The following is a 43,995-nucleotide window of genomic DNA, read 5'->3' as shown; positions in this document are numbered from 1 at the left end:
CTTGCGCTGGAGCATCGAGGTGGAGCCGAACTGGGTGGAGACCACCAGCTCAGCGGCGTCGATCACCTTGTTCGGGGGGTTGTGGCCGGACTGTGCCGGGCGCTCGTCGATCTCGGTCATGCTGGTGCTGCCTCCCTGGTGAGGTGAGCGAGCCCCGGTCCCCGCCTGGACAGTGAGTGCCGGGGCTCGCGCAGAAGTCGGTGAGCTGTGCCGCGCGCCGTCGCGCAGCGTGTGGTGAGGGGAGCGGGCCCCGGCCCCCGCCTGGACAGTGAGTGCCGGGGCCCGCGCGTGGGGGGTGGCGGCCGCGCCGGGAGATCAGCGGATCAGGGCGGCGGCCAGGACGATGCCGAGTCCTCCGAGGCCGAAGAGGAGCATGTTGAGGATCAGCCAGGTGCTCTCGCGCATGGCGAGTCCTTCCGTGTGAGCGGGTGGGGACGGGGTGCGCGCGCTGGGTCAGCCGACCAGCGTCAGGGCCGGGTCGCCGCCGTGCTCGCGCTCGGCTTCCTTGATGCGCTGGCGGCACCAGGTCTCCCCGCGCACCATCCGCATCTGCTGCTCGGGGATCTCCTTCTCGAAGTAGCGCTGGACGTCGCGCCAGCCGACCTCGCGGCCCGCGCGCAGCTGCTCCAGCACCCACTCGCGGGCCGCGCGCTTCTCCGCTTCGGCCTGCTCCGGCGTGGCCGCGCGAGCGGTCTCCGCAGCGAGCGTGCGGGCCGCGCGCGCCTGCTTCCCACCGGCCCCGTCAGCGGCCTTCTCGCGGCCTCGCACGAGCGGGGGGTTGTTGGGCGTGACCTGCGGCTTCGCAGCGCGCGTGCGGGCCTCCTGCGCGCCCCGCGTAGCCTTCTGGTCGGCGTTTCCGCTAGCGGAATTGATCTCCCTCCCGGACGCCTTCGCGCGGTCCGCGCGGCTAGCGTTCGCGGGGTCCGCGAGGATCCGCGCGATGGCCTGCGGGTCGATCGCCCACGCCTCGCCGGGGCCGACCTCGCGGACCGGCTCGACGGGTGCGGCGAACAGGTCCAGCGACGCCGTCAGGCGCGGCTCGCACGCCTTCTCCGCCGCCTCGGCGATCTTCTCCGCGAGCCGGTTGTGGCGCTTGAGGGTCCGCTTCGTCAGGCCCGGCTCGGTGCCCCGGATCTGCCGCCACGCGATCGCCCACGCCTCGCTCTCGCTGAGCGCGGGGATGGTCGCGGTGCGCAGCCACGAGGCCCGGCGCGAGACCCGCGGGTGCCGGATCCGGCGCTGCAGCGCGAGCTTGATGTCGGCGGCGTCGCGGCCGCCGGCGGCGTGGCTCTGGGAGTGCATGTAGATCTCCCAGACCGCGACGCCGAACAGGCTGGACGCGGCGAAGACCACGGCGAGCTGCGGCTTGTCCAGGTGGTGCCAGGCGTTGAGCGCTGCCGCGACGGACGCGAACAGCCAGGTCATCACCGTGTAGAGCTTGGCGGGCTTGTTGTTGGCGACCGCCCACTTGCGCAGCCAGGCCATGGCCCAGGTCGCGCCCTCGATGAAGACGGGCACCAGCAGCGCCAGGACCCAGATCACGCCGAGGCCGACGACCGCCGAGAACTGCCCGGGGAAGGCGAACGCGATCGAGGTGATCACCACGGTCATCACCCACGGCAGCGGCTGCCCGATCGCGGCGGACAGGCGCTCGTTGCGGGCCTTGCGGGCGGCGGCCGCCTTTTCGCGTCGGCGGGCCCGCTCCTCCAGCTTCTTGGTCTTCGCCGCCTGCTTGCGCAGCTCCTTGCGCTCGGCGGCCTTCTCGCGCGCCTCCTCGATCTCGATCGAGGTCAGCGCGTTGGTACGGCGGGACTCGGCGGCGGCCTGTGCCTGCGCCGCCTTGGCCTTGACCGCGTCCATCTGCTCGCGGCCGCGGTAGGTGGTTGCCTCGCTCATCGCAGGCCCTCCAGGTTCAGCGCGGCGTACGCGGCCTGGGCCGCCCGCTCGCGGGGGGTCGTGATGGTCGTCAGGGACGGCCGGGGCGTCTCATCGGGCGTGCGCCCGTGGTCCTCCGGGCCGTCGGGGGAGAGGTCGGGGGTCTCGAACCACCAGCCGCCGCCGTGGTCGTCGCAGCAGGGGCAGATCGTGTCCTGCCAGATCCGGCCGCGCTGCCACAGCGAGTGGGCGAGGTTGCCGACCGCGTCGGTGCCGAAGCTGGCGATGCCGTAGATCACGGCGATCGTCCAGAGCCAGTACGGGGTGTACCGGCCGAAGTAGGTGCCGGCGGCGATCAGGGCCAGCGGGGCGAGCCCGATCCACGCGTGGTGGGCGCGGGCCAGGAGCCACTGCTTGGGCTGGGAGACCATCAGGCGGACGCCGTCGATGTTGACGGCGGCGTTCAGGAGCCAGCGGGCCAGCCGCTGCCCCCGGCTCACCGCGCGCTCCTGGCGACCGGCGCGGCGGTCATCGACCGCTCGAAGAGGAGCACGGTCACAACTGCGGCCGCGAGGGTGACGCGGCCGGCGGCCGGGAGGTTCAGGCCCGCGATCCAGGCGCCGCCCGCTATGGCCAGCGGGCCCCGGATCCACATGGACAGGGAGTCGAGCGCCTGAGCGGTGCGTTCGCGCAGCTCGGAGACGATCGCGGTGTGCGCGGCGTCGGCGACGGCCAGGCCGATCACGGCGATGACGGCGAGGGTGCGCTGCCACCAGGTGGTCTGCAGTCCCAGCGCCCAGGCGCCGCCGCAGGCCACGAGCAGCAGGTAGATCCAGGTTCCGAAGGGGGTCTTCATGCCGCCCGCCCCTTCCGGCTCGGGGCGAGGCCGGCGCCGCTGCGGGGCAGCGGGACGACGTCGGCGGAGGCGGCCTGGACCGCACGGCGGCGGCGGGCGACCGGCTTGCGCCGGCGGAAGTAGAAGTCGTTCGCGGCGTCGATCTCGTTGCGCTGGTCGGCCGGGCCGTAGCCCTCGGCGACGAACTCGGCGAACGCCTGGAGGTCGTCCTTGGTGGGGGTGAACTCCCCGAAGCCCATCGCGGCCTCGGCGAACTCGCTCTCGCTCACGATGCGCTGTCCTGCGACGATGATGTCCACGGGTCGGTTTCCTCTCTTGGACGGCCCGTGCGGCTCCCCGGTCTTGCTTGCAGGCCGGCCGGGGAGCCGCGTCGTGCTCGGGCGTGGGCAGTGGTGCGTGGACGGGGAGGGGATCGCACCCTCGCCCCCGCAGGGGCTCCGACTACGGAGCCGTCCTTGGGTCTGCCATCCGCCGTGCCCCAATTCACCTCCTCACCAGGGGCTTTGACGGAGACCTATTCGGTTTTCAAGGAGCATTCGGTTCCGCTCGGGTGTCCTGCCGCGACAGTCGCGCGGTGGTTACCAGCCCGCATTTGCGGCCGTTTTAGACATGGCTGTGCCGTGACGCTCCGTGAGTTGCCTCACTCGGCGTTGCCTTGCGGGAATGACATTCCCAGTATTGCGGACCGCTGTCAATCCGCCTCGCGCGTTGCAATACTGTGATTGCGAGTCGCCGTGATCCAATCACAGGACTGTGGTTCACTGGTGGCGCCCGAGACGGAGGAGATCAGCGGACATGCCGCCGAAGTGGAAAGACCTCGCCGACGCGCTCGCCGCGCAGATCAAGAGCGGCAAGTACGCGCCGGGCGACCGCCTGCCCAAGATCGAGGACCTGGCCAGGGAGAAGGAGTGGGCGAAGACCACCGTCCACCAGGCGTACAAGGCGCTGGAGGCTCAGGGCCTGGTCACGTCGTCCCGTGGTCACGGGACTGTCGTGCGCGAGCGTCTGTCTCTGGCAACCGGCGCCGAGCGTGAGGAGCGCAGTCGGCTGACCGGGTCGTCGTGGCGGGCCGGCGAGCGGTCCGACTCCCACATGGCCGGGATCGTCGCCGCGCCCGAAGACGTCGCCGAGGCCCTGGGGATCACGGCGGGCGAGCCGGTGCTCCGGCGCTCTCGTACGTACCGCGACGAGCACACCAACGCCGTCATCTCGCACTCGACCTCGTGGATTCCGGCTGCCTTCGCCGACGAGCTGCCCGAGCTGCTGATGGGCAAGCGGCTGCCCAACGGAACGTCGATCGACGTGATCACGCGGCACACCGGTCGCCCGGTCGCCCGCCGGATCAGCGCCATGTGGGCCCGGATCACCTCGCCCGCCGACGCGGGACCGCTGGAGATCCCGGAAGACACGCGGGAGGCCGTCATCGTGCTGACCGTGCGAGTCATCGACAGCGGCGGCGTCGTCATCGAGTACGGCGTGGACATCGGGGGTCCCGGCCGCCGCTGGACCAAGGAGGAGAGCACCGCATGATGCCCTCGCTGCTGGACGACACCCTCATGCACGTTGCCGAGGAGCGCCTGGGGGCCCTCCTCCAAGCACAGGACCGGGGAGAACTGACCCCGGCTGGACAGACGGAGATCACGCGCATCATGCGGACCCTGGCAGGGCGAACCGGCCCGACCCGGCTGATCCTGATGGCCGGACTGCCCGGCTCGGGGAAGACCACGGTCGCCCGGGAGCTGGAGGCCCGGGGCTTCCTGCGGCTCTGCCCCGACGAACGGGTCTTCGAGCAGCACGGGCACTACGGACGGGACTTCCCCCGCGGTTCGTACAAGATCCGGGAGCGCCCCATCCTCGGCGAGATCGCGACCGAGCTGCGCACCGCGCTGGCCGCCGGCCGGGACGCCGTCCTGGACCACGGACTCTGGACGGCCGCCGAGCGCCAGGAGTGGCGCCAGCTCGGCGAGGACGCCGGAGCCGTGGTGACGCTGTTGTACCTGCCCGCCACCCACGACGAGCTGTGGGATCGCATCAAGGAGCGCAACGCCTCCACCTTCGACGACCCGAACGCCATGTACTTCAGCGAAGAGGACCTGCTGCGGCACGGCGCCCGGTTCGAGCCGCCCGGGGCCGACGAACCGCACGTCATCTACACCGGAAGCCTCGTCCCCGTGATCGAGGGCTCCGCATGATCGCGAACTGTCCAGCACAACGCGCCTCCCAGGACTGCCGGTTGAGTGCTCACGGTGCTCCGGAGCGCGAAGTGCCGAAAGTGACGAACGCTGGTGATATTGAAATGTCCCCGCCGTTTGTCACCACCGCTGGCCGGTGCTCGCGTGCCAGACTCGCGGGCAGGACCCGCCGCTGGACGCTGGGCACCTCCAGGTCGGACCGCATCCGTTGCGGGTTCCGTACGGGAGGAGAGGGGACCTCGATGGCTGACGACCGTCCGGACTGGGCCCGTCGCATGGTGGAGGAGCGGCTAGTCCGCGGCTGGAGCCAGGCCGACGCCGTTCGCGCGCTGATGCCACGCCTGGACGCCGACGCGCCCGCCGAGCACGACATGCTGCGGCAGTGGAAGCGCTGGGAAGCCGGCGAGAACTACCCACGGAAGTACGCGTCGGCGATCGCGGCCACCTTCGGCACGACGACGTACGCGTTCTTCCCGATGGCGAGCAGGCGGGACGGGCGGGCGGAGGTCCAGGCCGTCAGCGGCATGGACACCGTCGACATCGTCTCCCGGCTCCGGGCGAGCGACGTCGACACCGCGACGCTGGACGCGCTGCGGATCACCACAGACCGGCTGTGCACCGAGTACGCGTACCTGCCCGCCGAGCAGCTGCTCACCGAGGGCAAGGCGTGGCTCGGCCGGGTGGCGAACCTGCAGCACCAGCGGCTGACGCTCGCGCAGCACCGCGAGGTGATCGCGCTCGCCGGGCAGCTCGCGCTCCTGGTCGGCTGTGTCGAGTACGACTCCGGGCTCAGCCGGGCCGCCGAGGCGACGCGGCGGGCGGCGCTGGACCTCGGCGGCGAGGCCGGTGACCCGGGCATCGTCGGCTGGGCTCATGAGATGAAGGCGTGGTTCGCGCTGACCGCCGGGGACTACCGGGGCGTCATCGCGGCCGCCGACGCCGGACTCGCGGCTGCGCCGAAGCACAGCGTCGCCGTCCAGCTGTACGCGCAGAAGGCCAAGGCGTGGGCGCGGATCGGCGACCGGCAGCAGACGGAGGTCGCCCTCGATGCGGGCCGCCAGCTGCTGGAGTCGCTCCCGTACCCGGAGAACGTGGAGAACCACTTCCAGGTCGACCCGGCGAAGTTCGACTTCTACCGCATGGACGCCTACCGGCGCGTCGCAGAGGACGGGCTCGCCGCGCAGATCGCGGGCGAGGTGATCCGGGCCAGCACCGACTTCGACGGCACGGAGAAGGCGCCGATGCGGATCTCCGAGGCCCGGGTGACGCTCGCCGTGGCGGCAGCCCGCGACGGCGACCTCGACACGGCGCTGTCGTACGGAGAGCGGGCGCTGGGCAGCAACCGGCGTTCGGTGCCCTCGCTGGCGATGGTCGCCAGCGACCTCGGCGGTGTCCTGCACGAGCGGTACGCGCAGGTCGGGGAGGCGCAGGCGTTCCTCGCCCACCTGCGAGAACTGCGAGGCCGTCCCATGTGACGGGAAGCAGATCCGGATTCCTGCCCGCCGGGCGGGAGATCGGGGCCTCAGCAACGAAAACACGTGTTCAGGCGTTGGGCCCCGATGTAGGAAGAGGAGGATGAACCAAGCGCGTGTCGCAGCCAGCCCCCACCAGGGCCTCTCTCACGGGTTGCGCCACATGCAAGAAGCCCCGCCATACGGCGGGGCCCCTGACAGTGACGGGCCGGGCTCTCACCTCCGGCCAGTCGAAAGCTCTCCAGTCACGGTGGAGGAAGCTCACTAATGAGCGTACGCAAGACCCTGGGCATCAACCAGCCCATCACGTCATCCGTCAAGGTCATTACGGCGGGTTTTGACCGTTTCAGCCGACGTTTCTCCGGCGAATCTCACGCGCGCGGGGGTGTCCGCTTTGGCGAGTACACCCTGCTCATGACCAACATGCCCCCGCTCACGCGCCCCACTCTCACCCCCGCCGCTCCGGTCTCGGGGGTGGCCCGATGAGCGACTTCGACGAGGACCTGTTCGACGGGTTCGACGAGGACCAGGGCGACGAGCTGGTCGCCGAGGACTGGCCGACGGTGGCCACGCCGGTTCCGGTGTGGGTGCTGCTGTCGGGGTGCTCCCCGCGGGCCTTCAAGATGTACGCGTTCCTGGCGGAACACATCAACGTCAACCTGCGTGACCCGAGGAAGCGGATCGCCTGCCCGAAGCAGAAGGCGATCGCGGCGATCCTCGGACTGAAGGACGACCGAAAGGTGGCGCGCTACCGCAAGGAACTGGAGGCGCTCGGCGCGATCCGAGTGGAGAAGTACCGGTACGCGGGCGGGATGCGCCAGGGCTACAAGTACTTCGTGCGCTACAACCCGCCGGTCGGCTACGACGGCGACATGGTGCTCAAGCAGTTCTACGCCGGGCACCCGGAGTTCCGTTCGGCCGCCAAGTGGGAGGGGCGCACGGAGGCCGCCAAGAAGACGGCGGCGATTCCGGCGCAGGGATCGGGCCCGGCCGGGGAGGGCGCAGCACCGAAGCCCCCGGCGCCGAAGCCGTCCAGGCGCGGGGCCGGCGGTGAGGTTGCGCTGCCTCCGGACGTACTGAAGGTGCTCGGCGCGTTCCGTCCGGAGCTTCGCGCGGCGATGCGGGAGACGGCGCACACCGATGCGCCGAAGACGCTGGTGACGGCGGTGACGAAGGCCCTCAAGGGCCGAACCGCCGAGCAGCTGGTCGACCGGGTACTGCGGCGCTGGACGACGCACGGGTACGAGGCGAAGTTCGAGGCGGGCCAGTTGGAGCGTCCAGTGGGCGCGGCGGTGGCCATGCTGCGGCACGGTGAGTGCCCGGACGCCGGCTGCGAGGACGGCACGGTGCTGGAGAGCGGCGAGGCGTGCGTGCTGTGCATCGAGCGCGGCAAGAACTACAAGGCCGACCACGCCGCTGCGCGGAAGTCGGCGAAGGAGGCGGCGGCCGCCGATGCCCGCCGCGCCGCCCGCGCCATGGTGTGCCCGTCGTGCGAGCAGGACCGGGGCACCAACGGCACGGTGTGCCCGGAGTGCGTGACGGGGATGGAGCGCGACGTCGCCGAGGCCGCCGAGAAGGCGGCGCGCGATATCGCCAGGATGGCGACGGTGCCCGAGGAGTGGAGTGACGCCCGGGCCCGGGTGCTCGCCGAGGCGGCGGCCGCGCGGGAGGACGCCCGGCAAGCCGGGGCGGATCAGCTCGGCGAGCTCCTGGCGGCGCAGCTCGCGGCGCGGGCTGCGGCCCGGGAGGCGCACCGGGTCCGCTTGGCGGCGCTCGGCGGTGACCAGGAGCTGCCTCCGCCGCCTGCCCCGGCTCCTGCTCCGGCTCCGCCCGCGCCCGCCCGGCCGGAGCCGGTGAAGTGCTCCGGTTCCCGCTGGGACGGCTCGCCGTGCGGTCGGCTCACGGAGGCCCCGGACGGCCTGTGCGGCGTCTGCCGGGGCGCGCAGAACGTGCAGCAAGCGGACGACCTGGCCGCCATCCACTGACGGGACGGGGAGGGCCTGCGGGGTCCTCCCCTCCGCCCCTGTAGTCCCGAGACCCGGTTCCCCTGGATCGCCAGGATCGGACCGGGATTTTGGCGTTGCCGCAGGGGTTGCCGTGACCCCACCGCCTGTCAGCGGACTACTGACACGCCCTGCTTCGCATTCGACGCCCCGCCAGCACCTGCCGCCGGCGGGGCGTCGTCGTGTACCCGCACCGCCGTCCGCAGGGCGGCGCCGACCGAGACGAGGACGCTGTGATCGCCATCCACGGAGCCATGCTCGCCACCGCTGACGACTTCCACGGGCCCGCCGCCTACCTCGCGCTGTGCGCGGTGGCCGGGCTGCAACCGACTGCCGAGGGGTACGGCCTGCTCCTGGTCCTCGACGCCGACGGGCGGCCATACACGGCGGTCACATGCGACGTTGACTACGTGCGGCTGCTGCTGGACGCCTGGGGGACCGCCCTGCAGGCCGGGGAGGAGCTGCGCATCGAGGTGCCGACGGAGAAGGTGCTCGGGCACATCCCGGAGTGGCCGTGGATGTGGGTGGGCCTGACCGCCTGGCCCGCCGGGGCCTGCCCGCCGGCGGGGGAGCGACCGGGCGGGACCAGGGGGTCGGGAGCCTGAAAACCGGCACCGCCCGGTCCCCGGTTTTGAGGCCCGGTTTTCGCCCCCCGACCTGAAAAACCGCAGGTCACTCCGGAGGTTGCGTTAGAGCTACCTCCGGAGGTTGCGGAAACGACACCTCCCGGGGGCGCGGAAACGACACCTCCCGGGGGGGCCAAAACGACACCGCAAAACGAAACCAAGGTCATCGGTACCAAGGTCATCGAAACCAAGATCGGGGTTGCGCCTTGCGGCGCGTATGCGCCGCTGAACGCCGTAGGCCAACTACCGGTAGGTGCGCGCGAGGCGCGAGGGCGGCTCCGCCGCGTTCGTCGGCGCCGCGGCGCCGAAGGATTCCGCCCCCTCATTCCCCTAACAGGCCCTTGCGCGACCGTCCCCAGGGGGTCTGATGCTCCCGGTACTGGACACATCGCCACGTTCCGAGGCGACCCTCTCACGCTGAAAGCGCAGGTCGGAGCCGCAACCACAATGGAGCCGCACCAGAGCGATCAGCGGAGCGTGGCACCAGCCCGCTTCGCGGGCGCGAGGGCCTGTTAGGGGTCAGTGGATAGGGGCGCGGGCCCCGTCACCCGTTCGGGTGACGGCCGGTGCGGGGCTGACCGCATCGTCGTGGCTGAGGTGATGACGGGGCCCGCGCCGTGGGTGGCTGAGGTGAGTGCGTACGTCCAGGTCAGAACTGGAAAGCGGACGCGCTTCGCGCGGCGACTGGAAGAAGCAGGGCGGCGCGTCCGTAGATCGCCGTCTGACGGCCGTTCTCGGCTCGGGGCGGGAACGGGGCCGCCGCCGCATGATCGGCCGCCTGTGGGCCGTACAGGCCCGTTCTCGGGGCTCTCCTGCGCCGAGCGTGGCTGCACGGTGCGTGTGTGGCGGGTGGTGCATCCGGCGGTCGACGTCACGGTGGAGGCCGCAGGAGGGTGCCTGTGCGGCTGCGTGCCGGACGATCACGCTCCCCGCGCCCCTCGGTGTCACTGCGCGCGAGATCGGCGCTCCTGCGGCCGCTGGCGCCGTGACGGGTCGGGCGGGGATGTCGTTGAGCCCCGCATGATGCGCACGAGCCGACTGACCGCCCTCCACCGGGCCGCCCAGGCCAAGCCCGACGCGATCCGGGACAGGCTCGCCGCACGCGGCCTGCTGCTCAGGACCTTCGACCTCTTCCCCGCCATGCACACCCGGCTGCAGCACGCGGCCGCGGTCACCGGCCGGCCCGTCGACGACCTCGTCGGCGAGGCGATCCAGGAGTGGACGGCGGAGGTGCTGGAGAGCGACGCGCCCGCGCGCGCTCACTGAGTACCTTCCGGTTCCCTTCGGTTCTCTCTGGTTCTGGGTGCCGGAAACCGGAACCTCGCGCCGCCCCGGACGGACACGGTGCCGGCACCGTGTCCACGCAGCCTGTCAGCGGAACGCTGACGCCACTCTGCAGTAGCCCACCAGCATGGCTACTCGAACGCCTACAGGTACGCGTACAAAGTCGCCTTCCAGCCAACTCAGCCGATAGCTATGCCATATCTATCCCAGTTGCTTTGTCGCTAGCGGAAATGCACGACGTGGGAGCCGCTGACCAGGTTGGCAACGGGCAACTTGCGTCTTCCCCTTGCCACCTCCAGGACGCTCGGGTGGCATGGGGTCCATGCCGACCTACCGCAGTGAGCTGGAGAAGAAGCTGGCGCTCCTGGACCGCCAGGCCAAGGTGTTCAACCACCACAGGGAGACGGTCACCGCGACCGCCGTGGACCTGGTCCTGCACCATCGGGAGCCCCTCGGCCCCACCGCGACCCGGGCGGGCCTGACCGCGCACGCCCTGCGTCAGGCGCTGCACGAGCACCCGGAGGTCGCCCCGATCGTCTACCCGGAGCGCTATGTGGACGGGATGGCCGGGGAGGCCGGGTTCGCCGTGTCCACGGCGGGGGAGAGTGGCAGGGGCCGCCGGAGGGTCCGGCGGGAAGCGGGAGGGGAAGAGCTGGCATGAGCAGCAACTACGCCGACTACGCGGAGAGCCGGGCCGACCGGGCGGACGACGTGACAGTGCGTGGGGGAGAGGACGCCCTGGCCAGGGCCATCGGGACGGGCCTGTCCGCCGTGGCCTACGCGCTGTTGGAGGTCGCCGACGCGATCCGGGAGAACACCGCCTCCCGCCGGTAGTCCGTACGCGTCGGCGGCGCCCCGGAGCATCGGCTCCGGGGCGCCGCCGTTTGGTGGGCGGGCGGTGGTCACACGGCGGCGGCCGCCTTGGAGGGGCGGCCCCAGCCCTGTCCTCGCTCGATCGCGGCGAGCAGGACCGGCTCGAACCCGGCGGCCGCGAGCGCGGCGTCGTCGGTGAGACCGGCGTCGGCGAGGACGGACAGCTGCACGGTGTGCTCGATGCCCTCCGCCCATGCGTCGCGCACGGCCTGGCGGACGGTGACGCGGGCCTGCAGCTCGGCGGTGGAGTCCTGTTCGCCGGCGCGGCGCAGCTCGGCGAGGTCGCGGCCGCGGGCGGCGACGGCGTCCAGGAGGTCGGCGGCCTTCTCGGCGTCGGGCTGCCTCGGCGCGGCGACGGCCTTGGGCTGCACGCCACGGCGCAGCTGCTCCATCCGCGTGGGCAGCGGCTCCCAGGACGGCTGCCCGGCCATCTCGATGTTGGTCTCGGTGACCGCCCGGGTCCACGCGCGGGCCAGGCCCCGGGGCTGCAGCGGGGTGCCGGCGGGCACGGCTTGGCCGTCGTGGTGGTTGCCGTGCAGGGACACCCACAGCGCGGTCGCGGTGCCGCGGACCCGCTCCAGCAGTCGCTGGCGCTGGGGCAGCCACCGTTTGAGTGCGGCGCGGGACAGGCCGGACAGGGCGAGCAGCTCGGTGTACGCCTCCGACTCGCTCCAGCCCTGGGGGCGGCGGACAACGCGCAGTTCCTCCAGGAGCGGGGAGAGGTCCTCGATCCGCAGGGCGCACATCTCGCCGGCGCGGATGCCGGTGTCGGAGACGACGGCGCCGACGGCGAGCATCCGCAGCTGGCTGGTGGTGGCGTCGGGGGAGTCGGCGAGTTCGGTGAGCTGGGCGCGCAGCAGGGCGCGGGCCCGTTTGGCGACGGGCTGTTTGCGCGGCGGGTCGGGCTGCGGCGGCAGGTCGGCGGTGTCCTGGGCGCCGCAGGCGGTGACGAGCAGGCGCAGGACTTCCAGGCGGATCTGGTCGGAGTGGTCGGAGCCCTTGTCCGGGTCGGCGGCCTTGCGTACCCGGAGCTGGCCGGTGCGGGCCAGCTGCAGGTAGGCATCGACCGGTTCGCGAGTGAAGAGGTCGCGGGCGGCGGCCTGCTCGGTCAGCGGGTGCTCGGGGTGGGCGAGGGCGCGGGTGTACTCGTTCGCCACCCACGTCACCTGGCGGCCGCGGGAGGCGGAGACGAACGGCCAGGACTTCACCTCGGCGGCCGCCGCGGCGAGCAGCTCGCCGCCGGTCAGCGTCCGGTCGACGACCTCGACCTCGTGGGTCTCGCTCACGGCTTGCCTCCGTCGCGGGCGCTGGTGACGGCGTAGCGGGCGGTGGAGACCTCGACGTGCAGCGCGACCAGGTCATCGCGGGCCTTGGCGGCGGCCGCCGCGTGCTTGCCGGTCGGCTGGGGCTCCGGGCGTCCGTACGGCACAAGCGAGATCCGCAGGCTCTCCATGGTGTCGAGCAGGTCCTTGGCGTCGCCGTCGGAGGCGAGGCGGGCCCCCAGCATCTGGAAGTAGCTGCGGGTGAGGACGTCGCCGGCCGCCGCGTCTCCCCAGGCTTCGGAGGTGTCGATGAGCCGCTCGGCGACGTCGCGGATCCGGTCCGCCTGGCTCTCGCACCAGGCGTCAGCGGCCCGCTGACGTGCCTTTTCGAGCCGCTGGGAGCCCACGTCACGGCCGTTGGACCGGTAGCTCTTGACCGCGCCCTGCAGACGCAGGGCGCGTCCCTCGGCGGACTGCCGCTTCTCCAGCCCGAGCGAGTCGGCGACCTTCTGCCAGGAGGCGCCGCGCTCACGAGCGGACTCGATGAGCCGCAGCTCCATGCGGTCCAGGCGCTCCCGGGCCTCCGCCACCTGTGTCAGCGCGGCCAGGATCTCCTCGGCCGGCACCTCGCGCGGCTGTTCACCGAAGGGAGCGAAGCCGTTGACCGCCCGGAGGACCGCCTCCATGGCCTGCTGCCCGGTCACGCCGGGGCCGTCGGGTTTGCCGTAGCGCTCCTGGAGGAGCTTCTCGGCCGCCTGCTTGATCTCGTGGTGCCGCACGGGGTCGATCGCCATGGGCGTCAGCATTCCACTGACACATCACGGGTGTCAGCATTCCGCTGACACGGCTAACGGTTGAGCGATCTGAACCAGTCAGCGCATAAGCGACTGTTTTAGCGACCTTTTCCGCTAGCGAGAATGAAGACGGGTTAGCTGATCGGCTCGGATCTCGGGTTGACGAGCCTGTCAGCACCTGGTGCAGCGAGCCGTCATGATGACCGGTAACGCTCGCTGAAGCGCGAGCGTCCGGTGTTGCGCGCGGGCCCGGACCGGGCCCGCGCCATGCCGGGTCGAAGCCTACGAGCTGGCCTGCGACGAGCCGGGCGAGCGGATTGGAGGAACGATGGCCCGACGGGTCGCAATGGTCAACAACAAGGGCGGAGTCGGGAAATCCGGCACCACCGTCCGCCTCGCCGAGGGACTGGCGAAGGCGGGCAAGCGGGTGTTCGTGGTCGACATGGACCCGCAGGGCAACAGCTCGCAGATGTTCGGGTGGCACTACGACCCGGCGAAGAAGCAGCCCACGATCAGCCAGGCCATCAAGGCCAACACGGATAGCGACGCGCTGGGCTCCGCCCGCGAGGTCTTCCAGCCGATCGCCTGGACGTGCGACTACGCCGAGCGCATCTCCATCGCCCCCGCCCGGCTTCCCCCTGGAGAACCGGATGTCGGAGGCCGGGATCGCGGGCGCCTGGCGGCGGCTGGAGAAGGCGCTGGAGGGCGTCGACGACGCGGTCGACTACACGCTCATCGACTGCCCGCCGAGCCTGTTCCACCTCACCCAGCTCGGGCTCGCCGCGGCGCACGATGCGGTGATCGTGACCGAGGCCGACTTCTACTCGATCGAGGGCGCCAAACGCGTCCGCGACTTCATCGAGCACAAGGCACCCAAGGACCTCGCCAACCCGGGCCTGTCGCTGCGCGGCGTCATCATCAACCGCTACAAGGACACCGTCCGCCAGAACGAGCAGCGCGACTCGATCCGCCGGATCTTCGGCCCGCTCGTCTGGGACCCGACGGTGAAGTTCATCGAGCAGCTGGCCACGAGCAACAACAACGGCATCTCCCTCGACGAGTCCAAGGGCGACCGGCTCCCGGAGATCCGCGCCACCTACGAACTGCTCACCCAGACCTTCCTGAAGGAGATTCCCCTCCCGTGACAGCGCAGCGCACCCGTACCGCAGACGACGACCCGCAGCTGCCGGACGACGACGAGGACATCAAGGTCGGCGACGACGTCCGCCCGCCCGCGAAGAAGCGCACCTCCGTGACGCCGAACAGCCGGACGCAGCTGGGGCTCCCGCCCCGCCGGCGCGGCCGCAAGCCCGGCCCGACCCGCGTGATGATGAACGTGCGCGTCCTGCTGGAGACCGACCAGCTCGTCACCGAGATCGGCGAGGAGACGGGCATGGGCCCGCAGGACGTCGCCGACGCGGCGATCGCCCACTACGCCGCGTACCTGCGGCGGACCGGGAAGCTGCCCAAGGTGCCGAAGGCGGACCAGGAGCAGCGGTCCGAGGCGTCCTGACTTCATCCGTCACGAGCGGTCCCGTGGAACTGTCCACGGGGCCGCTCGCCGCTTCCTGGTGCCCTGTCAGTGGCGGGCGCTACCGTTCTCGTACGGCTAGACGCGTACTGCCGTCCACCGCCGCCCGGCGCCCACGCCGCCAGGGCACAGTCGGTCAAGGTCTCTCGGGGCCCGCGGAGTTCATCACCATCGTGTTGTCCTGCTCGGCCCCGACGTACTTGGCCGGCGGGAGCGTGGGAGACCGCCGCGTCTGGAGTGCGCATGTCGCCGAAGAAGCAGTCGACCGCCTCGAAGAAGGCCCGCGCCGCCGCGCGCCAGGGCGAGAAGTTCACCACCGCTCTGCGGGCCGCCGAGGAATCCGCCCCGCCGAAGACGTTCCCCGGCGACGGGGGCCCGTGGATCTCCGCCTGGAGCGGCGACCCGTCCAACGACGTCAACCCGGCCTGCGGTCACCACTACAAGGCGCTGTGCGGCGGCTGCGGCGTCTGCACCACCTGCGATGCCTGCTACTGCGCCGAGGCCGCCGAGGAGGCCCGCATCGACGCCGAGGTGACCCGGGACTACGCCGAGCACTCCGAGCACGACCCGGACTGCTACCTGTGCGAGGACGACCGCAAGAGGACCGCCGACTACACCCGCTGCTGGAAGTGCGGCCTCGAGTACCGCGACGGCATCGGTGACCACCACTGGCACAACCCGCCGTACTGCTCGCCCCGGCTCCCGACGTACCCGCTCGGCGTCGACTGGAGTTACCTGCGGGGCCAGGAGGTCACCCTGGTCGGCCGGGACTACAGCGTCCACGGCCTGGTCCTCGCCGACCAACCCGCGCCCGACCCGCAGGCGTACTACCCGATGATGAAGATGCGGCGGACCGACCCCGGCTATGAGGACGGCCCCGACGAGACGTCACCGTTCACCCCCCGCGAGTGGCTTGAGGTTCACCCCGCGCCGCCGGCCTCCGCCGTGCCCACCACCTGACCGTCCGCCTCTCCAGCCGGTGCTCCGGGTTTCTCCCGGGCACCGGCTTTCCCCTTTCCCCGCCTCTCCGGGCTTTCCCATCGCCCGCAAACTCCCGCTGAACCTTCCTGTTTTCCTGACCTCAACTCACTGCTCTCCGCACCCCCGCCCTGACCTCCTGACTGACTGAGACGACACCACCCACGCTTGAGGGACGAGGAGCGCGGGTGGTGTCGTCTCCGGCAGGCAGGTCCCCGCAGGTCAGGGCGGGGGTGCGGAGAGCAGTGAGTCACACGCTGGTTTATAGGTGGTTTTACACCCGCGAGTTTCCGGCGGAGTTTCCAATCCCAGGGGCAGCAAGTCATGGGCGAAGACACTCTTCGCCGAACCTGTCGGACCGAGGGCGCTCCGGGGGTGAATACGTCCCCGGTGTTCTGCAGCGCGGACGGCGGTCCGCCACGGCGATACCGGTCCGCGCTGCAGGGCGCCGGGGCAGCGGGGGTCTGGGGGCCGGCGAAGGCCCCCAGCGGCCACCGGGGTTACGCCTGGATGTCCAACTCCCCGGCGATCTGGTCGCGCGGCATGCGTTCGTCGCTGGTGAGCGACGGCACGAGTTTCCCGGCGTTGCCGTGCTGGCCCGGTTCCAGTTCGCGGATCCGGTAGGCGACGGGTTCACCCTCACCGACCCACTCCGCCGCGTACACCACGGCGGGACGGCCGTCGGCGAGGCGGACCCGGGCGCCGGGGCCGTACCCGCCGTGCCGGTCGACCAGGAGGGTGTCCAGCCAGCCCTTCGGGGCGAGCCACAGCACGCCGGGCGCCTCGTAAAAGCCGTGCATGTTCAGGTGCGTCTCCCGCCACGCCTGACGCCACCGGTCGACCAGGCGGCCAACCCAGTGCCGGTCGTCGATCTCCTGCCAGGTCTGCAGCGGCCGGTCGTCGTTCTCGACGAACGCGGCGTAGGCGTCCAGGCGCGGCTTCACCTCGCCCCACCACTGCTCCGGGACCTTCGTCAGCAGCCGGGCCGCCGCCCGGTCCAGCGGCTCCATGACCGCGTCGACCGCGTCCTGGTCGTCCGTCTCGACGGCGGCCCGCAGCTCTGCCCGGCCGGGGCGCAGTTCGGGGTGCTGGTCGGTGAGCATCGCGTAGACCAGGGCGAGCAGCCACCTGGCCTCCCGGGCATGGAAGGACCCGTTTCCCGGCTTCGGCTCGTACCGCCAGCAGACCTCTGCTGCCCGCCCGTTGGGAAGCTGCGCCGCGCGCCGCACCTCGTGCCGGACTCCCTTCGAGTCCTCCGGCCGCCACAGCCAGCACACGGCGTTCGGGTGCGCGGTGCCGTCGCAGTCGACCGGGCACGGGACGCCGGCGGTGCGGTAGATGCGCGGGGGAGTCGGCTCCTGGTGGCTCTCAATGGCAGTCGACGCTTCCGTCAGCGGATCACTGACGGAGGGTTCGGGAGCCGCAGCGAGGCGGCGGCGAGCCGCGGTGTACGAGATTCCTTCACGCTCGGCGAGTTCTCGGGCCGCGCGCTTGAACTGCTTGTCGGTGGTCACGGTCGTCTCCAAAGGCCAGCGGAGATCCCACGCATCCCCGCCGTGAGGACCACAGACAGGCGGACGATGCGGCACGTGAAGCGGGGCCCCTTGTCCTCGTTGCCGCCCCCGGCGTGGGCGGGCCGCGGCTCGGAGTCAGGCCGACGTGTGGCGGCCGCCTCCAAGGTAGCGGCTGGCCATAGGACGCGGCAGCGGATCCGCCTCCGCCAGCAAGGGCGGGACACCAATCGCCTAACGGCTCGCATTTCCGCTAGCGCTATTACTGGGCTACTGCGCTAGGTGAACCGTTCGCATAACCGCACGCTGATGAGATAGAAGCACAGCGAGTGTCAAGGAAAGCCAGTTCGTTCGGCGGTGAGTACCTGATGGGCTACCGCAGCGGGTGTCAGCGTTCCGCTGACGGCTCCCGGACGCCTTGCCAACCGGGCCCAAGGCCGCGCCGACGGGGCTTCGGTGCCCGGGGAGACGGAACGGCGGCCACGGTCTGCTCGGCGACGCCGTCGCCCTGGTCCTGTCCGAGGTGACGCAGCAGGGCCTTGGTGGCAGCCGGGACGACCGCCAGGAGCCGGGCCGCCTCGGGGTCGATCGCGGCGAGGGCCTGCGCGAGCGTGTCGATGGCCTCGGCCGCGTCCTCGGCGGCCGCGAGGTTCCACGCGGTGGGGCCGGCCGCGTCGGCGAGCGCGCAGGCGGCGTCGGCGGCCTCCGAAGCCAGGGTTTCGACGCCGGGCGCGGCCCGGTCGGGCAGTTCCATGCCGGGCTCAACGGAGGCGCTCGGAAAAAGTACGGCTCGCAATGTCACACGAGCATGATCATCCAGACCTGTACGGGATGAGAGCGGATCTCCGTCCGGGGAGGTCCGCGCGGCTGATGAGGAGTGCCGCTCATGACGTACAACGACCACGGATCATCCGTCCCGGAGGGTTCCGGAGAGCCGGAAAACGGCCCGGATTCCAGTGCCGCATCCAGTGCCGCGAACGATTCGCCGGCCGCCGCTGTCGGCGCAGGTCAGGCCCCTGGACAAGGGGGCGTGAGCGATGCCGACACCTCTCTCCCTGCCCCTGCTTCGTCAGATGAGGGGCAGAGGTCCTCTCCCCTCACGGCTCCCCGAGTCAGGGGAGATGTGCTGCGGATGCTCGGCTGTGTGCGGATAGCCACGGTGCGGCAGATGGCGCGGGTGGTCACGGCGGAAGACGCGGACGGCCGGTCGTACGTGCGGCGAGCGCTGCGGGACCTGGAGGAGGAGGGCCTGGCGGATACGAACGGCAAGCACGGCAAGGAGCCGATCTGGAACCTGACGCGGCGCGGTCTGCAGGCCGTGGCCGACGGAGGGGAGCTGCCCCTGCGGCCGCGCGCCGGCACGGGGGCGAGGGCTGTCCGGGCCGGGTACGGCGGTCACGGCCTGGCGGTGACGGAGACGATCCTCGCCTACGGCGGCCGCGCGCACCTGACCGCCTGGCAGGTGGAGGTCAACCACGCCATCAAGGAGACCGGGCTGTCGTTCAACACCGACGCGGTCCTTACCTTGCCGACGAAGACCAGCGAGGTGCGCCTGTTCGAGGTGGACAACGGCACCATGCCCCGGGCCCGGCTCGCCCGGGAGGTGTGGGACTACGAGCGGTATGCCGGACACCGCTGCTGGGAGGGCGCCCGCGGGACCATCGGGACGACGTTCCCGTTCTGGCGCCGGTACCGCTACATGCGCAGCGAGCGGTTCCCGACGCTGCACGTCGTCCTGGCGGGCCTGGAGGAGCACCTGCTCCAGCGGCGCCTGGAGGCACTCACCGAGGACGTCCACGGCATCGCGGTGGGCGTGCTGGCCACCACGCTGCCGCGCCTGAAACGCCGGGAGCCGTGGCTCCGGCTCGGCGTCGACGACCCCGGCCGCCGGCGGGAGCGCTACCCGGAGCCGGTCGGCCGGTGACCGGGTCGGGCCCGGGTCGTTGAACCGGGTGCCCATGTGCACAGTGAAGCCCCGGGGCCGTCATGGCCTGAGCCCCGGGGCTTCGTGTGTTCGACGGTCAGGGTTCGGGCTTGGGCTCGGGCTCGGAGGGCCGGAACTCCCGCCAGACCCAGCCGCCGTCGTAGACCTGCGCGACCAGGACGCGGTCCTCCTGGTGCGGGTCGTCGTTGGCCTCACTGGCTCGTCGCCGCGCCTCGCTGATGGCGAACAGCAGGTCCACGTTGAAGCCTTCCGGCAGAAGCGGGGCGTCGTGGCCGCCGTCCTTCTCGTCGGCCAGCACCGTGAGGTCGTCGGAGCCGAGTTCGGTGGCGCGGACCTGGTGGTCGTCGGCGCTCAGGTAGGTGATGGTGTCGGCCCGCACCAGGACGCGCCTGTCCCCCCTGCCACCGGGCGATCCCTTGACCTTCCTCATGATCCAGACGTTAGTCACGCGTCCCCTCCCGGAGATCGTTGATGGTGTGGCCATCCTTGCCGAGCGTGCCGACAAACGGGCCGGTTCAACGCTGACTGTCGCTGGGGGCCAGCAGGCTGGTGACCTCGGCGAGGGCGGCGTCGCCGGGCTTGAAGTACTTCCGGGCGGCGCTGACGGACTTGTGCCGGGACTTCGCCATGAACAGCAGCAGGGAAACGCCCTGCTCGCCGAGGTGGGTCAGGCCGGAGTGGCGGAACTCGTGCGGGTCCCAGCCGGTGCCCTCCTGGCCGCCGACGCAGGTGTGCCGGTCCAGCAGGGCGCGCAGCTGGCCGTAGGACAGGCGGGCCAGGCCGGTGTCGGGGCAGACGTCGCGCGGGGTGAGGACCTTGCCGGGGCCGGGCCGACGGTGGGTGACGAGCAGCGGGCCGCGGGTGCGCTCGCCGATCAGGCGGGGCAGCAACCGTGCGGTGCCGGCGTCCCAGTAGATGGTCTCGGTCTCGTAGTCCTCGCGGGCCTGGCCGCGGCGGCGGACCGCCTTGGCGCCCTTGGCCTTCACCGGGCACTGGCGGGCGGCGAGGTTGAGGTCCTCGATGTTGACGCCGAGCAGCTCGTCGGCGCGGGCGCAGGTCTCATAGAGCATCCGGTAGGTGACCTTCTCGCGCAGGGCGACGTCGCGCCGGGCGATGAGCCGGTCGATGGCGGTCTTGGAGCGCACCGGGGTGTCGGATCCGGGGTCGGGCACCCGCTTGCACCAGGCCGGGATGCGGGGCGGCTGCAGGCCCGCCTCGTGGCACCAGGCCAGCCAGCCGCCGACCGCGCCACGCCGGGCGTTCCAGGTGCCGACGGCGGCCGTGCCCCAGAGCTGTTCGAGCGCCTGGCCGATCTCGTCATCGGCGACGGTGGACAGGGGCCGGTCCTCGCCGAGCGCCGGGCAGACCTTGCCGAGCGCCGTGGTGTAGGTCCGGCGGGTGTTCGCCACGGTGATGGAGTCGAGGTACCGGTCGGCGGCGGTGCGCACGGTCACCGCTCCGGAAGCGGTCTTGAGGGGGACGACGGTCGCCACGGTTCTCCTTGCCACAGATAACAGGTGCTCGTCATGTCGGGGAACGGGCGCGTTCTCCCTGGTGGATGATCACCATAGTGCAGATAACAGAGCAGTTATCTGCGGGAAGCCTCACGCGTCTGTGCGGCACGTGCTCACGCGTCCGGATTCCGCAGCGTGCCGTGTCAGTGCCCGGGCGCATCATGACCGCGACCGGAGACGCGGTGGGGGAGGGCCTGGTGCAGCTGACTGCCGATCACGCCGAGTGGGGGCGGCTGGACGTCACCCTGGACGATCTGGGCTGCGGCAGGTCGTGGCGGGAGATTCACCGGGTGCGTGGTGTGGAACTGACGTGCCCGGAGTGCGGCGGTCAGGTCCACGCCCGGCTCTCCAAGCTGGACACCCGGCACTTCTACCACCGGACCAAGCCACCATCGTGCTCGCTGGCGAACGAGTCGCTGGAGCATCACCTGCTCAAGCTGGAGCTGGTGACCTGTGCGCGCGCTGCAGGCTTCCAGGCCGAACTCGAAGTCGCCGCACCCACCGGGGAATGGAGGGCGGACGTGATGGTCTTCAGCCCGGACGGCGCCCGGCTGATGGCGCTGGAGGCGCAGCTGTCGCCCATCACCGTGGAGGACATCGCAGCACGCACCAGCCTGTACGAGCGGGACGGAGTGCAGGTGTGCTGGTTCGGCTTCCGGCCGCGCCCGTGGGTGGGCACGGTGCCGACGCTCTTGGTCCAGGCCCCTGAGGACCGGGGGCAGGAGTGGAGGGTGACCGCCGGCCTGGCTCGCTTATCCACGCGGCCGCTGAGCTGGTCGCCGGTCGGTACGACGCTGAGCGACGCGGTGGCGTGGATGCTGACGGGCCGGATCGCGCCGCACAAGCCCCTCTCCAGCGCCCGGCGGGTCACCGACGGAGTCAACGTGTACAGCTGGGCAGAGGGCTGGACCAGGTCCTGGAACGACGGATGGCGTCTGTGGTGGACGGCCCCCGCCTACGCGGCCTTGGACGGTGAGTGCGCCCGGGAGGAGGCGGATGCCAAGCGCCGGCGGGAGGCGGAGGAGAAGGACGCGGCGCGGCGGCGGGCGGTCGAGGAGAGGGAGAAGGCCAGGAAGAAGGCGGCCAAGGACCGGGCGTATGCAGCGTTCTGGAGCCGCACGGGCCTGAACCAGCAGCAGTGGAAGTACTTCCGGGCCATCGCCGAGCTGTTCTTCGACCGGGACCTGGTCTTCGGTGCGCCGGATTCCCGGTACGGCGACGGCAGGCCGGTCTATGAACGCAGCGGCCCCGACGGCAGGCAGTGGACGCTGGTCGGAGTCGCCTGCCCGGACCCGGGCCGGCTGAGGGCATGGGCGGAAGATGTGGCCCTGCTGGTCACCTCCCCCAGCGATCTCGACACCCTCGCCGGGCGGGCGTGGGCGCCGTTCCAGGTCTACGTCCTCAACCCGGACACCGGCGAGATGGAGCAGGAGCGCGTGCTGCCGGCGACCGTCGGGCCGTAGCCCGATCGATGCCGGAACACGCGCCCCGGGAGCGCTTCCTACAGGCCCAGGTCGCGCCGCGCTTCCAGGCTGTACTCGCGTAGGTCCGAGCCCTCCGGCCCGCTGCACTCCCAGCCGTCCGCCACGTACTGGCGGATCATCCGCCGCAGCAGCTCCCCGCCGGGCGCCGAGCCCAGCGCCACGTGGACCACGACGGTCGGACCCGGCTCGTTGTAGCTGTCCCACCAGACGGGCACCTTGCCGTCGCGCTCGGGGACCAGGTGGTGCTCGACGTCCCGCACCGGCAGCCGGATCGGGCCCGGCAGCGGCAGGGCCGTTTCGCGGTCGACCACGCGCAGCGAGGCGGCCATGAGGAAGGTCCCGACCGCCGGCACCGCCGCGGCCCGGTAGCCCTCGGTCCGTTCCAAGGCGCCGAGGTACCCCTCGGAGGGCTCCCCGACCTGTCCGACGCGCTCGTAGAACTCGACACGTACCCCCAGATTGATCATGCGGGCGATCCTGGCACGCCCTGGGGTCAGGCTGCATCGCCCGAGCCTTCGCGCCTGGCTGGGGACGGGCTCCCCGGCCCTGCCTGGGACGGTTGTCCGTCGGCGAACAGGTTTCGTCCACCACCCGGCGGTGGCCCTCCTGGGGATGCGGGATTCGCCATCGCGCGGCGTGGCGTACGTCACAGACGCCGACTCAAGATCTTTTGCCGTTTGGGGTTCCCCAACCACGCCTTAAAGGCCGCACGGTTCAACAGCGACCCGAGGGGACACGCCTTCATGCCGAATGCCTTACCGCCGCACGGCTCCCAGCTCCGCTGCCTTACCCACCCGTACGACGGCCTGGAAGCCCAGATCGCCAAGTTCACCGATCCCCGGATCGCTCCGGTGCTGCGTGGTCTGCGCGAGAGCGAAGCCGCTCTCGCCGTGATGTGGGCCTACGACGGGAGGAGTTGGGCGGAGTGCGCGGCCGCAGCGGGCCTGGACCGGGCGGTGGGGGAACGGGTGCGACGCAAGCTGAAGCGACTCGGCGCCCGGTACACGCAACGGCGCTCCGCTGCACGGGCGTCCACCGTGGTTCACCGCCCGGTCCGCATGACGCCTGGGGAGCAGGTGTGATGAGCGTGCTCGTCAACGCGCTGCCGGAGTTCCTGGGCAGTCTCACCGCCACCCTCACAGTCGCCGTCGTCCGCTGGAGCGCACGCGCGCTGCGCACACGCGCATCCGGAGCGCGGCAGCCCCCGGAGACAGAAGAGGTCTGAGCTTGGGCGAAGGCTCAGCAGCAGGTGGGCGGGGACACCGCCCACCTGCTGTGCTGCCGCAATGATCACCTCAGAAGAGGGCGGGGGCTTCCGCTTCGGGTTCGCCGATAGGGATGGCCAGCTGCCCCTGCACAGGCCGCCCGGGCAGGAGCCGGGATGCCTGTGCAGGCCGCCGCCGTGCCGTCCGGGGTTGACTGCGTTGAGTGGGCAGTAGCCGACGGTAGGTCCCGTTGCGCGAGAGCACGACTTCTTCCTTGCCATCGACCACGACGGTGACCTGCTCCACGACGCGCTGGGTCAGGCGCCCCATGTCGCTCTTGGCCTTCTCCATGGCCTCCCGCAACTGCTCGTGCCGAATGAGGCTCTGCAGGGCGACGTCGTCGTTCTTCTCGTGACGCCAAGCCCGGGTCCAGGCAGCTTCCCAGTCCGGCCAATCTGCCTCTGGCACCTCGCAGGCCCGCAGGTACGCCTGGAACTGCTGGAGGCTGTGCGGCATCGCCTGCTTGGTCACGATGCGGTGGGCCGTGCTGCGGGGCAGTACCCCGAACCCGCCCGCCCGCTGCTCCAAGGTGCGCAGCGGCGGGGAGCCGGCCTTCTCGTACAGATCCTGCACGGCCGCGCTCAGGTCGACGAAGTCGCGGATGAACTCCGGGCGCGGTGCGGGCAAGCCACGACCGCCCCGCGCCTGGCGGGTCTGCTCGTACCGGGCCCGCCGCCACAGGAGCCGGGCCTCCTCGGGCGGGGCGTCACACGCTCGGGCGTAGTTGAGCACCGTCTGCAGCTTGGGCACGGTGTCACCGGAGGCAGCCCGCTGGAGGGTCGTGGGGTGGCAGCCGGCCCGTACCGCCAGGGCGCGGTAGCCCTGGCGGGTGCGGGATCGGTGTTCGCGCAGCCACTCCTGGAGTTCGCGCAGCGCCTTGTTGCTGGTGGTGAGCGGCTTCTCGGGACGGCACACGACCGTCACCTCACGCAGCCGGGGCCAGCAGGGCCCGGAGTACGGCCCGCATCCATCGGCTGGTGGCGCCCGTGAGCAGGCCGACGACGACGGCAGCGGTCAGGCCGGCGCCCGCGAGCAGCTGCAGCACGACGAGCAGCGGCATTCCCGCTACCGCGACGAGGGCAGCAGACACGGCGATGACCACGATGATGACGATGGCCTCGGCGCCGCCGAGACGCCGGGGGGACTGGCTTCCGTTCTCCACGCAGGAGACGGGACGGGGCTTGGGCACGGGGCCTCCCTGTTCGTTCGGGTCCGGCGACCCACCGGCCGCCGGACACCACTGCTGACTCCAACCGGGTACAAACCACTCCGGACTACGGGCAGTTGCAGCCGCCCTCGGTGTGGTGCGTGGTCATGATGGTGACAGCCGCAAGGGGGCGAAAGGCCCGGAGGCGGTTCACATGACGGGGTTTGATGCGCGCCTGTCCCCGTCCGCCTGTGAGCACAATGAAGCGATAAATGACACGCAGAGTCAGCGTCACCCCGCGTACGGCGATGTGACCAGCGCCTCCGTCACCGGACGTTGAGTGTCAGTACCCCGTGATAGTGAACGAGTTGATGCAGGCGTGCGCCGATCGCGGTTGCACGATGTCAGTGCTTGTTGCGACGATCCGCGACCTGGGGCTTGCACCGAGCGGGTCGGGCCCTGCCCTGATTGCTGCTGACTCCAACCAAAGGCCAACAGGGACTGCATGGTCTTGCGTTGCAGCGCGAGACCGCCGAGAGCCGGTGACCGCAGTTGCGGTACCGGCTCTTTTGGCGCGTGGAGCCAGTGTTGGTGAGCCCCGTCCGCCATGGTTCGGACGCCGCCGACAGAGTGTCAGCGGTCCGCTGACGCGAGTGGTTCAGCGTCCGAGGGACGGTCCTGAGCGGCCCTGGCTCGGCGGCTCGTAGCGGTACTCCCGCTGCGCCCGCCGGGCGTTCTCGCGGGCCTGTTCGGCGGCCTGCTGCCGGGCCTGCTTGATGTGCGCGGCGCGCTCCTGCGCCTCGCGGGCGTGCTGGGTGGGGGCCACGGCCGCCATGCGGGTGCGCAGCGCCTTCTCCTCCTGCAGCTTGGCCGCCGCCGCGGTGAGGCGGGTCGCCTCCTTCTGGTGCTCGCTGGCCTGCCGTTCGGCGTTGGCGGCGGCCCGGGCCACGCCGTTGTTGGTGATCCGCTCGATGTCCGGGAGGCGTTCGCGCATCTCGGCGAGCCGGGTCTGCAGCTCCTCGACGGTGCTCGGGGCCTCCCGGCGGGAGCCCTGCTGCTCGAACCAGCCGACCGTCTCGGGGCTGCGGATCGTGGCCCACGCCTCGCGGTGCGCGGTCTCGGCGGCCCGGTTGGCCCGGAGGATCTCCCGGTACGCCGCGGTCTCCCTCTGGTCGTACTCGGCGGCCAGCGCGAGGGTCTCCTTGCGGCTGGTGCCGGCCAGCCGCAGGGCCAGGCGGGACTTGGTCTTGGCCTCCTCCAGCTGGCGGAGGACCTCCTGCGCGTGACGCAGCGCCTCACGGGCCCGCTGCTCGGCGACCCGTTCGGCGACCGCCGTCTGCGCGAGCTGGTCGGCGCGGTCCAGGACCTCGGCGACCTCGCGGGCCCGCTCCTGGCCGGGCGTGACGGGCGCGGCCAGGGCCTCGCGCTTGGCCTCGGCCTGGCGGGCGAGGTCGGCGGCCAGGCGCTCGGCGCGGCGGGCCTGCGCGGTCCGCTCGGCGATCAGCGACGTGAGCCGCTGGGTGCCGACGTGACCGTACGGACGGTCACGCCACGCCTCGAACTCCGGCTCCGGCTGCTGCTCGGCGCGCGAGGCAAACCCGGCGGCGAGCAGCTTCTCCAGGCGGGCCTTCTGCTCGTCGGTCAGCTCCGGGGCGCCGTCGCCCTGCAGACGCTCCCGCAGGACACCGAGCTGCGCCTGGCGCGCCGCCGCGCGGTCCTCGGCGCTCGGCTCCACCTCGTGCTCCGCAGCGGCCTGAGCGGCCTCCTGAGCGGCTTCCGGGTGGGCGCGAGCGCCTTCGATGCCGTCGTCGCCCGCGTCCTCGCGTACGGCCGCAGAACGCTGCTCGGCGACGTCGGCCGACTCGGGGGCCGGGTGCTGTTCCGTCTCGTCGACGACGCGTTCGTGCTCGGGCTGCTGCACCCGGTGCGGAATCGGCACGGCGGGCTGCGCCTCGGGTGCGGCCGCGAGCTCGTCGGACACCATGCGGTCGTCGTTGTCGCGCTCCAGGGAGTCGGCGTACGCGGCGACCGCGCGATCCAGCAGCTCCTGGTCGCTCTGTGCCTCGCCGAGGCGGCGGCGGGTCTCGTCGCTCTCGACGACGTCGGCGGGCAGCCACAGGTGGGTGGCGATCCGGTCACGGGAGAGCGCCGGGTACAGGCTGTTCGCGTCCGCGCCGACGCCGTAGACCAGGGTGTAGTCGCAGGTGAGCCCCTGGGCTGCCGCGATGGTCATCGCGTAGCCGTGCTGCAGGGCGCCGTCGGCGATCTGGTCGGCGGTGATCCAGGCCCGCTCGATAGCGTAGCCGCCGTCGTCGGCGGGTCGGCGCCATTCGACGGCGACCCCGCCCTTGGAGGCGTAGGTGACCTGTCCGCGGTAGCCGTTGAGGACGTCGACGTCGCCGCCGCGGCGGGTGCGGTAGTCGTTGCGCTTGATCCGGATGACGTCGCCGGCGGCCAGCTCCAGGCGCTCGCCCCCGGCGAGGGCGAAGGTGTGGCCGCCGGTCAGTTCGCCGGCCTTCTTGCGCAGCTCGCGGGCGCCGAGGTTGAGAACCTCGACGTCGGCGTTGCGCGCGGCGAGCACGACCAGGTCCTCGATCTGGTCGTGGGCGTCGCCCTCTAGGCGGTCGACGGTGTCCTTCCACGCGCCGAGCATCGCGGCGTACGCCTCGTCGGGCGTGCGCACGGCGTGGACGCGTCCGTGCTCGGCGAGCATCGACAGGGCGGTGCGGCGGCCGCCGTCCAGCCACGCCTCCAGGGCGGCCCGCTCCACGGCGTCCTTCTGGCGGCGGTTCTCGCTCAGCTCCAGGCCGTCCACGATCTCGTGGGCCCGCTTGAAGCCGCCGCCGACGCCGATCGCCTTCAGCTGTGCCCAGTCGCCGATTTGGACGACCTTCACGCCGTGCTCGGCGGCCGCCGTGAGCAGGTCGGCGACGTCGCGGTCGTCGACCATGGCGGCCTCTTCGAGGACCAGGACGTCGGTGTCGGCCATGCGGCGGCCGCCGTCGCGGATGTCCATCAGCCAGGTCGCCACCGTGGCGCTGGTGATGCCGGATTCGGCCTGCAGCTTGGATGCGGCGACCGCCGCGGTGGCGGCGCCTGCCACGCGCAGCCCGGCGGCCTCCCAGCCCATGCGGGCGGCGCTCATGATGGTCGTCTTACCGGTGCCGGCCTTGCCGCGCAGCACGTCGACGCCGTGCCCGGCGGTCAGGAAGCGCAGGGTGGCGGCACGCTGCTCGTCGGACATGACGAACGGGCGCAGCGGGTCGGTGGTGCGGGCGGTCTCGAACGTGGTGATGGCCAGCTCGGCGGCCTCCGTCGTGAGCTGGGCTGCGCCCTCGTTCAGCCGCTCGGCGACCGACCCGGCGATGGTCTGCTCGGCGGCCAGGATCGACGCGTGCGTGTAGCGCTGGGGGTTGGTCAGGTGCGTCATGCCGCCGCTCGGCAGGGCGACGGCCTCGCCGTCGACGGCGAGCACGGCGTCGGTCAGGGCCTCGGCGGCCGCCAGGTCGGGCACGCCGAACGGGCAGGCGTCGATGACGTGCGCCAGGACGTCGGCGCGGGTGACGGACTTCCGCGACTCGGTCAGGCCACCCTCGCGCCGCCAGATGAACGCGGCGATCTCCTCCGGGGAGGGCATGACCGGGCCGCCGCCGGGGCCTGCCACGGATGGCCCATCGGGGCCTTCGGGGCCGGGGATCGCGCGGCGGATCATCGCGTCGACGTCGTCGACGACCTCCTCGGCGCGGGCCCGCCAGGCGGCCCGTACGTCGGCCCGGGTGATGGTGGTGTCCTTGCCCTCGGCGAGCTGGCGGGCGATGAGCTTCTGCTCGCCGGTCGTCGCGTCGTCGGCGGCCGCCGCGACGATCTGCGCGTTGCGGCGGGAGAAGTGACGGCGCAGGCCCTCGTCGATGCCGACGACCTCCCAGGCGCCGGTCTCGGCGTGCCGCTCCCAGCGCATCCCGAACCGCTCGCCGGTCACCTGCCGCAGGCGGGCCTTCACGAACGCGTCGGCGGCGTGCGCGTGGCGCAGGATGTCGCGGCCGCCGGCACCGACGGTGCGCCACTTGCCGTCGGCGGCGAGCGCCATGTTCGCCAGGTTGCCGTGGACGTGCAGGTGCGGGTCGCCGACCTCGCCGCCGACGGGCCGGGCGGAGTAGTGCACGGTCATCCAGCCGAGGAAGCCGCTGGTGTCGACACGGTCGGCGGTCTTGCCGTTGCCGTGCTCGCCGGCCATCGCGTACGCGGCCCAGCCCTCCATCGCGCCGAACGTCTCGCGGGCCACCTCGAGGAAGGTTTCGCGCAGCGCCTCGGACATCTCCTCGCCCGCGAGCGCGACGGCGGCGCTGTAGGTCTTCGACAGATCCAGCGTCACGTCGTAGCCGCGGTTGCCGACGCGGATCCGGGCGTCGGCGTACTCGCGGGCCTCCGCCACATGGGAGCGCCCGTACAGCTGCACCAGGTCGACGCCGGACGCCTCGGCGAGATCCTCCACCGCGCGGAAGGGGACGCGGTGCCGGTCGCCCTCGCGGACGATGCCGCGCTGCAGGCGGGCGAACCTCTTGCTCAGCTTGTCGTCGCCGAGCAGCTCGTCGACGTCCACGCCGCGCTCGGCGGCCGCCGTCTCGATCGCCTCGGCGAGCGGCCGCGCCTGCAGCTTGCCGCGCGGGTCGACGGCGACCTTCGGGGTCACCAGCAGCTCGCCCGTCAGCGGGTGCCGGCCGTCCATCAGCAGCCGCGCCTGGTCCTTGTCGACGCTCTGCCCGGCGACCAGGCCGACGTCGGCGAGACCGCCGCCGATCCACTCCAGATCACGCGCGTCGCCGAGGCGGTAGTCGACCTGCGCGTCGGTCTCCTGCTCGCGCTGCTCCTGGTGCTCCAGGTCGCATCCGCACTGCCCGGTCAGCCGGTACTCGACCTGCTGCATGTCCGGCCCCAGTGGTGTCACCCACGCCATCGCTACTCACCCCCTCCCGCGTCGGTGATCTTGAAGTCCGTTGACGTATGGCCCAGCCATACCTTGGTACTTCCGCTGTTGATCTTTGGGTGCATGACAGTACCTCCGGAATGGCGGTTGACCAAAGAGGTCTTTTGCGAGGGCGGTTTTTCACTGCTGACCTGCGCTGGAAGCGCGGTACAGGGGTGCGGTGGTCAAGGCGAAATCGGACGCCGGGAATGCGCGCGTCAGACCGTGGTCCAGGGGGTGTGTGATAGAGGGCCGCGGCCGCCGTGCGGGGCACGCGCGGCGTGCCGCACGGCGACGGCCGGCGGGCGTTCAGCGGGGCCGCCAGATGGACAGCGCGTGGCCCTGGCCGCCGCACAGCTGGCACACGCCGCGGGCGGGTCCGGGGGCCGACTGCTCCTCGGTATAGACGAGGTCCATCAGCAGGCGCGTGAACGGCCGCACGATCTCGGCGGGCAGCGGCACCTCGTACGGGTTCTCCTCGATGTCGTCGGTGTCGTCGGCGGGCCGGGCCACCTCGACGCGGGTGACCTCCGCGCCGACGGACAGCGTCACGGTGACCGGCCCTGGCGGGGCGACGTCGGCGGCGGCCGGCACCAGGAGGAGCCGCCAGTCGGCGGTCTCGCGCTCGGCCAGGGGACCGTGGGTGGCGACCAGCTCGTGCAGCGCCTCGGCGAGCGTGGCGACGGACCCGGGGTCCGGGTTGTAGATCTCTGACATCGGAGGGCGGTTCCTTCCACAGAGTCGGCGGCGCGGGATCACGCAGCCTTCCCCGGCCTACGGCATCCCGGGCGGCCTCGGGGCGAGGAACTTCGTCCGCTCCCGCCTGGCGGGCAACGATCTTGCTTTCGGCTCCGCCTGGCGGGCCCGGTGCCCGGCGGCGGGTCAGATTTCCGACCCGGCCCGGAAACGCAAAGAGGCCCCCGTGCTGATGGAGGGGACCATCAGCACGGGGGCCTCGGACGTGCGGTGCGGAAGGCTACCTGCGGGACAGGGACGCCGGGTCGAACGCGACCGGAAACGGCTCGTCGACGCGGGCGACAGCGCCCGCCAGGAACGGCGGCAGATCGGCGTAGGAGCCGTTCTGCAGGCGGCCGACCAGGAGCCGCGGGGCGGGCTCCAGCTCGATGCGCCAGTAGTGCTCGATGCCCGCCGCGGCGTACAGCGCGGGCTTGAGCTTGCGGTCGGTGACCCTCGTCGACGGCGAGGCGATCTCCACCACGGCGAGCACGTCCTGTGCGGGGACGGCCACGGGGGACTCCTCGGCGGCCGCCGCGTCGATGACGGCCAGGTCCGGGATGAGCAGCCCGTCCGGGACGATGACGTTGATCCCCTCGAACACCTCGACGTCGGCGCCGGCGGCCTCGGCGGCCTGCTCCAGCAGGACGTGCAGGCGGTGCGACGCGCGCTGGTGCGGCAGGCCGGGCGCGGGGCTCATCATCAGCTGCCCCCCGACCAGCTCGACGCGCTGCGTGGTGTCCTCGGGCAGCGCCAGGACGGCGTCCAGCGTCCAGGGTCCGGCGTGGCTGTAGGCGACACTCACGGTCCTTTCACCTCCTCCCGGACGGTCTCCAGTGTGACCCGGCGCGGTGGCCGCTGTCTCCCCTGGGACCGTCCGGCGCGGTCACATGTCATCGGGCGGCGTCATCGGCGGAACGGGTCACGGATGTCGCCGCGCAGCACGCCGTGCACGAGCCGGGCGACCTCGGCGGCCCCGGCCTCCGTCACCGGGGCGCAGATCGAGTGCGCGGTGGTGCGGGTGGCGTTGAGCATCAGCTCCCACCCGCTGTCCGAGTACAGGGCGACCGCCAGGCCGCCGGCCGTGCCCCAGGTGGGGCCGCCAGGCAGCGGGGCGACGCCGACGCCCATACGGACGGGCGTGGGCACGACCTCCAGGCCCTCGGCGGTCAGTGCGGCGCGCAGCGCGGCGGACAGCTCGGCCAGCTCGGCGGAAGTCCGCTCGGACTCCGGGCGGCGGTACTTCCTGGCGACCGCCTCGGCGGCCGCCAGGGCGAGCCAGCCTTCGTCGTCGGCGGCCTTGCGGTCCAGGCCGTGCTGCTCGGCGGTGGCGAGGTAGGCGTCCAGCAAGGCGGCGGCCTCGTCGACGACGCTCGGGGCGTACAGACCGGCGTGGCCGTCGTAGATGCGGCGGATCCGGGCGGGTGAGTCGGTGGTCGGGGTGCTCATCTGGTTCCCTTCATGGGTGAAGCCCAGGGCCGGTTCGGACGACCCCGGGCTTCACTGTGTCGTGCCGCTGTGACAGTGCGGGGACGAACTGGTCAGATGCCCTCGCCCGGGGCGATCGGGGCGTGCCAGGCCGCGTACTCCTGGCGGACGTAGGCGCGCGGTCCGCCGGCGCCGTCGGCCTCGATGGAGTCGGCGGCGAACGGGCCGCGTCCGCAGTGGTGGACGACGTCGAACGTCATCAGGATGTGCGCCTCGCGGATGGCCCGGCTCTGCGCCGTGGCGTCGTGCGGGGCGGCCAGGGCGAGCCGGTCCAGCAGCGCCGCCCGGCGCAGCAGCAGCTCCCGCTCGTCGGCGACGTCGTCGGTGCCGGCGCGGGCGGCCTGCAGCAGTGCGGTGGAGAGCGCCAGGACGTCGGCGAGTTCGTCGTCCAGCGGTGCCGCCCCGGCGTACGCCTCGTCGGGTCCGGGTCCCTCGAACGGCACCGCGACCGGGGCCGGGAAGGCGAAGCGGATCGGGGCGCCGCGCTCGGCGAGCAGCGCGTTGAGCGCGGCGACGTGCTTGTCGGCCTCCCGCTTCCAGGACCGCTCGCGCAGGGTGAAGCCGTCGGTGCCGACCGGCTCGGTCCTCGGGGTGAGGATCGCCCGCGGGGTCATACGGACACCTCCTTGGTCCAGGTCCACGTCTCGCCGGCGGCGGCCGCGCGGTCGGCGTGGGCAGCGAGCTGGTCGGCGAGGTCGGCGTGGCGGGATGGGACACCGAACAGGGCCCGGAGCTGGCGCAGGGTGTCCGCCATCGTGGCGGCCTCCTGCGGGCTGTAGGCGAGCGGCGCGGGCAGGTCCGTGTGCGCAGCTCGGTGGATCTGCAGGAACTGAGCGGTGAAGAAGTCGGCGAGGGTGTCAGGGGCCTGCCGGGTCATCTGCGCGACGGCCTTCTCGGAGAAGCGGGTGTTGATGCCGGTCTCGGCGTGGCTGACCACCCAGTAGCGGCCGTGGGTCTCGTGCAGCCGGTCACTCAGGCGCGGCAGGATCGGCTGGTCGATGTGTCGGTGGACGACCTGTACGTCGGCGGTGACGGCGTCCAGGGCGCGCAGCCGGGAGGCGAGTTCCTCGCTGACCGCGACACTGCGGTGCCTGCCCCCGACGCACGAGACATGGACGTCGACGTCGGTGTCCGGTGCCGTCACGAGCCGGTCGTAGACGGCGAGCAGCGCGTCTTCGACCAGGCGCTCGGCGCCGGGGGTGGTCATCACGTAGAACGCGACGTCGCGGTCCAGGCCGGTCATCTGCGTCATGCGGGCGCGGACGGCCGGGTCCTGGGGCGGGTTGCGCAGCGGCTTGGTGTCGACGACGACCGGGTTGGCGGACCAGGGGGCGTCGGGGTGGCCGGTGCCGAACGAGGTGATCGTGATGGTCGTCATGGTCAGCCCTCCTGGGAGCTGGTGAGGGAGGCGTGGGCGCGGTGCAGGCGGAGGCCGGCGTTGTCGCCGATGTAGGCGGCGGCCTCGCCGAGGTCGTCGGCGGCGTCCTCGGCGCCCTGGTCGGAGAGCGTGACGCCGAGGTCGCTCAGCAGGTCGGACAGCTGCACCAGGACGCTGTTGTCGCGGTCGGTGTCGTCGTAGAGGGCCTTGAGGACGTCGGCCTGGTCCTGGTGGTCGGCGGTGTCGCCGAGGGCGAGTTCGCGCAGCTTGTCGATGCCGAGGGCGATCGCGGCGCGGGCCTTGGCCGTCTCGGTGCCGGTCACCGGCGGCCGCCCTTGCGCAGGGTGATCCAGGCGGTGACCAGGGCGGCGGCGACGCCGACCGCTCGGTGTACGGCTTGGTCGATTTCCATGAGCGCCGTGCCGGGACCGGAGACGTCCTGGACGGGCGCGGGGTACTCGGTGCCCTCGCCGCCGGCCTTGCGGACGACGGTGGCGTGCTTGATGTAGCCGGTCTTGCCCGCCTTCTGGGCAAGCCAGAGCAGCGGGTCCCGGCGGTCGATGACGCCGTGGGTGATCGCGTTGATCGCGGCGCCCGTCAGCAGAGCGCTGACGGGGACCCGGTAGCCGAGGGTGCGGGTGACGGCGACGGTGGAGGCGAGCTGCACGGCGGTGTAGCTGGCCACGTGCCGGGTCACCGAGCGGCGTCCGTAGGCGCTGGCGGTGCAGGTGCGGCCCTCCTTGCCGTGCCGCCAGGGGTTCTCCTCCACCGGGGAGCCGTCGTTGACGTAGACCAGGTGGGAGCCGTGCATCCCCTTGGTCGATGCGTCGTGCGAGTTCTGCACGACCTGGTCGCAGAGCGGGTGGATCTCGCCGAAGACGCTGGTGAGGGTGGCGACCAGGGCCAGGCCCTCGATGGCGCGGGAACGGTCGGACATGCTGGGTTCTCCTGTTCCGGATGGGATGGGCTGGCCGGGGCGGCCGGCTGCTTGGTCGTGGTGCGGCCGCCCCGGGTGCGATCAGGCCAGGTCGATGCGGAGGGCGGTCCAGGTGCGGCCCTTGCGGGCGCCGTCCTGGCGGACCCAGTCGGCGACCGCCTGGCGGGCCTCGGTCTCGGAGCTGGCCTTGACGGTGCCGACGGACTCGCCGTCGTGGTGCTTGCCGTCGCTGACCTGGGCGGTGAAGCGGTAGGTGCGCTTGCGCATGGGTTCCGTCTTCTCGGATCGCGTCAGGCGGCGAGGCGGAAGCGCTGCGGGATGCGCCGACGGACGGCGGCCGCGGCGGGGGCCAGCAGGCGGCGGCCCCGGCGGGTGCGGCCCTTGACCCGGTACATCGCGGTGTCGGCCGCCTTGAGCGCGGCCGCAAGGGTCGGGGTGTCCAGCTCGGCGAGCCGGGCGGCGCCGATGGAGGCACCGACGCGCAGCTGGAGCCCGTGGTGGCCGACGGGCTGGCGCAGAGTCTCGGCGAGGTCGGCCATCCGGTCCGGGAGCCGGGTGTCATCGGTGAGGATCGCGACGAACTCGTCTCCGCCGAGCCGCCCGGCTACGCCGTTCTTGCCGCACCAGGCGGCGAGCCGTTCGCCGGCGGCCGCGAGGACGGCGTCGCCCGCGTCGTGGCCATGGCGGTCGTTGACGGCCTTGAAGCCGTTGAGGTCGGCGAGCAGGACCGTCGCGCCGGGGTGCCGGCGGATGACGCGCTCGGCGGCGCGGGTCCAGCCGTCACGGGTGAGCAGCCCGGTCAGCGGGTCCTTCCGGCCGCGGTGCAGACGCTGGTAGAGGCGGTGCGCGTGCAGCGCCCACCCTCCCGCCAGGAGCGGGGCGAGGAGCTGTAAGACAGTCTCCGGGTGCGTCATGATGGGGCTCTCCGTCTCGTCTCGTACGGGGTGGAAGGGCCCGGGGCGGCCGGTCTGCTTGGCCGTAGGACGGTCGCCCCGGGGCGGATTCAGAACTGGTACGTGTCGTGCCACACGACGCTCATGGCGCCGGTGTCGGCGGTCGCGCCCCGGCGGTGCCGGATGGCCTCGGGGCTGTCGACGTCCTTGCGGGCCTGGCGCTTGGCCAGGAGCTGCAGGGGGTACCGCTCGGCGCTGTACGTGAACGTCTGGACGCCTTTCCGCTGCTCTGCGTCGACGGTGGGGACGTTGATCTCCCAGTACGCCATGGCGTCCACCTCCTTCGTGCTGATCTCTGCGGGGACCGGCCTGTCCGGTCCCCCGCACCGCCCGGCCCGTCGCGGCGCCGGTCGGCACGGGGGAGGGGCAGATCAGTCGCACTCGCAGCCGACGACCAGCGCGATGTCGGCGTCGGTGCAGCCGCTGAGCTTCGCCTCCTCGATCGCCGCCTGGACCTTCTCGTCGTGCCACTCCTGGACCAGGCCCCGGGCGAGGAAGGGGTTCGCGTAGCGGCGGCAGAGGTTCTCGTGGGTCAGGGCCTCACGGCGCAGACGGGCTTGCCGCTCGACGTCTTCGAGGCGGTAGCGGCGCACGACTTCCGCCAGGGCCTCCCACAGGACGTCGTCACGGCCCCACTCGGGGTCGATGAGCGTGAGTTGCCACGCGGCGGTGACCTTCTCGAAAGCGCGGCGGCCGATGATCTCCGGCTGCCAGACGCCGCGCAGGTGACGGGCCGACAGGAAGCCGCCGAAGCGGGTGTGGACGCGGCCCAGGCAGCGGGTGACGGGCACGCCCTCGGCGTGGCGTCGGGGCGTGAGGTCGTGCTGGACGACGGTGAGGCCGGCCACCTCGGCGGCGGCCACCAGGCGATCGCGCAGCTCGGGGTCGTCCACCAGGCCGGAGACGGCGGCGCGCTGCTCCCACCAGTGGCCGTTCACACCGAAGCCGTTGTGGCCGGGCTGGGAGCCGTCGGTGACGTAGCCGAGCCGGTTGACGGCCACGAGCACCGGGATGAGGTGCCGGGTCTCCTCGTCGGGGCCGCAGTGGGGCTGGTAGCCGGGCTGGCTGGCGATGTCGCCGATCAGCCAGGACGCCACGAGCGCGCCGAGGTCCTGAAGGTTCTCGGCGGACCGCCAGCGGCGCTTGTCCGCGCGGCTCATCCAGGGGAGCTTCATCGGTCGGCCCCCACGATCATGTTGCCGTGGCCGTTGAGCATGTGGTCCACGCAGGCCGGGCAGTCCTCGCGCGGCTTGAGGTGCTTGTGCTGCTCGCGGCTGTCGTAGGCGTGCAGCCAGCACTGCTTGCACTCGCCCTTCGGCGGGTTGAGGGCCTTGTGGCTCGCCATCAGGTTTCTCCTGTTCAGGGTGGGTGGCGGGCGGGTTCAGGCGGTGCGGCGCTCGGTGTCGTCGTGGACGACGGAGAGCTTGGGGAGCTGGCCGGTGGCCCGGAGCATCGCCATCGGGTCGACGGCGCCGTTCTCGTCCAGGGCGGCGCGGTGGGCGAGGGCTTCCTCGAGGGCCGCCATCGCGGCGCTCTGCTCGCGGGCGGCCTCCACCGTGGCCTTGGCGTTGACCTTCGCGATGGTCAGGTCGGCGGAGCGCTCCAGGTTCCGCACCTCCAGGTTGTTGAGGTGGGCGCGCTGGACGCGGTGGTCGTCGCGGTGGGAGCGGCCGATCAGCACGCAGGAGGCGATCAGGGCGACGGCCCAGATGATCAGGGCCGGAGTGATCGGGTCGGAGTAGACGCCGACGGACAGCGCGCCGAACGTCATCGCGCCGGAGGCGAAGACGGCCTGCGCGGTGGGGTCGTCCAGGCGGATGGCGAAGAAGCCGGACGCGCCGCCGAAGGCCAGCATCAGGGCCGCGGCTCCGACGCTGTGCTCGGCACCCTGTTCGTTCCAGATCCTCGCCAGGGTCAGCAGGGTGCCGGCGGAGACGGCGGTGGTGGCGTACGCGGCGTGCTCGCGCAGGAAGGTCGCGGGGGTCCTCGGGGCCGGCATCTCACCGGGGGCCGGGGGGAACTGGGGCATCGGATGCTCCTCGGGGCGTCTCCCCGGTGGGGCCGTCCGGCCCGGGGAGGGCCGGACCGGACGGCGGTCCGGGGTCAGTCGGTGACGGCGTCCTGGCCGGCGGACCGGTAGCGCTTGGTCTGCCGCAGGATCTGGTTGCGCTTGACGTCCAGGGCGTCGGCGATGTCCTGCTGTGCGCCGTGGTACCGCCTCTGCAGGCGGTCGATCTCCTGCCAGAACTCGGTCTCCACGCGCTCGTGCTCTTCTTCGCGACGCTGCTTGGCCTTGGCGACCAGGTCGCGCAGTTCGGTGCGGGCCTGGTCGTCGGGACGCGGGGTCATGGCTGGCTCCAGTCGGGATTCGAGGGACGATGTGTCTGCCCCCCGCTCCGTTTGGAGCGGGCTGGGAGGCCCGGGGTGGCCGGTGAGGTTTGGTCGCCAGAGGCGGCCACCCCGGGGCGAAGTCACCAGACGCGGCCGTTGTGGGTGGACGTCTTCAGGTCCAGGTGACCGGCGCCGCGCACCCGGATGTTGCCGTTGTGGGTGCGGGCGGCGAGGCGGCCGGAGGAGGCCGGGGTGGCGCTGATGGTGACGTCGCCGTTGTGGGTGCGAGCGGAGCCGCGGCGGCCGTTGTAGGCGCCGATGGTGATGGAGCCGTTGTGCGTGCTCGCCTCCAGCTCCTCGTCGACGATGTCGACCAGGACGGAGCCGTTGTGGGTCTCCGCCTCCAGCACCTTCACGCCGCCCGCCTGCAGCGAGCCGTTGCGGGCGTCGAAGCGGATGGCCTCCAGGTCGCCGCGCACGGTCGTCTCGGCGTTCTTCGTGCTCACGGCCAGCGAGGACCCGGCCGGGAGGACGACGTCGACGGTGATCGTGCCGGTCGCGCCGCCGACGGTGGCGCCCTGCTCGGCGACGACCCGGCCGCCCGAGACGACGCGCTGCCCACCGACCCAGATGTCACCGCCGCTGATGGTCACACCGGTCATGGAGCCGGTGTTCACCACGCCGCCGCCGAAGCTGAAGGTGCTGCCGCCGATCTGGACCACGTTGGTGCCGCCCATCCCGCCGGCCAGGTCGTCGGGGACGGAGACGGTGAGCTTGTTGCCGTGCTCGGTGAACTTCGTGTCGTTCACCGCGTCGGCGACCGGGCCCTCGGCGGCGGCGGTGTGGACGCGGACCCGGCCGTAGACGGCCTTGGGGTCGACGGTGACGTTGACCGCGCCGTTGGAGACCGACAGGTCCAGCTCGATGGCGCCGGCGGTGTTCATGACGTGGATCTTCTCGCTGCTCAAGGCTGCTCCTTGGTCGGAGAGTGCGGGGACCGGGTGGCCCCCGCACATCCATAATGCATCCTCGAAGGATGCATTTCTAGGGGTTGGCATCTTTCGAGGATGCCTTTTTTTGTTTGTGCAGGTCAGGCGGCGTGCACGAGGGGGACCTGCGGGACGGGGACGGTCGCGTGGGCGGCCGCGGCAAGGTGGGAGACCGCCTCGTTGAGCGCTTCGGCGGCGTCGACCAGGCGCTCTGCGAGGTCCTCGTGCCCGCCCGAGCGGGCGGCGGTGATGAGGGCCTCGGCGTGCAGCGCGAGGTCGGCGGCCGCGCCGCGGGCGTCGACCAGGCCGGGCTGGAAGCTGAGGAGTCGCTCCAGGTGCGCGGCGCGCTGGAGGTGGAGCGGGAGGCGGGTGTCGCGGATCCGCTCGTACTGGTCGTCCAGGAGCTGGGTGACTTCGTCGGTGGTGTCGAACGCGGGCCGCTTGCCCTGCAGGCGGGCGAGGAAGTCGGCGACGGACACGGTGCTCTCCTTCGTCGGACGGAGGGCGCCGGTCGGGGTGACCGGGCGTCCCCGCCAGGTCCCGGAACGGTGAGAGCGCTCCGGGGCCGGCGGGATCGGCCGGGCTACGGGGCCGCGCTGCGGCTGGTACTCGCCGACGGATTCGGCGTGGGCCTCGGCTGGGGATTGTCAGCCGGTTGCCCGTCACGGCCGTGCAGGTAGAACACGGCGGCCACGGCCAGGACGACGACGGTCTTGAACTTGTTGCGGGCCCACCAGCCGGGCGGATCGGGCTCGACTATGACGTACTTGACGCCCACGAAAAGGGGCTCCTTCCGTTGCATTGCGCGAGGTGGGAGCGGACGAAGTCCCTGTCAGCGATCGCTGACAGGGACTGGGAAAGGTGAGCTTTGCCGGTCGCTTTGCCGCTCAGCGGGTAATCCGTCAGATCGGCTATCACTAAGCTGAGCTTTTCCGCTAGCGGAATTGCGACGCGACTAGAAACGGATTTGGCTCAGCATGTTGGCTGCGTTCTCCAGCCCGCCGTACAGCGACGGGCCCATGGAGGTGGCGGCCAGGTAGAGCGCGGCGATGTTGCAGATGGCCGCGTGCCAGAACTTCAGGCCGCCCTTCCAGATCAGTCCGGCCTCGGCGAGCACGAAGACGACGACGGCGGAGACGGTCAGCACGGCTAGTCCTCCTTCTTCCTTCTGCTGGTGCGGGTGACCTGGACCTGGTCGCCGCTGGTGGTCGTGGTGACGACGCTGTTGTTCTCGCCGTGGATGCGGACCTCGCCGGGGCCGGCGCCCTGCCCGGCCTGGCGCTGCGCGTCGCGGACGGCACGCTCGGCGCGGGCGGCGACCTTGCGGGGTATTCGGCCGCCGGAGGTGACCGGCTGGCCGTTGACGGTGACCTGGCCGCCGCCCTTGCCGTCGGCGCGGACGTTGACCTGGCGGTTGTTGTCGCCGACGACCAGGAGGCCGGTGTTGACGACGCCGTCATTGCGGTAGACGCGAGTGCCCGGCGTCGGGCGGGTCGCCTCGTCGACGGCCTGGCGAGTCGCGCGGCCCGCAGTCTTCGGGGCCGGGGCGCGCTTGCCGGTGGTGCTGCCGGCGGTGGCGCGGACCGGGCCAGTGACGGTCTCGCCCCGGCCGACGACGACGCCGTGGTTCTCGGACCGGGCGCGGCGGGCGGTCCGCATCCGCGGGGCCGCCGTCTCCCGGGCGGGCGGGGTCCTGGGCTCCGGCGCGGCCGCCGAGCTGGTCGCCGCAGCGAGGCGGTCGTCGTCGGTGCCGGGCGGCTGCGGTCCGCTGCGCTGGTCGGGGTCCTCGGCGAGGATCTTCGCCTCCCACGCCGGGTCGGTCTCCTCGCCCGCGAGGAAGGCCAGGCGCTGCTGCAGGTCGTAGCCGGTGATCTCCAGGATCTGGAACGTCCGGCCGCACGGCGGCGGGCAGGTGATGTCGCACATCTCGCCGAGGCGGCTGGAGTCCGTCTCGAACTTCAGCCCCTTCTGGTTCTCGCAGAAGGGGCAGGTGACGTATTCGCCGAAGAAGGGGCCGATGACGTCCCGCAGGCGCCATTTGCCCTCGACGATGAGCATGTACGGGGTGATGACGCCCCAAGGGGTGTCGGTACTCCATTCCTGCACGGGGTTCTCCCTGGTCAGGCGCTGCGCCGGGCGGCGGCGCGCCGGGCGGCGGCGGGGGTGCAGCGGACCGACCCGGCCCAGGTGCCGTCGGCGTTGTGCTTGGGCAGGACGCCGGTTCCCTTGCAGGCCGGGCAGCCCTTGTGCCCGGCGGCGGTGACCGCGGCGGCCTGCTTGGCGGCCCGGCGGTTGAGCCGGTCGTCCTCGCCCCTGGCCCACGCCTTGGCGACGCCGTTGCGGATCAGGCGGCCGCCGCCCTTCACGCCGCGCCAGGCGACGGTGGTGACGACCAGGAGCACGGCGAGCGAGGCGGTGAACGGGTGCTTCCTGGCGTACTTCACGACCCGGGTGAACTTCTTCGCCCGGGTCGTGCCGGCCTTCGCCGCGGACGGCCGCTTGACCGGCTTCTTGGCCGCGGCCTTCCTCGGTGTCTTCTTCGCCGGCGCCTTCTTGGCGGCCGGGGCGGGCGCGGTCTTCTTCGCGGCGGTCTTCTTGGCCGCCGCCTTGCGGGGCACCGTCTTGCGCGGGGCGGTGGGGGCGGAGTTGGCAAGCAGGGCGTCGGCGTCGAAGCCGGGCTGCGCCTGGCGGGCGGCGATCGCCTCGGCGAGCGCGGTCGGCTCGGTCGGGGCCGGATCGGGCCGGCGGGCGGTGGTCTTGCGGGCTGCGGCCTTGCGAGGCGTCCGGGCGGCCGGGACGGCCTTCTTCGCGGCGTTGCGGGGTGCCGCCGTCCTGGCGGCCGCCGACTTGCGAGCGGCGGGGGCCGTGCGGGCCCGGGCGGTGCTGGCGTCGCCCATCGCGGGGCCTCCTTCAAGATCAGAAAGGGTTGGGGCGCATTCCGGGCCTTTCGGGCCTCTCGGACGCGCTACAGCCGCTCTACAGCGGCGTCTTCGCAGGTCAGCGGCCTCTACGGGGGTCTCTCGGGCGCTCTCTCGCCTGCTCTACGTAGAGCTGATCCGGCGTGTAGAGCGGGGTGTAGAGAGGCACGTAGAGGCCGCTGACCTGCGGTTCTACAGTCAGGACTCGGGGCTCTCGCCCTCCGCGGCGGCCTCGGCGGCGTCCTGCGCCTCCTTGATCAGCTCCGCGATCTCCTCGCCCTTGACGCCGGAGCGCGGGCCCTCGGAGCCGACGCGGACGGAGCCGTGGACCTTGGCGCCGGCGGCCTTCAGCTCCTTGGACAGCCGGGCCTGGTCCCAGTCGCCGTAGACGTCCGGGTACTCCGCCGCCAGCCAGGTAGCGAGGGTGTCCAGGTGGCCCCGGCCGTTGCCGTCGCGGTTGATCGCGCCGACCGCGTCGATGCCGTCCAGGACGTCCATCAGCAGCTCCAGCGCCGGGTCCTCCAGCGCCAGCGCCTCCGGCTCGGCGGCCTCGGTCTCCTCCGGGGCCGGGACGTCGTCCGCCTTGGGCAGCTCGGGGGCGGTGACCCCGGCGGCCTTGAGCGAGCGGCGGTCCAGCTGGGGGAGACCGACCTTGGCGCGGGCCACGCCGCGGGCGTACGCCTCCTTCGGGGCCAGCGGGTAGGACCGGTAGATCAGGGGCTCCTTCGAACCGCCGCCCATGATGTAGCAGCAGCCGACGTCGGAGTCGTCGGGGTCCTCACCCTCCACCAGCGGGTGCAGTCGGTCCGGGCGCCAGCCCTGCGCGCCCGCGCCGGCCCCGAAGACCAGCTCGATGTCCTTGTGGCGGCACGGGAGCATGATGCGGACCGCGACCGCACCGGCAATGGCCTCGCCGATGGCGTCGGCGGTGCCGTACAGCGAGCCGATGATGACGGTGACGCGGGATTTCCGGCCGACGCCGAAAATCTCGATGACCAGTTCCTTCGCGTATGCGGAAAGGGACTTGTACTCGTCCAGCATCACGACCAGGGCGGGCTCCTTGGCGGAGGGCCGCCAGTTGTCGCCGTGTCCCCAGGCCAGAATGTTCGTCGCTCGGGCCTTCGCGATTTTCAGCGCGTCCTCGAGGAGCGCCTCGATCTGCGGCATGGTGCGGGCCTTGCGGGCGACCGCCGGCCCCAGAGCGTCCAGGCCGGGGCCGACCGGGTCCGCCTCCCACAGCTGGGCGTCATAGCAGTCGGAGATCCGCGAGCCGATCGCCCGCAGGAGCATCGACTTGCCCGAGCCGGGTCCGCCGACGACCAGGACATGGCTGCCGAGCGCGGGCAGCAGGAACGGCTTGGCGTCCATGCGGCGGGCGATCAGCAGCGGCTCGGTGATGCTCAGCGAGCCGGGCTTCACCTTCTCCAGCTCGCCCATGCCGGCGAACGGGTTGCGCATCACCAGGCGCAGGGTGGAGTCGGAGCGCAGGTTCTTGTGCGGCTGAACCAGGAGCCGGTCGACACCGAGACCGAGCGGGGTCTCCATGTCGGGGGCCTTGGATACCAGCTCGGCGGGGGTGCCGGACTTCTGGCGCACCGTGACCTCCCAGCCCCACTTGTGCCGGTGCGGCTGGAGCACCGCGCCGACGTCGATGCCCTTGGAGACGAGCGTGCGGCGCACGCAGTCGACGGCCTCGGCACGGGAGCGGGCGTCGGCGATCGGGAACGGCTCGTCGTCCGCCCGGTCCGCCTCGTAGTCCTCGTCGGCGTCGACCGGCGTGACCTTGTTGTAGACCCGCTCGCACACGGCGCCGATGCCGACCAGCGTGGTCAGCGTCGCCAGGGCCGGGCCCCAGGCAAAGGGCCGCAGCCAGTCCGGGCTGAAGTACCAGATCGCGCCGAACTCGATCGCGGTGACCACCGCGGCGGCGAGCACCAGGCCGCCGGCCTTGAGGGCGCGGCGGGTGCGCTCCTTGTAGAGGTTCTTGGTCGTGGACAGCAGAAGCGCGGCGTTCTTCTGCTTGGCCGCCCACTGCTGCTGGACCAGGAGCTTGTGCTCGCGGGCGTACACCCAGCGGGCCAGGTTGCCCGTGCTGCGGCCGTAGAACTTCGCGGCCCGCTTCACCTCGCGCCCGGCGTACTTGGGCGAGTGGGTCAGCGCGTGGAAGGCACCGTGCTTGGCGTCGTTGCCGAGGTCGCGCAGGGCCTGGGTGAAGGCGGCCTTCGAGCGGAACGTCGCCGGGACCTGCGGCAGCTCGCGCAGCCGGTCCCGGAAGTTCGGCTCCCAGTCCTCGTCGTCCCGCCGCCTGCGGGCGGCCGGCTCCTCGTCGTCGTCCTCGACGACCAGGACCTCGTCCTCGTCTTGGTCCTCCTCGTCGGCCTCCTGGTCGTAGACCTCCTCGACGAGCACGTCGGGGTCGGCCTTGGTGAAGTCGACGACCGGGATCGGCGCGGCGGGGATCTCCACGGTCGGGGCCTCGGCGGCGCGGTACTCGGCGAGGGTGACCACCTTGCCGTCGTCGGCGGGGCGGACCGGGGCCGGCGGGTTGGCCTTCAGGTCCTCCAGGAGCTGGGGCAGGTCCCAGGTCTTCACGAGGACGTCGCGGGCCTTGGAGCCCTCGGACGGGCCGACGATGTTCAGCCGGTGCAGCGCCTCCATCAGCGCGGTCGCCTCGGCGAAGGAGACGCGCAG

At 72.0% G+C, this 43,995-nt stretch carries 50 protein-coding genes and 2 pseudogenes; 17 read left to right on the top strand and 35 right to left on the bottom strand.

What is annotated here, in order from left to right; genetic code table 11:
* Window positions 1–453 precede the first annotated feature (453 nt).
* The 4 genes from GA0115233_RS29770 to GA0115233_RS29755 are packed head-to-tail and all read right to left on the bottom strand — an operon-like array spanning window position 454 to window position 3,030.
* On the bottom strand, window positions 454–1,896 hold the full coding sequence (locus GA0115233_RS29770; protein ID WP_011265258.1) for a DUF2637 domain-containing protein: 1,443 nt from the start codon (window positions 1,894–1,896) through the stop codon (window positions 454–456).
* The gene (locus tag GA0115233_RS29765) at window positions 1,893–2,375 is read right to left on the bottom strand and encodes a hypothetical protein (protein WP_011265257.1); all 483 of its coding nucleotides are present in this window, start codon (window positions 2,373–2,375) and stop codon (window positions 1,893–1,895) included. The genes GA0115233_RS29770 and GA0115233_RS29765 overlap by 4 nt, the downstream gene beginning before the upstream one ends.
* Window positions 2,372–2,731, bottom strand: coding sequence for a hypothetical protein (locus tag GA0115233_RS29760; RefSeq protein WP_011265256.1), 360 nt, complete (start codon window positions 2,729–2,731; stop codon window positions 2,372–2,374). The genes GA0115233_RS29765 and GA0115233_RS29760 overlap by 4 nt, the downstream gene beginning before the upstream one ends.
* Entirely contained in the window at window positions 2,728–3,030 is a 303-nt protein-coding gene (locus GA0115233_RS29755) for a hypothetical protein (RefSeq protein WP_093723407.1), read from the bottom strand. The genes GA0115233_RS29760 and GA0115233_RS29755 overlap by 4 nt, the downstream gene beginning before the upstream one ends.
* Before the next feature lie 496 nt (window positions 3,031–3,526).
* Here GA0115233_RS29755 and GA0115233_RS29750 point away from each other — a divergent pair, with 496 nt between their 5' ends.
* From GA0115233_RS29750 to GA0115233_RS41275, 9 genes are all read left to right on the top strand, one after another.
* Window positions 3,527–4,261: a GntR family transcriptional regulator gene (locus GA0115233_RS29750; RefSeq protein WP_093723406.1), complete on the top strand. Its 735-nt coding sequence runs from the start codon at window positions 3,527–3,529 to the stop codon at window positions 4,259–4,261.
* Window positions 4,258–4,923 carry an AAA family ATPase gene (locus tag GA0115233_RS29745; RefSeq protein WP_093723405.1) on the top strand — a complete coding sequence of 222 codons (666 nt, stop codon included), beginning with the start codon at window positions 4,258–4,260 and terminating at the stop codon, window positions 4,921–4,923. Before GA0115233_RS29750 ends, GA0115233_RS29745 begins: the two co-directional genes overlap by 4 nt.
* 242 nt (window positions 4,924–5,165) lie before the next feature.
* Window positions 5,166–6,398, top strand: coding sequence for a hypothetical protein (locus tag GA0115233_RS29740; protein WP_093723404.1), 1,233 nt, complete (start codon window positions 5,166–5,168; stop codon window positions 6,396–6,398).
* Between the two features lie 264 nt (window positions 6,399–6,662).
* Entirely contained in the window at window positions 6,663–6,881 is a 219-nt protein-coding gene (locus GA0115233_RS29735; RefSeq protein WP_093723403.1) for a hypothetical protein, read from the top strand.
* Window positions 6,878–8,380 carry a hypothetical protein gene (locus GA0115233_RS29730; protein WP_093723402.1) on the top strand — a complete coding sequence of 501 codons (1,503 nt, stop codon included), beginning with the start codon at window positions 6,878–6,880 and terminating at the stop codon, window positions 8,378–8,380. The genes GA0115233_RS29735 and GA0115233_RS29730 overlap by 4 nt, the downstream gene beginning before the upstream one ends.
* Before the next feature lie 200 nt (window positions 8,381–8,580).
* Window positions 8,581–9,003 carry a hypothetical protein gene (locus GA0115233_RS29725; protein WP_141689587.1) on the top strand — a complete coding sequence of 141 codons (423 nt, stop codon included), beginning with the start codon at window positions 8,581–8,583 and terminating at the stop codon, window positions 9,001–9,003.
* Between the two features lie 1,041 nt (window positions 9,004–10,044).
* Window positions 10,045–10,290 carry a hypothetical protein gene (locus tag GA0115233_RS29720; protein WP_093723400.1) on the top strand — a complete coding sequence of 82 codons (246 nt, stop codon included), beginning with the start codon at window positions 10,045–10,047 and terminating at the stop codon, window positions 10,288–10,290.
* A gap of 331 nt (window positions 10,291–10,621) precedes the next feature.
* Complete coding sequence (locus tag GA0115233_RS29715; RefSeq protein WP_093723399.1) at window positions 10,622–10,969, top strand: hypothetical protein; 348 nt, start codon at window positions 10,622–10,624, stop codon at window positions 10,967–10,969.
* Window positions 10,966–11,142 (top strand): hypothetical protein, encoded by a 177-nt coding sequence (locus GA0115233_RS41275; RefSeq protein ID WP_176711991.1) that lies wholly within the window; start codon window positions 10,966–10,968, stop codon window positions 11,140–11,142. The genes GA0115233_RS29715 and GA0115233_RS41275 overlap by 4 nt, the downstream gene beginning before the upstream one ends.
* A gap of 68 nt (window positions 11,143–11,210) precedes the next feature.
* Here the strand turns inward: GA0115233_RS41275 and GA0115233_RS29710 are convergent, their stop codons facing one another.
* Both GA0115233_RS29710 and GA0115233_RS29705 read right to left on the bottom strand, forming a co-directional pair.
* On the bottom strand, window positions 11,211–12,467 hold the full coding sequence (locus GA0115233_RS29710) for a tyrosine-type recombinase/integrase (RefSeq protein ID WP_093723398.1): 1,257 nt from the start codon (window positions 12,465–12,467) through the stop codon (window positions 11,211–11,213).
* Window positions 12,464–13,237 carry a hypothetical protein gene (locus GA0115233_RS29705; RefSeq protein WP_141689586.1) on the bottom strand — a complete coding sequence of 258 codons (774 nt, stop codon included), beginning with the start codon at window positions 13,235–13,237 and terminating at the stop codon, window positions 12,464–12,466. The genes GA0115233_RS29710 and GA0115233_RS29705 overlap by 4 nt, the downstream gene beginning before the upstream one ends.
* A gap of 328 nt (window positions 13,238–13,565) precedes the next feature.
* Between GA0115233_RS29705 and GA0115233_RS42455 the strand changes: the two are divergent.
* The 4 genes and pseudogenes from GA0115233_RS42455 to GA0115233_RS29695 all read left to right on the top strand — a co-directional run.
* Window positions 13,566–13,748: pseudogene (locus GA0115233_RS42455) on the top strand (ParA family protein); the annotation flags it as partial.
* A gap of 139 nt (window positions 13,749–13,887) precedes the next feature.
* Window positions 13,888–14,382 carry a ParA family protein gene (locus tag GA0115233_RS40320; protein ID WP_107406471.1) on the top strand — a complete coding sequence of 165 codons (495 nt, stop codon included), beginning with the start codon at window positions 13,888–13,890 and terminating at the stop codon, window positions 14,380–14,382.
* Entirely contained in the window at window positions 14,379–14,750 is a 372-nt protein-coding gene (locus tag GA0115233_RS41265) for a hypothetical protein (protein WP_125510567.1), read from the top strand. The genes GA0115233_RS40320 and GA0115233_RS41265 overlap by 4 nt, the downstream gene beginning before the upstream one ends.
* A 261-nt stretch (window positions 14,751–15,011) precedes the next feature.
* Complete coding sequence (locus GA0115233_RS29695; RefSeq protein ID WP_093723396.1) at window positions 15,012–15,728, top strand: hypothetical protein; 717 nt, start codon at window positions 15,012–15,014, stop codon at window positions 15,726–15,728.
* A 518-nt stretch (window positions 15,729–16,246) separates the two neighbouring features.
* Here GA0115233_RS29695 and GA0115233_RS41260 read toward each other — a convergent pair.
* The gene (locus tag GA0115233_RS41260) at window positions 16,247–17,260 is read right to left on the bottom strand and encodes a hypothetical protein (RefSeq protein WP_176711990.1); all 1,014 of its coding nucleotides are present in this window, start codon (window positions 17,258–17,260) and stop codon (window positions 16,247–16,249) included.
* 385 nt (window positions 17,261–17,645) lie between these two features.
* Window positions 17,646–18,011: a hypothetical protein gene (locus GA0115233_RS29690; RefSeq protein ID WP_093723395.1), complete on the bottom strand. Its 366-nt coding sequence runs from the start codon at window positions 18,009–18,011 to the stop codon at window positions 17,646–17,648.
* A gap of 132 nt (window positions 18,012–18,143) precedes the next feature.
* Here GA0115233_RS29690 and GA0115233_RS29685 point away from each other — a divergent pair, with 132 nt between their 5' ends.
* A complete protein-coding gene (locus GA0115233_RS29685) occupies window positions 18,144–19,181 on the top strand; it encodes a replication-relaxation family protein (RefSeq protein WP_093723394.1) in 1,038 nt (345 codons plus the stop codon).
* A 97-nt stretch (window positions 19,182–19,278) separates the two neighbouring features.
* On the opposite strand, the gene GA0115233_RS29680 is transcribed toward GA0115233_RS29685, so the two are convergent.
* Both GA0115233_RS29680 and GA0115233_RS29675 read right to left on the bottom strand, forming a co-directional pair.
* Entirely contained in the window at window positions 19,279–19,632 is a 354-nt protein-coding gene (locus GA0115233_RS29680) for a hypothetical protein (RefSeq protein WP_141689585.1), read from the bottom strand.
* An 85-nt stretch (window positions 19,633–19,717) separates the two neighbouring features.
* A complete protein-coding gene (locus GA0115233_RS29675) occupies window positions 19,718–20,695 on the bottom strand; it encodes a site-specific integrase (RefSeq protein ID WP_093723392.1) in 978 nt (325 codons plus the stop codon).
* A 182-nt stretch (window positions 20,696–20,877) separates the two neighbouring features.
* Between GA0115233_RS29675 and GA0115233_RS29670 the strand changes: the two genes are divergently transcribed.
* Complete coding sequence (locus GA0115233_RS29670; protein ID WP_255310398.1) at window positions 20,878–22,179, top strand: competence protein CoiA family protein; 1,302 nt, start codon at window positions 20,878–20,880, stop codon at window positions 22,177–22,179.
* Between the two features lie 38 nt (window positions 22,180–22,217).
* Here the strand turns inward: GA0115233_RS29670 and GA0115233_RS29665 are convergent, their stop codons facing one another.
* Complete coding sequence (locus GA0115233_RS29665) at window positions 22,218–22,667, bottom strand: hypothetical protein (protein ID WP_093723391.1); 450 nt, start codon at window positions 22,665–22,667, stop codon at window positions 22,218–22,220.
* 276 nt (window positions 22,668–22,943) lie between these two features.
* On the opposite strand from GA0115233_RS29665, the gene GA0115233_RS29660 reads away from it, so the two are divergent.
* The gene (locus tag GA0115233_RS29660; protein WP_093723390.1) at window positions 22,944–23,282 is read left to right on the top strand and encodes a hypothetical protein; all 339 of its coding nucleotides are present in this window, start codon (window positions 22,944–22,946) and stop codon (window positions 23,280–23,282) included.
* Entirely contained in the window at window positions 23,282–23,425 is a 144-nt protein-coding gene (locus GA0115233_RS41255; protein ID WP_176711989.1) for a hypothetical protein, read from the top strand. The genes GA0115233_RS29660 and GA0115233_RS41255 overlap by 1 nt, the downstream gene beginning before the upstream one ends.
* A gap of 70 nt (window positions 23,426–23,495) precedes the next feature.
* Here GA0115233_RS41255 and GA0115233_RS29655 read toward each other — a convergent pair whose 3' ends face one another.
* From GA0115233_RS29655 to GA0115233_RS41250, 24 genes and pseudogenes are all read right to left on the bottom strand, one after another.
* Window positions 23,496–24,380 carry a helix-turn-helix domain-containing protein gene (locus tag GA0115233_RS29655; protein WP_176711988.1) on the bottom strand — a complete coding sequence of 295 codons (885 nt, stop codon included), beginning with the start codon at window positions 24,378–24,380 and terminating at the stop codon, window positions 23,496–23,498.
* Between the two features lie 10 nt (window positions 24,381–24,390).
* A complete protein-coding gene (locus GA0115233_RS29650; RefSeq protein WP_011265238.1) occupies window positions 24,391–24,654 on the bottom strand; it encodes a hypothetical protein in 264 nt (87 codons plus the stop codon).
* Window positions 24,655–25,270: 616 nt separating this feature from the next.
* Window positions 25,271–29,566 carry a MobF family relaxase gene (gene mobF, locus GA0115233_RS29645; protein ID WP_093723388.1) on the bottom strand — a complete coding sequence of 1,432 codons (4,296 nt, stop codon included), beginning with the start codon at window positions 29,564–29,566 and terminating at the stop codon, window positions 25,271–25,273.
* 318 nt (window positions 29,567–29,884) lie between these two features.
* Window positions 29,885–30,292: a hypothetical protein gene (locus GA0115233_RS29640; protein ID WP_093723387.1), complete on the bottom strand. Its 408-nt coding sequence runs from the start codon at window positions 30,290–30,292 to the stop codon at window positions 29,885–29,887.
* 259 nt (window positions 30,293–30,551) lie between these two features.
* Window positions 30,552–31,115 (bottom strand): Uma2 family endonuclease, encoded by a 564-nt coding sequence (locus GA0115233_RS29635; protein WP_093723386.1) that lies wholly within the window; start codon window positions 31,113–31,115, stop codon window positions 30,552–30,554.
* A 101-nt stretch (window positions 31,116–31,216) separates the two neighbouring features.
* Window positions 31,217–31,759 carry a hypothetical protein gene (locus tag GA0115233_RS29630; RefSeq protein ID WP_093723385.1) on the bottom strand — a complete coding sequence of 181 codons (543 nt, stop codon included), beginning with the start codon at window positions 31,757–31,759 and terminating at the stop codon, window positions 31,217–31,219.
* 92 nt (window positions 31,760–31,851) lie between these two features.
* On the bottom strand, window positions 31,852–32,412 hold the full coding sequence (locus GA0115233_RS29625) for a hypothetical protein (protein WP_093723384.1): 561 nt from the start codon (window positions 32,410–32,412) through the stop codon (window positions 31,852–31,854).
* Window positions 32,409–33,176: a DUF7739 domain-containing protein gene (locus GA0115233_RS29620; RefSeq protein WP_093723383.1), complete on the bottom strand. Its 768-nt coding sequence runs from the start codon at window positions 33,174–33,176 to the stop codon at window positions 32,409–32,411. The genes GA0115233_RS29625 and GA0115233_RS29620 overlap by 4 nt, the downstream gene beginning before the upstream one ends.
* A 2-nt stretch (window positions 33,177–33,178) precedes the next feature.
* On the bottom strand, window positions 33,179–33,499 hold the full coding sequence (locus GA0115233_RS29615) for a hypothetical protein (RefSeq protein WP_093723382.1): 321 nt from the start codon (window positions 33,497–33,499) through the stop codon (window positions 33,179–33,181).
* On the bottom strand, window positions 33,496–34,113 hold the full coding sequence (locus GA0115233_RS29610; protein WP_011265273.1) for a hypothetical protein: 618 nt from the start codon (window positions 34,111–34,113) through the stop codon (window positions 33,496–33,498). Before GA0115233_RS29610 ends, GA0115233_RS29615 begins: the two co-directional genes overlap by 4 nt.
* Window positions 34,114–34,194: 81 nt before the next feature.
* A complete protein-coding gene (locus GA0115233_RS29605; RefSeq protein WP_011265272.1) occupies window positions 34,195–34,380 on the bottom strand; it encodes a hypothetical protein in 186 nt (61 codons plus the stop codon).
* A 23-nt stretch (window positions 34,381–34,403) separates the two neighbouring features.
* On the bottom strand, window positions 34,404–35,027 hold the full coding sequence (locus GA0115233_RS29600) for a GGDEF domain-containing protein (RefSeq protein WP_011265271.1): 624 nt from the start codon (window positions 35,025–35,027) through the stop codon (window positions 34,404–34,406).
* Between the two features lie 89 nt (window positions 35,028–35,116).
* Window positions 35,117–35,335 carry a hypothetical protein gene (locus GA0115233_RS29595; protein WP_093723381.1) on the bottom strand — a complete coding sequence of 73 codons (219 nt, stop codon included), beginning with the start codon at window positions 35,333–35,335 and terminating at the stop codon, window positions 35,117–35,119.
* 102 nt (window positions 35,336–35,437) lie between these two features.
* On the bottom strand, window positions 35,438–36,226 hold the full coding sequence (locus GA0115233_RS29590; RefSeq protein WP_141689584.1) for a DUF6919 domain-containing protein: 789 nt from the start codon (window positions 36,224–36,226) through the stop codon (window positions 35,438–35,440).
* Window positions 36,227–36,237: 11 nt separating this feature from the next.
* Entirely contained in the window at window positions 36,238–36,411 is a 174-nt protein-coding gene (locus GA0115233_RS29585; RefSeq protein WP_011265268.1) for a hypothetical protein, read from the bottom strand.
* Between the two features lie 36 nt (window positions 36,412–36,447).
* A complete protein-coding gene (locus tag GA0115233_RS29580; RefSeq protein ID WP_011265267.1) occupies window positions 36,448–37,095 on the bottom strand; it encodes a hypothetical protein in 648 nt (215 codons plus the stop codon).
* A 74-nt stretch (window positions 37,096–37,169) separates the two neighbouring features.
* Window positions 37,170–37,415: a hypothetical protein gene (locus GA0115233_RS29575; protein ID WP_011265266.1), complete on the bottom strand. Its 246-nt coding sequence runs from the start codon at window positions 37,413–37,415 to the stop codon at window positions 37,170–37,172.
* Window positions 37,416–37,537: 122 nt separating this feature from the next.
* Window positions 37,538–38,365: a hypothetical protein gene (locus GA0115233_RS29570; protein WP_093723380.1), complete on the bottom strand. Its 828-nt coding sequence runs from the start codon at window positions 38,363–38,365 to the stop codon at window positions 37,538–37,540.
* 122 nt (window positions 38,366–38,487) lie between these two features.
* Window positions 38,488–38,865: a hypothetical protein gene (locus GA0115233_RS29565; RefSeq protein WP_093723379.1), complete on the bottom strand. Its 378-nt coding sequence runs from the start codon at window positions 38,863–38,865 to the stop codon at window positions 38,488–38,490.
* 104 nt (window positions 38,866–38,969) lie between these two features.
* Window positions 38,970–39,164: a hypothetical protein gene (locus tag GA0115233_RS29560; protein WP_011265263.1), complete on the bottom strand. Its 195-nt coding sequence runs from the start codon at window positions 39,162–39,164 to the stop codon at window positions 38,970–38,972.
* A 177-nt stretch (window positions 39,165–39,341) separates the two neighbouring features.
* Window positions 39,342–39,533, bottom strand: a complete 192-nt coding sequence (locus GA0115233_RS29555) for a hypothetical protein (protein WP_011265262.1) — start codon at window positions 39,531–39,533, stop codon at window positions 39,342–39,344.
* Between the two features lie 2 nt (window positions 39,534–39,535).
* Window positions 39,536–40,492, bottom strand: coding sequence for a hypothetical protein (locus tag GA0115233_RS29550; protein ID WP_093723378.1), 957 nt, complete (start codon window positions 40,490–40,492; stop codon window positions 39,536–39,538).
* Window positions 40,493–40,506: 14 nt separating this feature from the next.
* Entirely contained in the window at window positions 40,507–41,283 is a 777-nt protein-coding gene (locus GA0115233_RS40725; RefSeq protein ID WP_011265260.1) for a hypothetical protein, read from the bottom strand.
* Window positions 41,284–41,502: 219 nt separating this feature from the next.
* Window positions 41,503–43,995 (bottom strand): annotated as a pseudogene (locus GA0115233_RS41250) (ATP-binding protein); the annotation flags it as partial.

Origin of the sequence: Streptomyces sp. DI166, from assembly GCF_900091315.1 — a bacterium.
GTDB classification, from domain to species: Bacteria; Actinomycetota; Actinomycetes; order Streptomycetales; family Streptomycetaceae; genus Streptomyces; species Streptomyces fuscus.
Note: the sequence above shows the minus strand (reverse complement) of the source record. Positions and strands in the feature narration are given on the sequence as shown.

Excerpts from the sequence above, each read along its gene's own strand:
- GA0115233_RS40725 (WP_011265260.1), bottom strand. The coding sequence starts at position 41,283 with ATGGGCGACGCCAGCACCGCCCGGGCCCGCACGGCCCCCGCCGCTCGC.
- GA0115233_RS40320 (WP_107406471.1), top strand. The coding sequence starts at position 13,888 with ATGTCGGAGGCCGGGATCGCGGGCGCCTGGCGGCGGCTGGAGAAGGCG.
- GA0115233_RS29605 (WP_011265272.1), bottom strand. The coding sequence starts at position 34,380 with ATGCGCAAGCGCACCTACCGCTTCACCGCCCAGGTCAGCGACGGCAAG.
- GA0115233_RS29630 (WP_093723385.1), bottom strand. The coding sequence starts at position 31,759 with ATGAGCACCCCGACCACCGACTCACCCGCCCGGATCCGCCGCATCTAC.
- GA0115233_RS29575 (WP_011265266.1), bottom strand. The coding sequence starts at position 37,415 with ATGACCCCGCGTCCCGACGACCAGGCCCGCACCGAACTGCGCGACCTG.
- GA0115233_RS29760 (WP_011265256.1), bottom strand. The coding sequence starts at position 2,731 with ATGAAGACCCCCTTCGGAACCTGGATCTACCTGCTGCTCGTGGCCTGC.
- GA0115233_RS29620 (WP_093723383.1), bottom strand. The coding sequence starts at position 33,176 with ATGACGACCATCACGATCACCTCGTTCGGCACCGGCCACCCCGACGCC.
- GA0115233_RS29585 (WP_011265268.1), bottom strand. The coding sequence starts at position 36,411 with ATGGCGAGCCACAAGGCCCTCAACCCGCCGAAGGGCGAGTGCAAGCAG.
- GA0115233_RS29735 (WP_093723403.1), top strand. The coding sequence starts at position 6,663 with ATGAGCGTACGCAAGACCCTGGGCATCAACCAGCCCATCACGTCATCC.
- GA0115233_RS29580 (WP_011265267.1), bottom strand. The coding sequence starts at position 37,095 with ATGCCCCAGTTCCCCCCGGCCCCCGGTGAGATGCCGGCCCCGAGGACC.
- GA0115233_RS29590 (WP_141689584.1), bottom strand. The coding sequence starts at position 36,226 with ATGAGCCGCGCGGACAAGCGCCGCTGGCGGTCCGCCGAGAACCTTCAG.
- GA0115233_RS29705 (WP_141689586.1), bottom strand. The coding sequence starts at position 13,237 with ATGGCGATCGACCCCGTGCGGCACCACGAGATCAAGCAGGCGGCCGAG.
- GA0115233_RS29665 (WP_093723391.1), bottom strand. The coding sequence starts at position 22,667 with ATGATCAATCTGGGGGTACGTGTCGAGTTCTACGAGCGCGTCGGACAG.
- GA0115233_RS29670 (WP_255310398.1), top strand. The coding sequence starts at position 20,878 with ATGACCGCGACCGGAGACGCGGTGGGGGAGGGCCTGGTGCAGCTGACT.
- GA0115233_RS29770 (WP_011265258.1), bottom strand. The coding sequence starts at position 1,896 with ATGAGCGAGGCAACCACCTACCGCGGCCGCGAGCAGATGGACGCGGTC.
- GA0115233_RS29685 (WP_093723394.1), top strand. The coding sequence starts at position 18,144 with ATGACGTACAACGACCACGGATCATCCGTCCCGGAGGGTTCCGGAGAG.
- GA0115233_RS41255 (WP_176711989.1), top strand. The coding sequence starts at position 23,282 with ATGAGCGTGCTCGTCAACGCGCTGCCGGAGTTCCTGGGCAGTCTCACC.
- GA0115233_RS29730 (WP_093723402.1), top strand. The coding sequence starts at position 6,878 with ATGAGCGACTTCGACGAGGACCTGTTCGACGGGTTCGACGAGGACCAG.
- GA0115233_RS29690 (WP_093723395.1), bottom strand. The coding sequence starts at position 18,011 with ATGGAACTGCCCGACCGGGCCGCGCCCGGCGTCGAAACCCTGGCTTCG.
- GA0115233_RS29595 (WP_093723381.1), bottom strand. The coding sequence starts at position 35,335 with ATGGCGTACTGGGAGATCAACGTCCCCACCGTCGACGCAGAGCAGCGG.
- GA0115233_RS29600 (WP_011265271.1), bottom strand. The coding sequence starts at position 35,027 with ATGACGCACCCGGAGACTGTCTTACAGCTCCTCGCCCCGCTCCTGGCG.
- GA0115233_RS29640 (WP_093723387.1), bottom strand. The coding sequence starts at position 30,292 with ATGTCAGAGATCTACAACCCGGACCCCGGGTCCGTCGCCACGCTCGCC.
- GA0115233_RS29715 (WP_093723399.1), top strand. The coding sequence starts at position 10,622 with ATGGGGTCCATGCCGACCTACCGCAGTGAGCTGGAGAAGAAGCTGGCG.
- GA0115233_RS29625 (WP_093723384.1), bottom strand. The coding sequence starts at position 32,412 with ATGACCCCGCGGGCGATCCTCACCCCGAGGACCGAGCCGGTCGGCACC.
- mobF (WP_093723388.1), bottom strand. The coding sequence starts at position 29,566 with ATGGCGTGGGTGACACCACTGGGGCCGGACATGCAGCAGGTCGAGTAC.
- GA0115233_RS29740 (WP_093723404.1), top strand. The coding sequence starts at position 5,166 with ATGGCTGACGACCGTCCGGACTGGGCCCGTCGCATGGTGGAGGAGCGG.
- GA0115233_RS29720 (WP_093723400.1), top strand. The coding sequence starts at position 10,045 with ATGATGCGCACGAGCCGACTGACCGCCCTCCACCGGGCCGCCCAGGCC.
- GA0115233_RS29680 (WP_141689585.1), bottom strand. The coding sequence starts at position 19,632 with ATGAGGAAGGTCAAGGGATCGCCCGGTGGCAGGGGGGACAGGCGCGTC.
- GA0115233_RS29610 (WP_011265273.1), bottom strand. The coding sequence starts at position 34,113 with ATGTCCGACCGTTCCCGCGCCATCGAGGGCCTGGCCCTGGTCGCCACC.
- GA0115233_RS29660 (WP_093723390.1), top strand. The coding sequence starts at position 22,944 with ATGCCGAATGCCTTACCGCCGCACGGCTCCCAGCTCCGCTGCCTTACC.
- GA0115233_RS29695 (WP_093723396.1), top strand. The coding sequence starts at position 15,012 with ATGTCGCCGAAGAAGCAGTCGACCGCCTCGAAGAAGGCCCGCGCCGCC.
- GA0115233_RS41275 (WP_176711991.1), top strand. The coding sequence starts at position 10,966 with ATGAGCAGCAACTACGCCGACTACGCGGAGAGCCGGGCCGACCGGGCG.
- GA0115233_RS29745 (WP_093723405.1), top strand. The coding sequence starts at position 4,258 with ATGATGCCCTCGCTGCTGGACGACACCCTCATGCACGTTGCCGAGGAG.
- GA0115233_RS29750 (WP_093723406.1), top strand. The coding sequence starts at position 3,527 with ATGCCGCCGAAGTGGAAAGACCTCGCCGACGCGCTCGCCGCGCAGATC.